General features: G+C 67.4%; 53 protein-coding genes, 2 tRNA genes and 4 pseudogenes. 18 read left to right on the top strand and 41 right to left on the bottom strand.

The genetic code is table 11. From position 1 onward, the window contains the following. On the bottom strand, positions 1 to 425 hold a 425-nt coding region (locus tag BQ9890_RS06765), incomplete at its 3' end, for a transposase (protein WP_143226265.1). Positions 426 to 850: 425 nt separating this feature from the next. On the opposite strand from BQ9890_RS06765, the gene BQ9890_RS06755 reads away from it, so the two are divergent. The 4 genes from BQ9890_RS06755 (at position 851) to BQ9890_RS06735 (ending at position 3,930) form a co-directional block, all read left to right on the top strand. After that, a complete protein-coding gene (locus BQ9890_RS06755) occupies positions 851 to 1,267 on the top strand; it encodes an IS5 family transposase (RefSeq protein WP_075890300.1) in 417 nt (138 codons plus the stop codon). Then, the gene (locus tag BQ9890_RS06750) at positions 1,161 to 2,354 is read left to right on the top strand and encodes a diacylglycerol/lipid kinase family protein (protein ID WP_456047830.1); all 1,194 of its coding nucleotides are present in this window, start codon (positions 1,161 to 1,163) and stop codon (positions 2,352 to 2,354) included. Before BQ9890_RS06755 ends, BQ9890_RS06750 begins: the two co-directional genes overlap by 107 nt. A 144-nt stretch (positions 2,355 to 2,498) precedes the next feature. Next, a complete protein-coding gene (locus tag BQ9890_RS16865) occupies positions 2,499 to 3,437 on the top strand; it encodes an IS5 family transposase (protein ID WP_456047835.1) in 939 nt (312 codons plus the stop codon). Next, a complete protein-coding gene (locus tag BQ9890_RS06735; RefSeq protein WP_078062284.1) occupies positions 3,331 to 3,930 on the top strand; it encodes an IS5 family transposase in 600 nt (199 codons plus the stop codon). The genes BQ9890_RS16865 and BQ9890_RS06735 overlap by 107 nt, the downstream gene beginning before the upstream one ends. A 10-nt stretch (positions 3,931 to 3,940) precedes the next feature. Here the strand turns inward: BQ9890_RS06735 and BQ9890_RS16710 are convergent, their stop codons facing one another. The 18 genes and pseudogenes from BQ9890_RS16710 to BQ9890_RS06650 all read right to left on the bottom strand — a co-directional run bounded on the left by BQ9890_RS16710 (position 3,941) and on the right by BQ9890_RS06650 (position 19,447). Then, positions 3,941 to 4,084 (bottom strand): recombinase zinc beta ribbon domain-containing protein, encoded by a 144-nt coding sequence (locus tag BQ9890_RS16710; RefSeq protein WP_326844912.1) that lies wholly within the window; start codon positions 4,082 to 4,084, stop codon positions 3,941 to 3,943. A 25-nt stretch (positions 4,085 to 4,109) separates the two neighbouring features. Further along, a pseudogene (locus BQ9890_RS15850) lies at positions 4,110 to 4,334 on the bottom strand (IS3-like element ISMyma3 family transposase); the annotation flags it as partial. Between the two features lie 115 nt (positions 4,335 to 4,449). Next, complete coding sequence (locus tag BQ9890_RS06725; protein WP_075890294.1) at positions 4,450 to 4,977, bottom strand: YflT domain-containing protein; 528 nt, start codon at positions 4,975 to 4,977, stop codon at positions 4,450 to 4,452. A 164-nt stretch (positions 4,978 to 5,141) separates the two neighbouring features. Then, positions 5,142 to 5,585 (bottom strand): Hsp20/alpha crystallin family protein, encoded by a 444-nt coding sequence (locus tag BQ9890_RS06720; RefSeq protein ID WP_230297858.1) that lies wholly within the window; start codon positions 5,583 to 5,585, stop codon positions 5,142 to 5,144. Between the two features lie 152 nt (positions 5,586 to 5,737). Further along, the gene (locus tag BQ9890_RS06715; protein WP_078062282.1) at positions 5,738 to 6,640 is read right to left on the bottom strand and encodes an alpha/beta fold hydrolase; all 903 of its coding nucleotides are present in this window, start codon (positions 6,638 to 6,640) and stop codon (positions 5,738 to 5,740) included. Beyond that, entirely contained in the window at positions 6,637 to 8,349 is a 1,713-nt protein-coding gene (locus BQ9890_RS06710) for an FAD-dependent oxidoreductase (protein WP_075890290.1), read from the bottom strand. The genes BQ9890_RS06715 and BQ9890_RS06710 overlap by 4 nt, the downstream gene beginning before the upstream one ends. Further along, positions 8,346 to 8,606 (bottom strand): UBP-type zinc finger domain-containing protein, encoded by a 261-nt coding sequence (locus BQ9890_RS16860; RefSeq protein WP_075890288.1) that lies wholly within the window; start codon positions 8,604 to 8,606, stop codon positions 8,346 to 8,348. Before BQ9890_RS16860 ends, BQ9890_RS06710 begins: the two co-directional genes overlap by 4 nt. Then, on the bottom strand, positions 8,603 to 9,055 hold the full coding sequence (gene trxA / locus BQ9890_RS06700) for a thioredoxin (protein ID WP_075890286.1): 453 nt from the start codon (positions 9,053 to 9,055) through the stop codon (positions 8,603 to 8,605). The genes BQ9890_RS16860 and trxA overlap by 4 nt, the downstream gene beginning before the upstream one ends. Continuing rightward, positions 9,052 to 11,673, bottom strand: coding sequence for an ATP-dependent chaperone ClpB (gene clpB, locus BQ9890_RS06695; RefSeq protein ID WP_230297857.1), 2,622 nt, complete (start codon positions 11,671 to 11,673; stop codon positions 9,052 to 9,054). The genes trxA and clpB overlap by 4 nt, the downstream gene beginning before the upstream one ends. Beyond that, positions 11,670 to 11,981 carry a chaperone modulator CbpM gene (locus tag BQ9890_RS06690; protein ID WP_075890282.1) on the bottom strand — a complete coding sequence of 104 codons (312 nt, stop codon included), beginning with the start codon at positions 11,979 to 11,981 and terminating at the stop codon, positions 11,670 to 11,672. The genes clpB and BQ9890_RS06690 overlap by 4 nt, the downstream gene beginning before the upstream one ends. After that, positions 11,978 to 12,865, bottom strand: coding sequence for a DnaJ C-terminal domain-containing protein (locus BQ9890_RS06685; protein WP_075890280.1), 888 nt, complete (start codon positions 12,863 to 12,865; stop codon positions 11,978 to 11,980). The genes BQ9890_RS06690 and BQ9890_RS06685 overlap by 4 nt, the downstream gene beginning before the upstream one ends. 3 nt (positions 12,866 to 12,868) lie before the next feature. Further along, positions 12,869 to 13,408 (bottom strand): nucleotide exchange factor GrpE, encoded by a 540-nt coding sequence (locus BQ9890_RS06680; protein ID WP_075890278.1) that lies wholly within the window; start codon positions 13,406 to 13,408, stop codon positions 12,869 to 12,871. Positions 13,409 to 13,426: 18 nt separating this feature from the next. Then, positions 13,427 to 15,292: a molecular chaperone DnaK gene (gene dnaK / locus BQ9890_RS06675; protein WP_075890276.1), complete on the bottom strand. Its 1,866-nt coding sequence runs from the start codon at positions 15,290 to 15,292 to the stop codon at positions 13,427 to 13,429. Between the two features lie 137 nt (positions 15,293 to 15,429). After that, complete coding sequence (locus tag BQ9890_RS06670) at positions 15,430 to 15,762, bottom strand: Hsp20/alpha crystallin family protein (protein ID WP_075890274.1); 333 nt, start codon at positions 15,760 to 15,762, stop codon at positions 15,430 to 15,432. Between the two features lie 84 nt (positions 15,763 to 15,846). Next, on the bottom strand, positions 15,847 to 16,164 hold the full coding sequence (locus BQ9890_RS16260) for a hypothetical protein (protein ID WP_230297856.1): 318 nt from the start codon (positions 16,162 to 16,164) through the stop codon (positions 15,847 to 15,849). A gap of 472 nt (positions 16,165 to 16,636) precedes the next feature. Beyond that, positions 16,637 to 17,494 (bottom strand): annotated as a pseudogene (locus BQ9890_RS06660) (IS256 family transposase); the annotation flags it as partial. A gap of 116 nt (positions 17,495 to 17,610) precedes the next feature. Next, positions 17,611 to 18,632 (bottom strand): annotated as a pseudogene (locus BQ9890_RS06655) (IS30-like element ISPfr16 family transposase); the annotation flags it as partial. A gap of 395 nt (positions 18,633 to 19,027) precedes the next feature. Beyond that, complete coding sequence (locus tag BQ9890_RS06650) at positions 19,028 to 19,447, bottom strand: YflT domain-containing protein (protein ID WP_230297855.1); 420 nt, start codon at positions 19,445 to 19,447, stop codon at positions 19,028 to 19,030. A gap of 988 nt (positions 19,448 to 20,435) precedes the next feature. Here BQ9890_RS06650 and BQ9890_RS06635 point away from each other — a divergent pair. After that, on the top strand, positions 20,436 to 21,527 hold the full coding sequence (locus tag BQ9890_RS06635) for a hypothetical protein (protein WP_075890268.1): 1,092 nt from the start codon (positions 20,436 to 20,438) through the stop codon (positions 21,525 to 21,527). Positions 21,528 to 21,540: 13 nt separating this feature from the next. Here BQ9890_RS06635 and BQ9890_RS06630 read toward each other — a convergent pair. The 4 genes and pseudogenes from BQ9890_RS06630 to BQ9890_RS06615 form a co-directional block, all read right to left on the bottom strand. Then, positions 21,541 to 21,945: pseudogene (locus tag BQ9890_RS06630) on the bottom strand (ISL3 family transposase); the annotation flags it as partial. 205 nt (positions 21,946 to 22,150) lie between these two features. Next, the gene (locus tag BQ9890_RS06625; RefSeq protein WP_075890266.1) at positions 22,151 to 22,732 is read right to left on the bottom strand and encodes a recombinase family protein; all 582 of its coding nucleotides are present in this window, start codon (positions 22,730 to 22,732) and stop codon (positions 22,151 to 22,153) included. Continuing rightward, the gene (locus BQ9890_RS06620) at positions 22,729 to 23,508 is read right to left on the bottom strand and encodes a nucleotidyl transferase AbiEii/AbiGii toxin family protein (protein WP_075890264.1); all 780 of its coding nucleotides are present in this window, start codon (positions 23,506 to 23,508) and stop codon (positions 22,729 to 22,731) included. The genes BQ9890_RS06625 and BQ9890_RS06620 overlap by 4 nt, the downstream gene beginning before the upstream one ends. Beyond that, positions 23,505 to 23,837, bottom strand: a complete 333-nt coding sequence (locus tag BQ9890_RS06615; protein ID WP_075890262.1) for a transcriptional regulator — start codon at positions 23,835 to 23,837, stop codon at positions 23,505 to 23,507. The genes BQ9890_RS06620 and BQ9890_RS06615 overlap by 4 nt, the downstream gene beginning before the upstream one ends. Before the next feature lie 359 nt (positions 23,838 to 24,196). On the opposite strand from BQ9890_RS06615, the gene BQ9890_RS06610 reads away from it, so the two are divergent. From BQ9890_RS06610 to BQ9890_RS06595, 4 genes are all read left to right on the top strand, one after another. After that, positions 24,197 to 24,679: an Hsp20/alpha crystallin family protein gene (locus tag BQ9890_RS06610; protein WP_049770829.1), complete on the top strand. Its 483-nt coding sequence runs from the start codon at positions 24,197 to 24,199 to the stop codon at positions 24,677 to 24,679. Positions 24,680 to 24,937: 258 nt separating this feature from the next. Beyond that, positions 24,938 to 25,396 carry an Hsp20/alpha crystallin family protein gene (locus tag BQ9890_RS06605; RefSeq protein ID WP_027587601.1) on the top strand — a complete coding sequence of 153 codons (459 nt, stop codon included), beginning with the start codon at positions 24,938 to 24,940 and terminating at the stop codon, positions 25,394 to 25,396. Positions 25,397 to 25,542: 146 nt separating this feature from the next. Then, complete coding sequence (locus tag BQ9890_RS16855) at positions 25,543 to 25,959, top strand: IS5 family transposase (RefSeq protein WP_075890300.1); 417 nt, start codon at positions 25,543 to 25,545, stop codon at positions 25,957 to 25,959. Further along, positions 25,853 to 26,452 carry an IS5 family transposase gene (locus BQ9890_RS06595; protein WP_078062281.1) on the top strand — a complete coding sequence of 200 codons (600 nt, stop codon included), beginning with the start codon at positions 25,853 to 25,855 and terminating at the stop codon, positions 26,450 to 26,452. The genes BQ9890_RS16855 and BQ9890_RS06595 overlap by 107 nt, the downstream gene beginning before the upstream one ends. A 70-nt stretch (positions 26,453 to 26,522) precedes the next feature. Here BQ9890_RS06595 and BQ9890_RS06590 read toward each other — a convergent pair whose 3' ends face one another. After that, positions 26,523 to 28,400: a potassium transporter Kup gene (locus BQ9890_RS06590; protein ID WP_230297854.1), complete on the bottom strand. Its 1,878-nt coding sequence runs from the start codon at positions 28,398 to 28,400 to the stop codon at positions 26,523 to 26,525. Positions 28,401 to 28,722: 322 nt separating this feature from the next. Next, a complete protein-coding gene (locus BQ9890_RS06585) occupies positions 28,723 to 30,030 on the bottom strand; it encodes an ISL3-like element ISPfr6 family transposase (protein ID WP_078062280.1) in 1,308 nt (435 codons plus the stop codon). A gap of 234 nt (positions 30,031 to 30,264) precedes the next feature. On the opposite strand from BQ9890_RS06585, the gene BQ9890_RS06580 reads away from it, so the two are divergent. After that, positions 30,265 to 30,627, top strand: coding sequence for a helix-turn-helix domain-containing protein (locus BQ9890_RS06580; RefSeq protein WP_143226246.1), 363 nt, complete (start codon positions 30,265 to 30,267; stop codon positions 30,625 to 30,627). Then, the gene (locus BQ9890_RS06575) at positions 30,627 to 31,760 is read left to right on the top strand and encodes an integrase core domain-containing protein (RefSeq protein WP_078062541.1); all 1,134 of its coding nucleotides are present in this window, start codon (positions 30,627 to 30,629) and stop codon (positions 31,758 to 31,760) included. The genes BQ9890_RS06580 and BQ9890_RS06575 overlap by 1 nt, the downstream gene beginning before the upstream one ends. A gap of 98 nt (positions 31,761 to 31,858) precedes the next feature. On the opposite strand, the gene BQ9890_RS15250 is transcribed toward BQ9890_RS06575, so the two are convergent. From BQ9890_RS15250 to BQ9890_RS06515, 14 genes are all read right to left on the bottom strand, one after another. Then, positions 31,859 to 32,239 (bottom strand): hypothetical protein, encoded by a 381-nt coding sequence (locus tag BQ9890_RS15250; RefSeq protein WP_143226262.1) that lies wholly within the window; start codon positions 32,237 to 32,239, stop codon positions 31,859 to 31,861. Between the two features lie 63 nt (positions 32,240 to 32,302). Beyond that, positions 32,303 to 33,115, bottom strand: coding sequence for an IS21-like element helper ATPase IstB (istB, locus tag BQ9890_RS06570; protein ID WP_075890256.1), 813 nt, complete (start codon positions 33,113 to 33,115; stop codon positions 32,303 to 32,305). Beyond that, positions 33,112 to 33,684, bottom strand: coding sequence for a Mu transposase domain-containing protein (locus tag BQ9890_RS16255; protein ID WP_230297853.1), 573 nt, complete (start codon positions 33,682 to 33,684; stop codon positions 33,112 to 33,114). The genes istB and BQ9890_RS16255 overlap by 4 nt, the downstream gene beginning before the upstream one ends. A gap of 9 nt (positions 33,685 to 33,693) precedes the next feature. Further along, positions 33,694 to 34,419, bottom strand: a complete 726-nt coding sequence (locus tag BQ9890_RS16250) for a hypothetical protein (RefSeq protein WP_230297852.1) — start codon at positions 34,417 to 34,419, stop codon at positions 33,694 to 33,696. A gap of 262 nt (positions 34,420 to 34,681) precedes the next feature. Next, complete coding sequence (locus BQ9890_RS06560; RefSeq protein ID WP_075890255.1) at positions 34,682 to 35,110, bottom strand: helix-turn-helix domain-containing protein; 429 nt, start codon at positions 35,108 to 35,110, stop codon at positions 34,682 to 34,684. A gap of 69 nt (positions 35,111 to 35,179) precedes the next feature. Continuing rightward, positions 35,180 to 37,312, bottom strand: coding sequence for a glycogen debranching protein GlgX (gene glgX, locus BQ9890_RS06555; protein ID WP_075892848.1), 2,133 nt, complete (start codon positions 37,310 to 37,312; stop codon positions 35,180 to 35,182). A gap of 744 nt (positions 37,313 to 38,056) precedes the next feature. Further along, positions 38,057 to 38,359, bottom strand: a complete 303-nt coding sequence (locus BQ9890_RS06540) for a DUF4193 domain-containing protein (protein ID WP_013162095.1) — start codon at positions 38,357 to 38,359, stop codon at positions 38,057 to 38,059. A gap of 363 nt (positions 38,360 to 38,722) precedes the next feature. Continuing rightward, positions 38,723 to 39,187 carry a transposase gene (locus BQ9890_RS16245; protein ID WP_230297851.1) on the bottom strand — a complete coding sequence of 155 codons (465 nt, stop codon included), beginning with the start codon at positions 39,185 to 39,187 and terminating at the stop codon, positions 38,723 to 38,725. Then, on the bottom strand, positions 39,184 to 40,143 hold the full coding sequence (locus BQ9890_RS16240; protein ID WP_268258644.1) for a transposase: 960 nt from the start codon (positions 40,141 to 40,143) through the stop codon (positions 39,184 to 39,186). The genes BQ9890_RS16245 and BQ9890_RS16240 overlap by 4 nt, the downstream gene beginning before the upstream one ends. 72 nt (positions 40,144 to 40,215) lie before the next feature. Then, positions 40,216 to 40,836 (bottom strand): response regulator, encoded by a 621-nt coding sequence (locus BQ9890_RS06530; RefSeq protein ID WP_075889292.1) that lies wholly within the window; start codon positions 40,834 to 40,836, stop codon positions 40,216 to 40,218. Next, positions 40,833 to 41,624, bottom strand: a complete 792-nt coding sequence (locus BQ9890_RS16235; protein WP_230297792.1) for a sensor histidine kinase — start codon at positions 41,622 to 41,624, stop codon at positions 40,833 to 40,835. The genes BQ9890_RS06530 and BQ9890_RS16235 overlap by 4 nt, the downstream gene beginning before the upstream one ends. Continuing rightward, positions 41,533 to 42,183, bottom strand: coding sequence for a hypothetical protein (locus BQ9890_RS16230; protein ID WP_230297849.1), 651 nt, complete (start codon positions 42,181 to 42,183; stop codon positions 41,533 to 41,535). The genes BQ9890_RS16235 and BQ9890_RS16230 overlap by 92 nt, the downstream gene beginning before the upstream one ends. A 6-nt stretch (positions 42,184 to 42,189) precedes the next feature. Further along, positions 42,190 to 42,954 (bottom strand): ABC transporter permease, encoded by a 765-nt coding sequence (locus BQ9890_RS06520; protein WP_075890251.1) that lies wholly within the window; start codon positions 42,952 to 42,954, stop codon positions 42,190 to 42,192. Then, positions 42,942 to 43,889, bottom strand: coding sequence for an ABC transporter ATP-binding protein (locus BQ9890_RS06515; protein WP_075890249.1), 948 nt, complete (start codon positions 43,887 to 43,889; stop codon positions 42,942 to 42,944). Before BQ9890_RS06515 ends, BQ9890_RS06520 begins: the two co-directional genes overlap by 13 nt. 631 nt (positions 43,890 to 44,520) lie before the next feature. Between BQ9890_RS06515 and BQ9890_RS06510 the strand changes: the two genes are divergently transcribed. Next, complete coding sequence (locus tag BQ9890_RS06510) at positions 44,521 to 45,180, top strand: SIMPL domain-containing protein (RefSeq protein WP_075890247.1); 660 nt, start codon at positions 44,521 to 44,523, stop codon at positions 45,178 to 45,180. Between the two features lie 90 nt (positions 45,181 to 45,270). On the opposite strand, the gene BQ9890_RS06505 is transcribed toward BQ9890_RS06510, so the two are convergent. Continuing rightward, a tRNA-Pro gene (locus tag BQ9890_RS06505) sits at positions 45,271 to 45,347 on the bottom strand. Between the two features lie 235 nt (positions 45,348 to 45,582). Between BQ9890_RS06505 and BQ9890_RS06500 the strand changes: the two genes are divergently transcribed. Further along, positions 45,583 to 45,653, top strand: a tRNA-Gly gene (locus tag BQ9890_RS06500). Between the two features lie 224 nt (positions 45,654 to 45,877). Here BQ9890_RS06500 and BQ9890_RS06495 read toward each other — a convergent pair. Beyond that, complete coding sequence (locus BQ9890_RS06495; RefSeq protein WP_075890245.1) at positions 45,878 to 47,272, bottom strand: MBL fold metallo-hydrolase RNA specificity domain-containing protein; 1,395 nt, start codon at positions 47,270 to 47,272, stop codon at positions 45,878 to 45,880. Positions 47,273 to 47,518: 246 nt separating this feature from the next. Here BQ9890_RS06495 and tig point away from each other — a divergent pair, with 246 nt between their 5' ends. The 5 genes from tig to BQ9890_RS06470 all read left to right on the top strand — a co-directional run. Next, the gene (gene tig / locus BQ9890_RS06490; RefSeq protein ID WP_078062279.1) at positions 47,519 to 48,949 is read left to right on the top strand and encodes a trigger factor; all 1,431 of its coding nucleotides are present in this window, start codon (positions 47,519 to 47,521) and stop codon (positions 48,947 to 48,949) included. A 172-nt stretch (positions 48,950 to 49,121) separates the two neighbouring features. Then, a complete protein-coding gene (locus BQ9890_RS06485) occupies positions 49,122 to 50,330 on the top strand; it encodes an IS110 family RNA-guided transposase (RefSeq protein WP_326844909.1) in 1,209 nt (402 codons plus the stop codon). Positions 50,331 to 50,786: 456 nt separating this feature from the next. Then, positions 50,787 to 51,374, top strand: coding sequence for a SagB/ThcOx family dehydrogenase (locus tag BQ9890_RS06480; protein ID WP_075890243.1), 588 nt, complete (start codon positions 50,787 to 50,789; stop codon positions 51,372 to 51,374). 171 nt (positions 51,375 to 51,545) lie between these two features. After that, entirely contained in the window at positions 51,546 to 51,941 is a 396-nt protein-coding gene (locus BQ9890_RS06475) for a thioredoxin domain-containing protein (RefSeq protein ID WP_230297848.1), read from the top strand. A 137-nt stretch (positions 51,942 to 52,078) separates the two neighbouring features. Then, a partial coding sequence (locus BQ9890_RS06470) for an SIMPL domain-containing protein (RefSeq protein WP_075890241.1) occupies positions 52,079 to 52,715 on the top strand: 637 nt, incomplete at its 3' end.

Raw genomic sequence — 52,715 nt, 5'->3', positions numbered from 1 at the left:
CCGCCCGCGACCGCCCCGCCCTGGCCCACCCCCGCCTCGGCGCACATCGCCAGCACCTGCGTGAACAGACCCGCCAACGCGTCCGCATGGGTCGCGCGGAACCTCGCGATCGTGGTGTGATCGGGGACCAAGTTGCCAGCGATGACACGGAACGCGACATCGACCTGGCACGCCGCCTCGATCTTGCGGGACGACACCACCCCGGTGCAGTACGCATACAGCAGCAGCCCGGCCATCATCGACGGGTCATGTACCGCGCCGCCGCGACCATCCGCCCGATACGCCTTCACGAACTCCGACAGATCCAGCTCCGCAACCGCGTCCAGCACGAACCACGCCAGATGATCCGGTGGCAGCCAGTCCGTCAGCGACGGCGGCAACAAGAACGGCTGATCACGATCAACACCAACGAAGTTGTACCCCACAACCCCGATTATCCCAGGTCACGACACGAAACTGAGGCACCCAATCATGCGACACGCCCCGGATTCATGCAACAGCCTCTGAGCGCCACGAGTATTGCGGTTGAGCGCCACCTGCTCGTGGGCGCGTTCGCGTCGTTGAGCGCCACCGAGTATTCGGGTTTGGCGCCACCTTCCTAGGCTCCTTCTGCCGCGTGGCTGATCACGCGGCAGAAGGAGGAGCGGATCAAGCTCGCCGTCGACGACGCCCACGCCGCGTTCACCCACTCCAAAGTCGAAGGCCTCATCCGCCGCGCCGGGCTCCGCTACCCGAACGCGGACCTCCGCCGCGTCGACATGCTCGAACAACGCGGGCTCGACGGAGGCGTGATCGCGCAACTAGGGCGTGTCTCCTATATGTGGAGTTCGGCTTGCCCGATACTGGCCAGGTGAGTGAGTTGACCCGGTTTGAGGCCTTGACGGATGAGCAGTGGGCGGTGGTGGAGCCGCTCCTGCCGTCCAACGAGGGCAGGAAGGGCCGCCCGTTCACCAACAACCGGAGGATCGTCAACGGGATCATCTACCGGTATCGCACGGGGATCCCGTGGCGGGACCTACCTCGGGAGCAGTACGGGCCGTGGCAGACGGTGTGGAAGAGGCATCGCTCGTATGCACGCCGAGGCGTGTGGGACCATGTGCTCTCCCACGTCATCTCCCAGGCGGACACGCGAGGTGAGGTGGACTGGGCGGTCAGCATCGATGCGACGATCAATCGCGCTCACCAGCACGCCACCAACACCAAACGCCCCGAGCAGGACACAGGGGGCGCGATCGAACTACAAGAAATCTCCCACCGGGGAGGATGAACCCGCAGGTCACGGCGTTGGTCGGTCCCGAGGCGGGTTGACCACGAAGATCCACCAGGTCGTGGACGGACACGGCCTCCCACTCGCCATGGTGGTCACTGGCGGGCAACGCAACGATGGCGTGATGCTCAAGGACACCCTGGAAGACATCTATGTTCCTCGGCCTACCGGCAGGCNCGGCTGGGACGTCCAGGTCACCGTGACCACCCCGGACGACGACCCGACCTCGGTGGCCCACCGGCTCGGGGACGGAGCCAGCGGTGACCCGACCGATCCGTCCTCGGCCCGGACACGTCCGCCCGTGCCCGAATCCGGTCCTGCCCTCGTCGGCGCCCTCGGTGGGGACGGGTACATCTCCGCCGTCGCCGAGGGGCTTGCCGGGACCGGGGGCGTCCTCGTCCCGCTGCCCGGTGGTCGCGGCAACGACCTGTGCCGGGCCATCGGCGCCGGCGCCGACCCCGTGGCGCGTGCGCGCTCGCTGGCGGGACTCGGCCTGCTCGGGGCGGGGGAAGGGCAGTCGGACCTGCCCGCGGAGCGCCTGCGGGGGCTCGACGGGATCTGGGTCCAGGAGGCGGACGCGGACGAGGGCGACCCCCGTCGTCTGGTCCTCGGTGTGATCTCCTTCGGGCTGGAGGCCTGGGCGAACATCATCGCCAACGGGTCCCGCCTGCGCTCAGGTCCCCTCGCCTATGCCTACGGTGCCCTGGCCGCTCCCATCCGGTTCCACCAGGCAGACTTCCGGGTGCTGCTCGACGGCGTTGCCCACGACATGGGCGGGTGGGCGCTGTCGGTGTCCAACTCCGGGTGCATCGGTGGTGGGATCCGGATCGTCCCCTCCTCGGACCCTTTCGACGGGGTGCTGGAGGCCTTCCACGTGGGACACATGCTGCTGCGTGCCGCGCTCCCGATCCTCGCGCGCGTGGTGGCCAAGCGTGATGCGCAGGACCCTGCCGTCGAGGTCCTGCCCGTCCACGACATGGTCGTCACCGAGCCCGTGGGGATGCCGGCCATGGCGGACGGTGACCAGGTGGGCACGATCCCGCTGAGGATCAACGTCGCGCCGGCCGTGGTGGACGTCCTCATCTGACGTCGGTCGCGGTGCCACCCGCGACGCCCTGGCACGCCGCTCCCGCCCTCCACGCCCACGCGCACCCACCACGCCACGGGAGGGTGGCGCCACCGGCTACACTCGGCCCTCGTGAGCAAGTCGGTCAAGGGGTTCTACCGGGTGATGCTGGGCATCGTCGCCCCGGTCATGCGCGTGTGGACGAACATGCACGTCACGGGGCTGGAGAACCTGCCCAGGCACGGCGGGTTCCTCATCACACCGAACCACATCTCCAACTTCGATCCCCTCTGCATCGCCTACTTCCTCGTCTCCCACGGCTATCCCGTGCGGTTCATGGCGAAGTCCGAGCTGTTCAAGGTGCCGGTCCTGGGCAGCGTGCTGCGCAGTCTGCAGATGGTCTCCGTCGACCGGAAGTCTCCCCACCCGGACGGTGCGCTGGCACCGGCGCGCATGGCCCTCAACAACGGTGAGTGCGTGGCGATCTACGTCGAGGGCACGCTCACCCGGGACCCCCAGTACTGGCCCATGCGTGCCAAGACGGGAGCTGCCCGCCTCGCCCTGGACACCGGTGTCCCGGTGGTCCCCATCGCCCAGTGGGGGGCCCAGGAGGTCCTGCCGCGCTACACCAAGGTGNCTAGGGCGTGTCTCCTATATGTGGAGTTCGGCTTGCCCGATACTGGCCAGGTGAGTGAGTTGACCCGGTTTGAGGCCTTGACGGATGAGCAGTGGGCGGTGGTGGAGCCGCTCCTGCCGTCCAACGAGGGCAGGAAGGGCCGCCCGTTCACCAACAACCGGAGGATCGTCAACGGGATCATCTACCGGTATCGCACGGGGATCCCGTGGCGGGACCTACCTCGGGAGCAGTACGGGCCGTGGCAGACGGTGTGGAAGAGGCATCGCTCGTATGCACGCCGAGGCGTGTGGGACCATGTGCTCTCCCACGTCATCTCCCAGGCGGACACGCGAGGTGAGGTGGACTGGGCGGTCAGCATCGATGCGACGATCAATCGCGCTCACCAGCACGCCACCAACACCAAACGCCCCGAGCAGGACACAGGGGGCGCGATCGAACTACAAGAAATCTCCCACCGGGGAGGATGAACCCGCAGGTCACGGCGTTGGTCGGTCCCGAGGCGGGTTGACCACGAAGATCCACCAGGTCGTGGACGGACACGGCCTCCCACTCGCCATGGTGGTCACTGGCGGGCAACGCAACGATGGCGTGATGCTCAAGGACACCCTGGAAGACATCTATGTTCCTCGGCCCACCGGCAGGCCTCGCACCACACCCGAGGTGGTCTTGGCGGATCGCGGGTACACCTCAGGTGTGAACCGCCGCTACCTGCGTGCCCGCCACATCAAGATGGTGATCCCCCAGAAGAAGAACGAGATCGCCGCCCGCCAGAAGAAGGGCTCCCAGGGCGGCAGACCACCTGGCCTCGATGTGGAGGCCTACAAGGGCCGCAACGTGGTCGAGCGGTCCTTCAACAGCGTCAAGCAATGGCGGGGACTGGCCAACAGATACGACAAGCTCGCCACCACCTACCGCTCAGCCACAGTCCTCCACGCCATCCTCCAATGGCTCAAGACATAGGAGACATGGCCTAGGAACCTGCCAGCATCGCTTGCCGGGTGCAGTCGCCTCGTCCTGCATGCCGGCTCGCGCACACGAAGTACGGGTAGATCGTGCCCTGACTGCTCTTGGCGTTGCACACCAGTAGCCGCGAGCCGCACTGCCCACAGAACACCGTCCCTTTCAGGTAGTGCTCACGCCCGCTTGATCTCCACCGCCGCGTCGGTTGTGACCCCGGGCCGGTCTCCCGCGTCGACCTGCTGCCTGCGGATCCAGGTGCGGATCGTTTCGGGCGACCCGACACCGAGCATCTGCGCGACAGCGATCATCGCGGCGTACTCGCTCGGATAGTCGGATCGCACCTCGGCGACCATACGGACAGCGCGCTCACGAAGCTCGCGCGGGTACTTACTGGGACGTCCCATGAGACAGATCCTTCCAAGGAATCCTGTCTCCGGACACGCCGGGGCGACTCAGGCCGATTCAGGTGGGAATCAAATAGCGCGAGTCTCCATCAGACTCAGGGCGCTTCACACCTTTTCAGTCTCCGGGGTGGGCGGTCTGGTCCGCGAGGAGACGAGCGGCCTCCGCAGCGTATGGTGCTTCCACTTGGACCTCGTAGTGGGCCGCCTCAAGGGTCTTCAGTGAGTCGAAGTCCCGTTGGCCGCGCGTAGCCAGGTATCCAATGAAGTAGAGCAAAGCGCCCCAGACTGCGCCAGAGGCGACCGAGATGATCAGGATGCCCAGCCAACCGAATCCGGGGGCGAACAGCCCGAACAGCAGGCCTATCAGAAGACCGAACCATCCTCCAGCGGCTGCGCCCCGTAGCGCAGCCTTTCCTCCTGTCAAGCGACCGAGTACATGCTCGACAACACGAACGTCGAGCCCCACGATCGCCACTCGTTCCACAGGGAAGCCGGCGTCGGCAAGACGGTCAACCGCTGCCTGCGCACTGGCGTAGTCAGAGAACCGCGCGATCGTTTGTTTCCAGCGGGGGTCATTGGTGGACGAGAACTCACTAGCGTCCTGTTCCGGAGGGTTGTTGCGAGGGGCCTCGGTGTTGGTCATGGGCGTACTCCTTTAGTGAAAACTGGATGAACTTTAGCGAAAACTGGATGAACCACCGTGCTACGACCAGAAGGCTGGGTGCACGCCCGTCTTCCGGTCTTGCAAGAACGGGTGTTGCACCGTTCGGCATCATGTTCTATGTCGGTGTGGGGCTTGTCGTCTGGCTAGCTTTGGCTCGTCGATGGGTCTCCGGCCGGGCGTTGCTCCTGAGCCGAGTGCTGACTCAGGACCTGAATCTTGCGCGACTTGGCTTTCTGGCTGACCGGGATGACCAGGCTGAGCACGCCGTTGTCGTACGAGGCGGAGATGTTTGCCGAGTCCACACCCTCACCGATGCTGAACTGGCGGAGGTAGGTACCCGCCGGTCGCTCCTGAACGAGCCACTTGACTCCCTCGATGCGGGGTGCAGTGCGCTGGGCGCGGATAGTCAGCAACTGACCGTCGACTTCGATGTCTATCGACTCCGGTTCGACCCCGGGCAGGTCGGCGGTGAGAATGTAACGGTCAGCTTCCCGGTACAGGTCGACCGGCATCACACGCGGTCCCGGACGGGACTGAAGCAGGCCGGACGCGAGGCGGTCGAGCTCGCTCAAAGGATCGAACGACAATGCGATGATGAATCATTTCCTTTCCGTATGCGGCTCCTCGGGTCTATCCCGATACCTTTAAATTAGCACTCTCCACACGAGAGCGCCATGGTCCTTGACCCTTTCATCTGGTTGTTTCTCGTACCAAGAATCTGCTTTCTTGGGCGAAATCGTCATGCTGTCACCGCCTCGGCGACGACTCGCGCGAGGCGCTTGCCGATGAGGTGGTTCGTTGCCCGTACACGCCGGACGGTGACCCCCCTCATCCGCTCCACGATGCGCAGCACGGCTTCGGAGCGGAACTCGTCGAGGTCGCCCATGATGACGTCGATGGGGGCTTTGACATGGGCGATGTCGCTGAGCGTGGTCTGTGACTCGATGGAGTGCTGCAACGACTTGACGAATGGCTCCCAGTTGCGTTCATTGATATCTACAGCTTTGGGGATGGGCAGCAGCCGCTGTACCAGCGCAGCATGCCGGAGGGTGAACTCCCGGTTCGTGCGGAGGTACTCGTAGAGCCGCAGGTAGAAGTCCATCCGGGCCCGCTCGATGACGTCCCCGATTTCATGGGGTGCCAGATAGATAGGTGGGCTGACCATCACGAGCTTCGCGACTCGCTTTTGCCGCCGGGCGGCGTACCGGGCGCCGATGAGGGCGCCCATTGAATGCCCGACCACAGTGAACGGCTCCCGCAGCCGCAATGACGCGACCGTCCGCTCGATAGCGGCGACATGGTCGGCCAGGGTGTAATCGGCCCACTCCGGCGCCGGCGACTTGCCGAAGCCGAGCAGGTCGATGGCGATGCACCGGTGGGTGCGCTCGAGCAGCGGGATCACGTGGTGAAACGTCACCGATGAGGAGGCGATACCGTGCAGCAGCAGCACTGTCGGGCCCTCGCCGCGTTCCTCGGCGATGTGCAGCACCGGCATGCGGCGAAACCACCTCATCCGACGCAACGTCGAGCGGATCGCGCCCGCCACGCCCGCCTGGGCGCCCGGAGGATCCGCGGGTTCACCCACGGCTGCCGGGTTCGGGGCGGCGTGCGGCGTCACGTGTCCCTGGATGTCGGAGCTCATGCGCTGACCCGACTGTGACGACCCTCGTTCAGGTACTCGTGGATCTGCCGGACCACACTGGCGCCCTCACCCATAGCCGAGGTCATTCGCTTCACAGACCCGTGCCGCACATCGCCGATAGCGAAGACCCCGGGGATGGTGGTCTCCAAGGAGAAGCGGGGGCTTCCTTCCGTCCGCACGCCGGTCAACTCCGCCCCCGCGCCGGTGAGGATGTACCCGTCGGGATCGCGTGCCACATCGACCTTAAATCCCGTCGTCGCCGGAGCGGCGCCGACGAAGACGAACACGTGCCCCACGCGGAACTTCTCCAGCACGTCACCGTGACGGACTGTGACCGCTTCCAAACGGTTGCCGCCGTGTGCTTCCACGACCTCAGAGGACAGCAGCACGTTGATACGGGGGTGATGTCGGATCTGGTCCACCAGGTACCTGGACATTCCCGCTCCCAGGTCCGCCGCGCGCACCACAAGGTGCACACGGGAGGACGTGCGGGCAAGAAACAGCGCGGCCTGGCCGGCCGAGTTGCCGCCGCCGACAACAGCGACAGGTGTGTCTACGCACATCCGCGCTTCCTGCGCTGTTGCCGCGTAGAACACGTTCGAGGTCTGGAACCGGTCCAGCCCCGCGGCCGGAAGCGAGCGGTATCGCACCCCGGTGGCAAGGACCACCACATCTGAGGTGACCTCCCTGCCATCTTCGAAGATCACCCGGAAGCGGTCCTCATCCTCCACGACCTCCCGGACCGTGGTCGGGATGTCCAACGTGGCACCGAACTTGCGCACTTGCAGGAGGCTGCGGTCGGCGAGCTCAGTGCCGCAGATTCCGGCGGGAAACCCCAGATAGTTCTCGATCTTCGCTGACGTTCCCGCCTGCCCGCCGGTGGCGACCGCGTCGCACAGGTAGACCGACAACCCATCGGAGGCTGCGTACACCGCCGCGGCAAGACCAGCCGGCCCAGCGCCGACGACCACCACATCGCAGGTGGCCGGCGGGGCGGGCGGGCGCATCCCCAACTCTTCGGCAAGCCGTGCCGGGGTGGCACCCAGGACGGTGCGCGAGCCGCCGAGGATCACCAGCGGGAAGTCGGCGACGGTGGCGCCGAGCTGGCGGACCAGCCGCTCCGCCTTCTCGTCCTCATCCAGGTCCACCAGCCGGTGGGGCAGTCGGTTTCGTGCGATGAAGTCCAGCAGATCCCGGGTCTGCGGGGAGAAACAGGAGCCGACGATCCGCAGGCCCGCTCCCGCCCCGATGGCCAGGGAGCGGCGGATGAGGTAGACCCGCAGGATGATCTCACCCAACAGCGGGTCCGAGGTGACGATGGCCTCCAGCTCATCGACGGGCACCTCCACCACCTCGGCGGCGCCGATGGCGGAGACGAACACGAAAGACGGCTGTCCTTCCAGCAGCCCGACGTCTCCCACGAACCGGCCGCGGCCGTGCACCCCGACCGCCAACGACACATCGGAGTGACGCGGATCCGCCGCAAGCTCGGTGTCCGCCGTCAGCAGGTGCCCTTCCAGGACGACATAGAGGGAGGACGGGTGCTCGCCGGGCTGGATGAGAACCTCCCCGTCGGTGAGTGTGCGGCGCTGCCCTCGTACGAGCAGCACCGCGATCTGCTCGTCGCTGAGCCGCGGGAAGGCGCCGATGGTGTCAGGCGTCCCGGCCTGAGCGACCTGGCTGCGGCCGGCGGCGGGCGTGTCACTCATAGGTACGCTTCGTCCACGTAGCACCAGCTCCAGTTCTCCCCCAGCTCCAGCGACCGCACGATGGGGTGCCCCGCAGTGAGCGCACGCGTGCGGGCATGCCGCATCGGGGACGAATCGCAGCACCCGACCTTCCCGCAAGTGCGGCACATCCGCAGGTGCAGCCAGGGCGTGCCGGCCGCCACGCAGTCCTCACATGACCCGGGTGTCCGAGGACGGACCGGGCGGATGAGCGGGACATGCGGGTCGACATATCTCATCGAGCAGCACCGGCCGAATCAGCCTTCTTCTGCAGCGCCTGGTCCACCCAGCGCAGCAGCACGTCCGGCAGGGCGGCACCGGATTGGCGGGAGAGCACATTCCCTTGGTCGAGGATGAGCAGAGTCGGCACCGCCTGGACGGAGAACTTGCGGGCGGTCTCCGGCGCGGCGTCCACGTCCACTTTCACCAGCTTGAGCTTGCCGGCACGTTCCGTGGCGACCTTCTCGAGGGCAGGGCTGACCATCCGGCACGGTCCGCACCAGGTCGCCCACAAGTCCACGAGCACCACTTGCGGGGCCTTCTCGACCACCTCGGCGAAGTCCGCATCGCCCGCATCGACGATCCACGGCACGGCGCTCTTGCAGACACCGCACCGCGGGTACCCCGACGCGGCGGCGGGGACACGGTTCTTCTTCCCGCAGTTGGGGCAGGTCACAACCGCGCTCACACCGCGTCCTCCTCTTCGACGGGCGCTGCGATGTTGAAGACGAGGTCGCCGTCCTGCACATCCAGCGTGACCGTCGACCCGTCCATCACCTCCCCGCTCAGCAGCGCACGACCCAGTCGGGTCTCGATCTCATGGCTGATGTAGCGTCGCAGCGGACGCGCACCGTACACGGGGTCGTAGCCGCGGTCAGCGATGAGCTGGCGTGCCGCGGGCGTCAGCTCGATGCGGATCTGACGCTCGGCCAGCCGCGAGCGCAGGTCGTTGAACTGCAGCTCCACAATGTCCTGGATCTGTTCACGACCCAGCGGCGAGAACACCACGATGTCGTCCACCCGGTTGAGGAACTCGGGACGGAAGTGGGCGCGCAACTCACCGAGCACCTTGTTTCGCACGTCGTCGGGGATCGCGCCGCCATCGGAGCCCAACAGGTGATGGGCACCGATGTTGGAGGTCATGATGACGATGGTGTTGCGGAAGTCGACGGTGCGTCCCTGGCTGTCGGTGATGCGGCCGTCGTCGAGGACCTGCAGCAGCGTGTTGAACACGTCCGGGTGCGCTTTCTCGATCTCGTCGAAAAGGACCACGCTGTACGGGTGGCGGCGCACCGCCTCGGTCAGCTGCCCGCCCTCGTCGTACCCGACATACCCGGGAGGTGCACCGACGAGCCGGCTGACGGTGTGACGTTCCTGGTATTCGCTCATGTCCAGCCGGACCATTGCCGACTCGCTGTCGAACAGTGCTTGCGCGAGCGCTTTGGCCAGTTCCGTCTTTCCCACTCCGGTGGGGCCGAGGAAGATGAACGAGCCGATGGGTCGGCGCGGGTCGCGGATGCCGGAGCGGGCACGGATAATCGCGTCGCTGACGAGCTTGATGGCCTCATCCTGACCGACCACCCGCTCCTTGAGGGTGGCGTCCAGGTTGAGGATCTTGGTGCGCTCACCCTCCTGCAGCCGGGCCACAGGGATCCCCGTCCACGCTGCGACGATCTCGGCGATCTCGTCCTCGGTGACCACCTCCCGCAGCAGCCGCTGCCGGCCTTGTTTGGAGGCGAGACGCTCCTCCTCGGCCTGCAGGCGTCGTTCCAGGTCAGCGATAGCCCCGTACCGCAGTTCAGCAGCACGATTGAGGTCGTAGGAGCGCTCAGCCTCCTCCGCCTCCCGCCGCAGCCGCTCCAGCTCACCGCGCAGCTCCTGGACCTTGCGGATCGCTTGACGCTCCGCCTCCCACTGGGCGCGCTTGGAGTCCGCCTCCGCCTTCAGGTCGGTCAGTTCCCGGCGCAGCTCCTCCAGCCGGTTCTTGCTGGCAGTGTCCGTTTCCTTCGACAGCGCCGCCTCCTCGATCTCCAGGCGGGTCACCCGCCGGGTCAGCTCGTCCAGCTCAGCGGGCATCGAGTCGATCTCAGTTCGCAATCGCGCGCAGGCTTCATCGATGAGGTCGATGGCCTTGTCGGGCAGGAACCGGTCGGAGATGTACCGATGCGACAGCACAACGGCAGCGACCAGCGCGCTGTCCTGGATGCGGACACCGTGGAAGACCTCCAGCCGTTCGCGCAGGCCGCGGAGGATGGAGATCGCGTCCTCCACGTCAGGCTCCTCGACCATCACCGTCTGGAACCGGCGTTCCAGGGCAGCGTCCTTCTCGATGTGCTTGCGGTACTCATCGAGGGTGGTGGCACCGATGAGGTGCAACTCCCCGCGGGCGAGCATCGGCTTGAGCATGTTGCCGGCGTCCATCGCCCCTTCGGTGGCTCCCGCTCCCACCAGGGTGTGCAACTCGTCGATGAACAGCAGGATGCGTCCCTCCGCTGCTTTCACCTCCGCCAGGACCGCCTTCATCCGCTCCTCGAACTCGCCCCGGTACTTGGCGCCGGCGACCAGGGCCGACAGGTCCAGCGAGAACACGGTCTTGTCGCGAAGGCCCTCCGGCACGTCCTCACGCAAGATCCGCTGGGCAAGGCCCTCCACGATGGCGGTCTTTCCGACACCGGGCTCGCCGATGAGGACGGGGTTGTTCTTGGTCTTGCGGGAGAGGATCTGGATGACCCGGCGGATCTCCGCATCACGCCCGATGACCGGGTCGAGCTTGCCCAACCGGGCGTCAGCGACCAGGTCACGGCCGTACTTCTCCAGCGCCTCGTAGGTCTGTTCGGGGGTGGCGGAGTTGACGTGCTGGTTGCCGCGGATCTTGGTGAGCGCGCTGAGGAAGCTCTCCCGGGTGACGCCGTGCGCGCGCAGCACGCGGGACGCGGCACGGTTGGAGGAGTCGTCGGAGAGGGCCAGAACGAGATGCTCCACGGAGATGTAGGAGTCTTTCAGCCGCTTTGCCTCCTGCTCCGCCCGTTCCAGGGTGGAGGTGAGGCTGCGGCTCACGTACACCTGACCGGTCTGCGGGGAGGATCCGGAGACTCTGGGCTTGCGGGCGATCTCCGCTTCGACGTCGGCGCGTACCGCTTCCACGTCCGCACCCGCTGTCTGCAGCAGTCGGGGAATCAGCCCCTCCTCCTGCTGCAGCAGTGCGAGCAGGAGATGCTCCTCGTCCGTTTCGGTCTGACCGGCCTGGACCGCGATGCTCTGGGCGGAGGTGAGCGCTTCCTGCGACTTCTGAGTGAGTGAGTTCATGTCCATGGGGTGTCTCCTTCGAGTCGGATGGTCCGGTGCTGCTCGAGCTGCTCGATGCGGGCGAGCAGGTCGAGCACGAGTGCGATGCCGGCGTAGTTCACTGCAAGATCGGAGTGCAGACGCACGATGGTGTGCACGCGGTCGGGGACGGTACGGGGGAACCACAGCCGGCCGCTGGTGTCTACGTGGGCGGTGACCAGCCCCAGCTCGACGAACTTCCGCAGTGTATCCGGGTGGATGCCTGCGGCAACCGCGGTCGCCGCCAGGTCGGCCCGGGCGACACGGACGGGCAGGTGATGTGAGGTCATGATCCTCTCCTGGCATCAAACGACGATTCGTCGCGGAGCTGTTCGAACAGCTCCTTCTCCTTCTTGCTGAGAGTGCGGGGAACGACGACCTTCACCCGGGCATACAGGTCTCCCGGCTGTCCTCTGCGGGGCATCCCCTGCCCGCGCAGGCGGAGCCGCCTGCCAGTGGACGAGCCGGGCGGAACGTGCACGGTGACCGGGCCGCCGGGGGTGGGCACGCTGACATCCGCGCCCAGCGCCGCCTCCCACGGTGAGATGGGAAGGTCCGTTTCGATGTCCGCGCCGCTGAGCCGGTACCGCTTACTGTCCTTCACGCGCAGCGTGACCAGCAGGTCCCCGTCCTGTCCGTCGGCGCCCGCTCCGCCTGCGCCCGCGATCCGCAGCCGCTGCCCGTCGACAGCGCCCGCCGGGATGTCGATGGTGTACTCCTGCGCGCCGCCGTACGGGGACGCGACCTGCACGGTGCGCCGCCCGCCCCGGTAGGCCTCCTCGACGGTGATCTCCAGCTCCGCGGTGTGGTCGGCGCCGCGACCGAAACCACCGAAGCCGCCCCCGAAGAGGTCCTCCCAGTTCACGCTCTGCGCGCCGCCCCCGCTCCACGTGTATCGGGTGCCGCCGCTGCGGCGCGGCTGCTCGGAGGAGCGAGCCGCGTCCGCGGCGGCGTACTGCCGGAAGTTCTCACCGAACCGGTCGTACTGCGCGCGGGTTTCCGGGTCCGACAGCACATCGTGGGCTTCACTGATCCGTTTGAAGGTATCCTCCGCCCCCGGGGTCTTGTTGACGTCCGGGTGGAACTTGCGGGCCTTCTCCCGGTAGGCGCGGCGGATCTCCTTCTGATCCGCCGACCGGGAGACCCCCAGCACGCTGTAGAGATCCTCCGCCATCTCCTACTCCTCATCCGGCCTGCGGGTGACCACGACCGCAGCCGGTCGCAACATCCGCTCAGGCGTTCCGAACCCGGCGCGAGTGACGGCGAGGATGCTGCGCGACGGGGCGCTGGCATCCTCGACGACCGAGACCGCCTCGTGCAGCTGCGGGTCGAACTCCGCACCGTCGATGACAATCTCGGGGTACCCGAGTGCGCGCAACGCATCAGCGGCCTGCGCCCGGACGGCCTGCATGCCACCCAGAACGCCCTCGTCAAGGTCCACCCCGAAGCTGAGCGCCCGGTCCAGCCCGTCGACGACGGGCAAGAAGGCTTCGGCGGTGTGCCGCCGCTCCTGCTCGCGGACGGTCTCGATCTCGCGCGCCATCCGTTTGCGGAGGTTGTCGTAGTCCGCCGCCGCCCGGCGCCACCGGTCCTCGGCCGTCTCCAACTGGGCGGCAAGCGCTGCCTGCGCGGCGCGGATCTCCTCGGGGGACACGTCGGTGAGGTCGTCGTTCAGCAGGTCCACGGCCCGCGTGTCCTCGTTCTGCTCCTCGACCATCGCGATCCTCCCTCCGTGCTACTTGTCGAATTCGGCGTCGACGACGTCGTCTTCGTCGTCCTGAGCGGGCTGCTCAGCGTGGCTGGCGTTCGCGCGGGCCGCTGCAAGGGACTGCGCAACCTGCAGCAGCTCGCCGGTGCGCTCTTTCGCTTCCTGCTCGCCGACGTTGTTCTGCACTGCCTCGCGGGCCTCCGTGATGAGCAGCTCCGCGCGGGCACGCTCGTGCTCCGGTGCAGCGTCGCCGAGCTCACGCAGTACCCGCTCGACCTGGTAGGTGGCGGAGTCCAGCTCGTTGCGGGCGTCCACGGCCTGGCGCAGCGCCTGGTCGTCAGCACGGTGCTGCTCGGCTTCCTTGATCATCCGGTCGATCTCGCCCTGGTCCAGATTCGAGGTGTCGCTGATGGTGATGCCCTGCTCGGTGCCGGTGTCCTTGTCCTTCGCCGTCACGTGCAGGATGCCGTTCGCGTCGATGTCGAAGGTGACCTCGACCTGCGCTTCACCGCGAGGAGCGGGGCGGATGCCGGTGAGCTGGAACCGACCCAACACCCGGTTGTCCGCGGCGTTCTCCCGCTCGCCCTGCAGCACGACGATCTCCACCGACGGCTGGTTGTCTTCGGCCGTGGAGAACACCTCGCTGCGACGGGCGGGGATGGTGGTGTTGCGTTCGATGATCTTCGTCATCACGCCACCGCGGGTCTCCACACCCAGCGACAGCGGGGTGACATCCAGCAGCAGCACGTCGTCGACGTCGCCCTTGAGGACCGCAGCTTGGATGGCGGCGCCCACAGCGACCACCTCATCGGGGTTCACCGTCATGTTCGGCTCCTTACCGCCGGTGAGCCGCTTGACGAGCGCTTGGACAGCGGGGATGCGGGTGGAACCGCCCACGAGGATGACCTCGTCGATATCGTTCTCGCTGACCTTCGCGTCGGCCATCGCCTGACGCACCGGACCGAGGCACCGCTCAACGAGGTCAGCGGTGAGGTCTTCGAACTTGGACCGCTTCACGGTCATGGTGAGGTGCTTGGGTCCGCTGGCGTCGGCGGTGATGAAAGGCAGGCTGACCTGGGTCTGGGACACCGAGCTGAGCTCGACCTTCGCCTTCTCGGCCGCCTCGAACAGTCGCTGCAACGCCTGCGGGTCGTTGCGCAGGTCGATGCCGTTCTCGTTCTTGAACTCGTCGGCAAAATAGTCCACCAGCCGGCGGTCGAAGTCGTCGCCGCCCAGATGGGTGTCACCGGCGGTGGATCGCACTTCGACGACCCCGTCGCCCACGTCGAGGAGGCTGACATCGAACGTGCCGCCACCGAGGTCGAACACCAGGATGGTCTCGTGGTTCTTCTTGTCCATCCCGTACGCCAGTGCGGCGGCGGTGGGCTCGTTGATGATGCGCAGCACCTCGAGCCCGGCGATGCGTCCGGCGTCCTTGGTCGCGGTGCGTTGGGCGTCGTTGAAGTAGGCGGGAACGGTGATGACAGCCTCGGTCACCTTCTCACCGAGGAACTTGCTGGCGTCGTCGACGAGCTTGCGCAACACCATGGCGCTGATCTCCTCCGGCGCATACTGCTTGCCGCGGATGTTGAACCGTGCTTCGCCGTTGGGGCCTTCCACGACGTCGAAGCCGACGGCGTTGGCTTCCTCCTTGATCTCGTCGAAGGAACGGCCGATGAACCGCTTGGCGGACGAGATAGTGCCCTTCGGGTTGAGGATGCTCTGCCGGCGGGCAAGCTGCCCCACCAGCCGTTCACCGTCCTCGGTGAAAGCGACCACCGACGGGGTAGTGCGGGCTCCCTCCGCGTTCGGGATGACCTTCTCCTCGCCGGCCTCCCAGACGGCGATAACGGAGTTCGTGGTTCCCAGATCGATTCCTACTGCCTTGGCCATGATGATTGTTCCTTTCTTGTCGCGTGAGACACGTTTCAGGGGTCGTCAAAGAGCGCGCCAGGATCGGAGCAGGCGCAGGGCTGAGTGCCCAGAGTCAGGAAGCAGGCTGCTTCAGGGGGATCTTTCCGGACGGCGGGCTACTCGATGGGCATCACCACCCGCAGGACGCCCAGGTCGCAGCTGGCGGTGACGCTGTCGCTGTCGATGCCGGGCGCCAGTCCCAGCAGCCGCATGAATTGCCCGTGGGGGCCGTTCGGCGGTGAACCACTTCGCGCCGACGGTCGCGGACTGGGCCGCTGACCGCGCGGACGGTGAGCGGCTGGCCGCCCACCCAGCTCGATGGACTCCGAGTCGATGCCTGGCAGGTTCGTCTCAGGAACATACTCGTCGCCCTCTCGGGACAGATCGACCGACATCGAGCGCGGATCCATCTGCTGAGCGATGCGCAGGTCCGCACATGAGGTCACCATCTCACGTCCCCCTTTACGCTGAGTCACTATAACTCGACTATAACTCCACTGCCGATGTTTGTTCGACGGTCGGAGGTGTAGAACTCACCCGGACCATGTGGTCCAAGCAGAAGCGCGAACGCGCGGTAGAGCTGCGTCGTTCTGGTACCAGACTGGACCCCACGTAGGCATTTCGCAAGTGATTCGCCTGACGAACGCAGCCTGATCCGCTTTCCAGACCTGCGCGTCCACAGGGCTCAGCCCCACCACCGCGCCGTCGCGCTCAGCGAGCCAAAGCGTCTCGACTGCTCCGAGCCTGGACAAGATGCGTCCTGTCACCGGGTCATTGGGTTCGATGAGCATGGACAGCACCATCCTCGCGGTGCGCTCGTCATTCGCGACCTCACTCACGCTGGTCATCATCGGTTCCTCTCGGCGCTCGTTACCGACGAGGTGCGCCGAGAGCTACCGACGGATCAGCAAATCGGAACCGCAGCTACGAGTCATCGCTCGCCTCGTCCACGATGAGTCCAGCCTCGACCAGTGCAGCCCGCACGGCCTTACGGTCCACGCCCATCCGGCGACCGATGGCCCGCATCGAGACGCCCGCTCGGGTGAGCCGCACGGCCTCCGCCTTCTCGTCGATCCCCAGCCTTGGTCGGCGGCTCGGCACCTTGCGGCGACGCAGATGGGAGAACACGGTGGCGCGGTGAATGCCGTACCTCTCAGCGAGCGCCTTGACTCTCATCCCGGCCAGGTAGTCGCCGACGAGGGCGTCCACCTCGGAGTCGGTCAGAAAAGTTTGAGCCGTCTTGACAGTGCTCGCAACAAGGCCACGATCATCCTTCGGAGCGGTATCCTGGGGACGTCGAGAGACCTGGTGGACCCCACGGNCGGGTTGGTCGTAGACGGAGTGCAGCATCGCCTTCACCGCCGGCCATATGCTCTTCGGGGTCACGCTCATCAGGTTGGCCGCGTAGTGGGTTCTGCATCGTTGCCAGGCCGCGCCGGGCAGGTTCGCCGCGATGGCCTCCACCAGTCCGGTGTGAGCGTCGGAGGTGACCAGGCGGACCCCGCCCAGGCCGCGGGCGACGAGGTCAGCGAAGAACGAGTTCCAGGCTGCACCGGTCTCGGATGTCGCGACCCGTAAGCCGAGGACTTCGCGGCGCCCATCCGCGTTGACACCCGTGGCGACCAGCACGACCGCGTTGATGACCCGGCCTCCCTCGCGGACCTTCATCGTCAGCGCGTCGGCGGCGAGGAAGGTGAACGGGCCCGCCTCGCCCAGGGGGCGGTGCCGGAACTGGTCGACGTGCTCGTCGAGCTCGGCCGCCATCCGCGAGACCTGCGACTTCGACAGTGAGTGGATCCCCAACGTCTTGACGAGTTTGTCCATCCGGCGAGTGGAGACGCCCGCGAGGTAGCAGTCCGCGACGACGGTGATCAGCGCGGTCTCGGCGCGTTTGCGGCGCTCCAACAGCCATTCCGGGAAGTAGCTTCCCTGTCGTAGCTTCGGGATCTGAACGTCGATCGTGCCGACCCGGGTATCGAGGTCGCGGTGGCGGTACCCGTTGCGCTGCGCCGTGCGCTGGGGGCTGGGCTGGCCCCATTCAGCGCCGACGACAACGTCCGCGTCGGCGGACAGCAGCGCGTTGATCATGGTCTGCAGCAGCTGGCGCGTCAGATCCGGCGACGAGTCGGCGAGGGCTTCACCGAGCAGGCGGGCAGGGTCGAGAATATGAGGTGCGGTCATCGTGATGATGCCTTTCGAGTGGGATGTGAGAGTTTCCTCGAAGGATCACACGGTGACCGCGCCCACGCTCACGACGAGGCCGGCCACCGCGGGCTACACCACTCTAAGGGGCACTACTTGGGTAGGTACTGGCGCAGCAGGCCGTTGGTGTTCTCGTTGCTCCCCCGCTGCCAGGGCGAGTGGGGATCGCAGAAGTAGATCGGGATTCCTGTGGCGATGGAGAACGCGGCGTGCTTGGACATCTCCGCGCCTTGGTCCCAGGTGATCGTTCGGATCAACGAGGACGGCAGCTTGCTGATTGCGGCGCGCATCGCGGCCTCGACCTGCTCGGCGCTCTTGCCGTCGGGCAGGTGCAGCAGCAGTGTCATTCGCGTCGAGCGCTCAACGAGCGTGCCGATGGCGCTGCGGCTGCCCTCGCCGAGGATGAGATCACCTTCCCAGTGGCCTGGCACGGCGCGGTCGTCGGCTTCTGCGGGGCGCTCGCTGAGCATGACCATGCCGGGGATGCGGCCGCGACCGTCCGTGGTTCGGCGGGGCTTGCGGGCCGATCTTCCGGACCGCAGACACCGCGCCAGCTCACGGCGCAGTTCGCCTCGGCCCTGCACGAACAGCGACTGGTAGATCGTCTCGTGGCTCACGCGCATCTCCGGGTCGTCGGCGTGATCCAACCGTAGGCGGCCGCGATCTCCTCAGGTGACCACAGTTGCTCCAGCCGGCTGGCAACCTCCTCGAGCAGCCGGCCCGACGCAAGCTTGAACGGCTTCGGTCGGCGCGCCTGCTCGCGGGCACGTTCATGACCACGCCACGCCGAGTAGCCGCAGCGACCCCCACCGCGCTTCACCTCACGGCTGACGGTCGACACCGCACGCCCCAGCTGCTCGGCGATCGCGGTGAAGGTATCGCCGCGATTGATGCCCAGCAGGATCTGCTCGCGCTCGTCGATCGTCAGACAGCCCTGACGTGGCTCCCACCCGAACGGCCTGGCGTCAAGGTGCCTGCCGGTGCGGGCCATGATGCCGACCATCGGCGCGCTGCAGCCGATCTCCTTCGCGATGTCGACCAGCCGCCAGCCCTTCCCGTGCAGCCTGAGCGCGAGCTGCTTCTGCTCCCGGCTGAGATGACCGTGCCTGCCCTGCATCCGGATCCTCCTGTGATCAGTGACTGCCTCATCTCACAGGACTCGTTGCACTGACCGCTTGAATCCGCCGGGCTGCTCCGATCCGGTCGAGGCCATCGCTGTGGCCGGAGAATGCCTCGGACGGTCCCGCGGGTGATTACCTGGGATGCCCCTGACAGAGGGTCTTGGGGACGAAGCTGTCGGGGTCCACTGCAGGCAACTGCGGGGAGCACGCTCGGCAGAGCCGAGCAGGCTCCCGGTTGGTGGTGACAGGCACGCCGACGTCCCTGCTTCCCGGCGAGATCCGCTCCTGAATCCGTTCCAGCGGTGAGTGTCGGGGGAGCGCAGAGGGCCACGGCCCTCAGCACTTACTCGGGCGTGGGCCAGCACCCGGTCCGGGCCCGGGCCTTTGGCGGTCAAGTCGTGGGACGGCTGGCGTCGAGCTTGGCCGTGGCCGCCTCGAAGTACTCGGCCTCCACAAGAATCTCGTAGGAGGACGCCTCCAGGCCCTGGACGCTACTGAAGTCCCGGCGCCCGCCGGTGGCCGCGTGGCCCAGCAACCCGAAGATCAGCCCCCACACCGCGCCCAGGAGTACCGCCCACAGGATTACCGACAGCCACCCCACGACCGTGAAAAGACCCAACAGCAAGCCAATGAGCAATCCCAGCCAGGCTCCGGAGGCGGCCCCGTACAGGGCGGCCTTGCCGTAGGTCATCCGCCCGGTGACCTGCTCAACCAGGCGCAGATCGGTGCCGACCAAGCGCACGTGCTCAACCGGGAACCCGGCGTCGGAGAGTCGGTCGACAAGGCGCTGAGCCTCGTCATAGGAGGGCACTGTGCGCAGGACCTGGTAATGAGCCGAAGCAGTGGGTGGAAGAGGGGAGGGATGGGACATGCTTATCGTTTCCTGTTCGTGGTGACGATCCGACCCGGACGGTGGCCTGCACCCGGGGTTGCCGGGCACCTGGGTCGGGAGTGGACGGAAAGTTAGGAAGAGAAATTGCGGAACAGTCCGGGCACATCAGCAGCCCTGGCCTCCCTTCCTCCCCCTCGGTATCGGCCGTTCAGCCGCGGTGCCTGCGATCTTCGTGGACTTCTGCCACTGGCTCCGACTCGGCATCGGAGCCCGAGATCACCAGCACCCCGTCGGTGCAGGTGGCGGTAGAAAGACCCGAACGCATCAAGGTCCTTGCGCATCAGCTCGGCCACGGCCGTGGCTCCTCTCCGGGTCCTCAGCCCCGTCCCCGAGCCCGTCGGTCCGTGGTGGACCAGCGACGGGCCCGCTCTCAGGGCCTTACAAAATGTCGCGGACCTTACCAGGATAAGCATATTTATCTCTGCAGTAAACGCCCGGCCCGTCTTCGGCGCCTCGTGCCACACATGCCTTCCCGCTCGGGTTGCGGCGGGCTATAATTCGCCTTTCACGTGCCCGGCTTGCCGTCTTCGGAGCTGGGCCTTGACACCCCTGCACCGGGTACCCCCGCATCAGTACCGCACCTGCCGCTGGGCAGTCGATGCATCACCTGTCCGAACGGAATCGACCGGCCCCACGCTGATCACTGCTCCCACACCGCCGAAGCACTTCAACCGATCCGTCACTGCAGCATCATCGAGAAGCCGTCCTCGACACCGGCAGGTCCCGGGCCCGCTGGCTGTGATGTCTTCGCGCTGGCGGCGTCGGCGGGGAGAGGATTTCGCAGTGAGCAGCACCGCTCTTTCCGGGATCGAGGCGACCACCGAATCCGGCCCGCGGTGCTGCACGAAACCTTGGGGGCTCCATCGAGCCAGTGGCAATCCGACCGTGGTTGCCTCACCATGGAGCGGTGACTGCTGACCGTTGCCGATCCACCGCCGATCCTGCCGAACCCCTTTCCGATGCCGAGCTGCTCATCGGCCTGGTGGTCTCACCATCCCTGAGTGCGGTGCTCGGCCCCGAGGTCACCACCACGGTGCGCAAGATTTTGGTGCAGCGGTATCCGGGAGTGCGCTGGCAACTGAAGATGGCCGAAGACCGGCTGGTCGATCCACCCACCGAGACCTTGGACCTGCTGGAGGCGGCCCGAAACCGCGTGCTGGAGGAGAACTGGGATTTGGCCGTGGTGCTCACCGAGATCCCCCTGAAGACCGGCCGACGTCCGGTGCTCGCCCAGCTCAGCCCCGTGCACGGGGTAGGACTGGTCTCCGTCCCAACCCTGGGACCCGTGCACGTGCGGCAGAAGGTGCAAGAGACCAGCGTGCACGTGGTCGGGCAGCTCCTGGGCTACGACGCCGAAGACCCCAACGCCCAGCGGGATCTTGCTCGAAGAGCCCACCAGCTGTCCACCGATCTCGACGAACGCCCGGACGACAACGTCGTGCAGCTCACGGCCCGAGTGCTGAGCGGCAACGTGCGGTTGCTGCTGGGCATGATCCGCGCCAACCAGCCTTGGGCCTTCGTGGCCCGGCTCTCCCGGGCGATGGTCGTGGCAGCGGCCACCGGCATGCTGACATTGGTGGCCTCGGACCTATGGGTACTGGCCATGGCCTACGGGCCGGTGCGCCTGGTCCTGCTGGCGGTGATGGCGATCGGGGCGGTGAGTGCCACCCTGATCCTGGGAGCCGACTTGTGGGAGCGCCCACGGCGGCGAGCCCAACGTGAGCAGGTCATCCTGTTCAATTTGGCCACCACCGCGACCGTGGCCATCGGGGTTGTGGTGTTCTACCTCGTCTTATTCATCCTGTCCTGGGTCGGCGCGCTGCTGCTCATCGACGAGCAGGTACTGGCCGGTATCGCCGGTCACCCAGTGAACGCTTTGGACTACGCGAAGATCAGCTGGCTCACCGCCAGCCTGGCCACCGTGGGCGGAGCACTAGGAGCTGGACTGGAGGACGAAGATGTGGTGCGCGCCGCTGCCTACACCCGGTCCAGCACCTGACACAGCCCCAGCACGCCACGCCCAGTCCTTCGGCAACTCGGGCCATCGACAGGTGGCCGACGACGATCCCGACCAGACCCCACCGCAGGCCGGCGCGGGAGATCTTGGCCCGCGGCGGCGCCGCAGCGGTGGTGTCCTGACGCCACACGTGCGAGCACTCCTTGCAGCGGTAGCAGCGCACGGTGAGCACCAGCGTGGTAGGGCGCCACCCGAACGGCTCGTGCGCCAACTCCCTGCTCACCGTGTCACGGGGCACGCCCTGGCAGCCGCACCGCCTGCACCAGTCGTCCGGCTCCACGACCCGGCACGCCAGCACGGACCGGTCAGGCTCGAGCAGCTGGCCGGTGACCTCCAGACCGAGGCCGTCGAGGCGGGTGAAGGTAGTCAGGTCAGGGCGCGTGAAGGTAGCGTCAGGCACGTCGAGGTCTTCCGGACGGGTTGTGTGAGAACTCCCATCATCGGAAGACCTCGACCCTCACCCCGACACCGACGCGCCGCCCCAGGTCGCACCACAGCTACACCCTCATCTGTGAAGAGCCCCTCAAGGGCGCTGCGCGTCGCTGCGCGATGCCGCCTGCGGCGGCACCCTTGACTGCCACCCTCCACGCACCTGCTGGCAACTATCAGGACGAAGGGGTGCTCTGGGCTCGGGCAAGGGCTCGGCGTACCGATGACGTGCTCACGCCGAGCACGGTGGCGATGTGCGCGTTGCTCTGGCCCTGCGCCTTCATGCGCAAGGCGGCGTCGATTCGCTCCGACCCCATGACGGTGGGGCGGCCGCCGACCCTCCCCTGGGCCCGCGCATAGGCCAGGCCGCGCCGGGTGTTCTCCCGGATCGTGTCCACGCGCAACTGAGCGAACACGGCCATAATCCCCACAATGGCCTGGCCCATCGGGCTCGACGTGTCGATGCTCAGCGCCGGCTCCGTCAAGCTCTTGATGCTCACGCCCTGCCCGATCAGGTCATGGACGATCTCGATGGCCATGACCTCGCTTCCGGCCAGCCGGTCCAGCGCCCGGAACACCAGCGTGTCGCCCGGACGCAGATAGTCGCGGCACGCCAACCACTGCGGCCGGTCGGCCGCACGGCTGGACTCGCCGTGGTCCACGAACACGCGCTCGGCCCCGGCCGCGCGCAGCTCCGCCTCCTGGGCGGCCGGAGTCTGTTCGCGCGTGGACACGCGTGCGTACCCAACGACCGTCATCGGCTCCCCCGTCCTCTCGGCTCTCCTCGGTGCGGGTCGTCATCGTCATCGCGCTTCGCGCGACGCCGTTCCATCTCGCTCTCGATACGTTCGTGCAGGCCAGCCCGGGTGTTCTCACGCCGGACGCGGGCGTGAATGCTCGATGCCCACGCCTTGGTGCGCATCTTCACATCGTCGAGCTGACCAGCCGTCAGACCGTAGACGCGCACCTCTTCGGGCTGGATACGCTCCACGTTGTCAAGGTTCTGGGCGAACCATCCCAGGTCGAAGCCAGCATCGACTCCCCGGACCAAGTCCAGCAGTTCCTCGTCGCTGTACCGGCCGGAACGCCGGATCGCGTCCACATCGAGGTAGTCGCGGGTCTCGGCCCGCGAGAACAGGGCCCCGACCTTGTTGCCCACCGCGTCCTCAATGGACAAGACGGGCCCGACCTCCAGCCGCACGGGCGGGTGAGCCCGCCAGTCCACGCCCAGGTCCATGTCAGTGCTGCGCCCTTGCGCGCTGACGATGGTGAGCTGGGCGAACGTGTCCTGCCGCCGGCGGCTCTCCACGGTGTAGCCGGCCGCGCGCAGCTCCGCAATGATCCGGTCGAGCGACGTGCCGAACCGTGCCTGGGCCTGCTGGACGGTGAACAGGTCCACGTCCTCGGTGGGCCGGTCGATCAGCCCGTGCTCACGGATCGCGCCCGAGCCGGCCAGGGCGAAGCCGGCATCGTCGCCGACGGCCTCCAAGGCCAGGCGCGTGATGCGCCGCTGCTCCTCCTGATCTCTGCTCACACGAAGACCCGAAGCCGGGGGAACCTCTTCTCCCACAGGCCGCGCACGCGCGGATCCATGTTCAGAATCGGCCACGCCTCGATGAGCCGATCTCGGTTCATCAAGCGGCGCTGCTGATCGGCAGTCCCCTCGGCGAGCAACGCCTGGTAAGCCATGCGACGCCAACCCAGGTTCGACACGTCCACGTCGAACCGATCGGCCTGCCAACGCACAGAGTGTGGCAGGTCGATGGGCCCGTCATAGGGTCCGCGCAGCTCGTCGAGCGAAGCGGGCGCGTCATAGGGCTTGACATCGCGGAACCGCACACGAGCCGCTGTCACCTCAGCCATGGCCCGCCTCCTTCCATCTCATCCCAGTTTACCCTGCCAGGTCGAAAACGGTCTATCACCCGTTTCGGTTTCGGTGGGGGTTTTGACCACCCTTCGACCGCCAACTTACGCGGGTCATGTCAGTTTCCGAAGTCGGCTGCACGGAAGTTCGAAGGCGTCTGCACTCTGTGCTCAGGTATGCCGCGCGAGCGCTCGGGTGCAGGTCGATGGGACGCCTCCAGGGATGTCCCTGGAGGTCCTGGAGGCCGCCATGGCCACCGACGCGGGCTGGAATCTGTTGCGGTCGCGTCGTGTGGGCTGTGGTGGTATGATGGCAAAGACGAGGCCCGGAGGGCCGGGCCACCGGTCACTGAGAGGTGATGGTGAAGATGACTGCTCTGGATCCGTTCCGTGAGATTGAGCGTTTGCTGGGCACGGCCATGCGTCAGGCCCCGTCTGCAGCGGCGATTCCGATGGATCTGTACCGCTCGGGTGATGATGCCTTTGTCGCCAAGATCGACCTGCCGGGCGTGGACCCGGACTCGATCGATATCGATGTCGATGACCGCACGTTGACGGTGCGCGCCGAGCGGCGCCCGGAGGAAGCGGAGGCGCAGTGGCTGGTGCGGGAGCGGCCTGCGGGGATTTTCGCCCGTCAACTCACCTTGGGTCGGGGGTTGGCGACGGACCGCATCGAGGCCGGCTATGCCGACGGGGTGCTGACGTTGACGATTCCGGTGGCTGAGGAGTCCAAGCCGCGCAAGATCCAGGTCACGGCCTCCGACCGCACGGCAGCGATCGAACAGGGGTCCTCCTCCGGCGAGCAGCAAGCCACCGGCGAGGGATCGGGGCAGAGGCAGTAGAGGGATCGCGGACGCCGGCGCGAGCGGGACGCCGGCGTCTGCGGCGGGACACCTCCCGTCTCCTGGTCGGCTGCCACTGGGACGCCCGGCTCCCTGCGCGACTCAACGGCTCACCTCGCTGCAGGCGCTCCCGCCTGGGGTAGCCCCCATCAGAAAAGAAGCCACAGAGGGTCCAGGTGCGGGAATAGAACCTGAGCGTGGTTCGCTCAACTATGTGATCTTGATATGTGATCTTGAGACGAGAGGAAGGTGATGGTGATGGCACTGCCTGTTCGTGGCGGCAACACGGAGATCACCCATCGGGATCCTTTCAGCGAACTGCACGACCTCACCACCCGGATGAACCAGCTCGTCCAGTCCGCGCTGGGCGACTTCCCCAACCGGGTCGCCTCGCTCTGGGCCCCGCCGGTAGAGCTGGAGGAGACAGAGGGCTCCTACGTTCTGGAGGCTGACCTGCCCGGTGTGAAGGAGGACGACGTTGACCTCGAGCTGCGCGGCAACGAGCTGAGCATCCACGGCGAGGTCAAAGAACGGGAGCGGACCGGCATCCTACGCCGGAGCACACGCCAAGTCGGGCAGTTCGAGTACCGCGTGACGCTGCCGGCCGACGTCGACCCAGACCAGGTCAACGCCACGCTACGCGACGGTGTCCTGCGGGTGGAGGTGGCCAAGACCGAGGCCACCCAGCCACGCCGCATCCAAATCACGAAGGGCTGAACGCAGCTCCACGCCGCGTCCCCACGCGAGAGATCAGAGGGAGGTCCTCCCCATTCAGAAGACCCGCACTGCCACCAACCTCATGGCCGGGTACATCTAGGGCGTGTCTCCTATATGTGGAGTTCGGCTTGCCCGATACTGGCCAGGTGAGTGAGTTGACCCGGTTTGAGGCCTTGACGGATGAGCAGTGGGCGGTGGTGGAGCCGCTCCTGCCGTCCAACGAGGGCAGGAAGGGCCGCCCGTTCACCAACAACCGGAGGATCGTCAACGGGATCATCTACCGGTATCGCACGGGGATCCCGTGGCGGGACCTACCTCGGGAGCAGTACGGGCCGTGGCAGACGGTGTGGAAGAGGCATCGCTCGTATGCACGCCGAGGCGTGTGGGACCATGTGCTCTCCCACGTCATCTCCCAGGCGGACACGCGAGGTGAGGTGGACTGGGCGGTCAGCATCGATGCGACGATCAATCGCGCTCACCAGCACGCCACCAACACCAAACGCCCCGAGCAGGACACAGGGGGCGCGATCGAACTACAAGAAATCTCCCACCGGGGAGGATGAACCCGCAGGTCGCGGCGTTGGTCGGTCCCGAGGCGGGTTGACCACGAAGATCCACCAGGTCGTGGACGGACACGGCCTCCCGCTCGCCATGGTGGTCACTGGCGGGCAACGCAACGATGGCGTGATGCTCAAGGACACCCTGGAAGACATCTATGTTCCTCGGCCTACCGGCAGGCCTCGCACCACACCCGAGGTGGTCTTGGCGGATCGCGGGTACACCTCAGGTGTGAACCGCCGCTACCTGCGTGCCCGCCACATCAAGATGGTGATCCCCCAGAAGAAGAACGAGATCGCCGCCCGCCAGAAGAAGGGCTCCCAGGGCGGCAGACCACCTGGCCTCGATGTGGAGGCCTACAAGGGCCGCAACGTGGTCGAGCGGTCCTTCAACAGCGTCAAGCAATGGCGGGGACTGGCCACCAGATACGACAAGCTCGCCACCACCTACCGCTCAGCCACAGTCCTCCACGCCATCCTCCAATGGCTCAAGACATAGGAGACATGGCCTAGGCATCTGAGGAACCCGGGCGACCTCACAGACCGGGTCACCACAAACTATCTCGTCCTCAGACTGTGATCACATCGCCGAGAACGACCGATCGGGTTCGCGGAATCCGGAAAGCCGTGGTGCGGTCGGCCTGGTTCCTCGACAGCGTGAGGTAGACGAGCCGCCGCCAGGTGGCCATCGGGCATCTGGATGCCAATGGGTCGGTGTCGTCGGCGCGACGTATGTTGGCCACTGACAGGAAGTAGACAGCTTCCTGCATGTGCATCCGGGGGTCGGGGAGCTGGTCCATGACCAGCGCCAGGGCGGACGGAATGTTCTGGGAGTCGGCGAAACCGACATGGCACTCGACGTATGCGATGCCGTCGTCGGGGTCCCCGAGGTCGGTGACCCTGATCCGATCCCGATGAGGGATGTGGGAGATGTTCTCATCAACCATCGAGATGATGACGTTGTGCTCATGGAGCACATGGTTGAACTGGATATTGTTGCGCAGCGCGAGTGGTGTGGTGACCCGGCCCGGATGCGGGTAGATCGCCAAACCGGGAACCCGAGTCGGTCGATCGTCCTTGATACGAGCCAGGAAGTCATCCAGCGGCCCCTCGGCGGAGGCACGACTGGAGACGACGAACGCGGTGCCCTTGCGCCACGCCGTCATGATGACGATGATCGCACCGGCGATCACCAACGGAATCCAGCCCCCCGAGGTGATCTTGAGCAGATTGGCCGCGAGGAGAGACAGCTCCAGGCCACCGATGACCACTGCTATCGGCAGAACTCGCCACCACGACCAGTCCCAGACGAGGCGGACCAGGATCAGGAAGAGGGCCGTGGTGAGCAGCAGGGTTCCGGTCACGGCGAGTCCGTAGGCGGTGGATAACCGTGCCGACGTGCGGAAAGCGCCGATGAGCAGCAGAACACCGAGGTAGGGCATCCAGTTGACCTCGGGAATGTAGATCTGGCCGCCCTCCTCCCGAGAAGTGTGGCGAATCGAGAAGCGAGGCAGCAGGCCAAGCCTGGAGGCTTGATGGGAGACCGAGAACGTGCCGGATATCACAGCCTGGGAGGCAATGATGGTGGCCAGAGTGGCGATCACCACCAGCGGGACCTGTGCCCACTGCGGCGCAGTTCGGAAGAAGGGGTTGTCGATCCAGGCGGGATGAAGAATGATCATGGCGCCCTGCCCGAGGTAGTTCAGCATGAGAGCAGGCAGCACCACCGAGAACCAGGCGATGCGGACCCGGCGGCTGCCGAAGTGGCCCATGTCGGCGTAGGGCGCCTCCGCTCCCGTGACGGTCAGCACGACCGCCCCCATGGCGACGAAAGCCGTCCACGGGCGCTCAAGGACGAACAGCAGGGCCCACTGGGGTGACAGCGCCATCAGGATCTGAGGACAGCGAAGAATCCACGGTGCCCCCAGCGCGGCGATGCTGATGAACCAGACCAGCATGATGGGTCCGAACGCCCGTCCAATCACCGCGGTACCCCTCTGCTGGATGACGAACAGGGCGGTGAGGATAACCACCGCGGCGGGCAGCACCATTCGAGTCAGACCGGGATCGATGACGGTGGCACCCTCGAGGGCGCTCATCACCGAAATCGCGGGCGTGATCATTGAGTCCCCGTAGAACAGCGCCGCCCCCACCATTCCGATTCCCATCGTCACAGCGGCGAGTCGGCAGCGTGAGGGGATGTGGCGTTGCAGCAGAGCCATGAGGGCCAGGATGCCGCCCTCGCCCCCGTTGTCGGCACGCATCACGAGGGTGACGTACTTGATGCAGACGATGAGCAGGATGGACCAGATGACCAGCGAGATGATGCCGATGACGTTGTCGCGGCTGGGTACGGCGGTGTGGTGATCGATCGCGAAGACGGTCTGCATGGAGTAGAGGGGTGAGGTGCCGATGTCGCCGAACACGACACCCAGCGCAGCGAGCACGAGCCCTCGAGCGGGGGAATACGGTGCCTTGGATGGTCTCTGTCGCCATAAGGGCAGACTCCGGTGATCGCTGTGTGTGGACACGAGCATCTGACTCCCTTGTTGACAGCGGCAGCGCCACTCACCCTGGATGCGCTCCGCCCGACCGACCTGATGGCGCACTGCACTCTGGGCAGGCGCAACCATCGATCAAATCGCGGCACGCGCAGGAGTGGCGCGATCCTCACGAAATCCATACGGTGGAAGGGGCAATGCTTGCAGAATCCTCACGGCCGCAAGGGTCCCCTCCGCGCTTCCAGGAATGCTCGCCGAGCTGGGCTCATCATAATCCACGGTGTAGCTGAGGTCTGAACCCGCCGGTTTCGAGGAGGGATCTGGCGACATAGTGGGTGAGGTTGCGGAAGCCGAGGGCTGATCCGCGGAGGTGCTCGAGGCGGCCATTGATCGCCTCTGTGGGACCGTTGCTGGTGCCGGGCCGGTCGAAGTAGGCCAGCACGTCGACCGCCCGCTGCTTCAGCGTGCGGCCCAGTGTGCGAAGTTCGACCAGCGCTGCTGGGACGCCGCTGGCGAGGCTGGCGATGAGCTTGTTCATGAGGTCTCGGCCGCGAGCAGGGTCGGGGTCGCGGTAGGCGGTGACCATGCGTTGGTAGGCCGCCCAGGTGACCTCAAGTTCGGTGTGCGCCTCGTCAGCGAACAGGGCGTCAAGCCGGGTCTTCTGTTTGTCGGTGAGCAGCGATGCTCCGGTGTGCAGGGTTCGCCGGGCTGAGTAGAGCGGGTCGCCGGCACGGCCGCGGTGGCCGTGCAGATCCTGTTGGATTCGACGGCGGCACCGGTCGAGGGCGTCGCCGGCGAGCCTCACGACATGGAAGGGGTCCATCACCGCGACCGCATCAGGCAACTCCTCGGTGGTGGCGGTCTTGAAGCCGGTGAAGCCGTCCATCGCGAAGACCTCCACCCGGTCGCGCCACGCCTGGTCACGCTCAGACAACCACTGCTTGAACACGCTCTTGGAGCGGCCCTCGACCATGTCCAGCAACCTGACCGGTCCACTGTTCGTCCTTGCCGGCGTCAGATCGATGATCACGGTCACGTACTTCTCGCCGCGACGGGTGTGCCGCCACACGTGCTCATCCACGCCGATCGTGGTCACCTTGTCGAACCGGTGCGGGTTGTTGATCAGCACCCGCTTACCCTCGGCGAGCACCGCGTCGTTCGCTGTGTTCCAGCTGATGTCCAAGCCTTCGGCGATCCGGGCCACGGTGAGGTGGCGCACCACGATCCCTTCCAACGCCCACCGCAGCCCGCGGCGCGACAGTCGGGTCTTGGCCTCCGCGGCCCGGCTCGTGTCCTGGCGCCACACATGAGCGCAGTCGGCGCACCGGTACCGGCGGACCAGCACCTCCAGCAGGGTCGGCCGCCACCCGAGCGGTTCGTGAGCGAGCCGACGCACCACCGTGTCCCGCAACACACCATGCTGGCCGCAGCGGTGGCACCAGTCGTCCGGCTCGACAACCTGACAAGCGATCACCGCCCGTCCAAGCTCGAGTCGTTGACCAACCGCAACCAGGCCCAGCTCGTCGAGCCGGCAGAAGGTGGTCAGGTCAGGGGTCGCGAAGGTAGCGTCAGGCACGTCGAGGTCTTCCCGATGGGTTGGTGTGAGAACCCCCATCCTCGGAAGACCTCGACCCCTACCCGGTGACCGACACGCCAGCCACCATCACACCCCCACTACACCGTGGATTGTGATGAGCCAGGATCAGATCGTCCTCGCAGAGCGTTCCGCGTCTGAGTTCGTTGACCAGAACCGGGTTTTAACTTCCCTCATCTGAGCTGGTTGGATGTCTACCAGCAAGGGAGAGTTTGAATGTCACAGGAGACGAGACCCGAGGCCGCCAAGGGCTCGGCGAGGGCGGTGCGTAAGCCGCGTGTCCGCTTGGCGCCCTCGCAGAAGTATGAGGTGTTCACCGCGGTGCTCACCAATGCTGCGACCCAGCGGGAGTTGGCGGAGAAGTACCACATTGACCGCTCCACGATCCAGGGGATCTGCCGTACCGCGAAGCAGGGAGCCATCTCAGCTTTGACCCAGGCGGTGCCTGGCCGACGCGCCCGGGACCCCCAGGAGGCGGAGTTGGCCTCGGCGCGGGAGCGGATTGCGCGGTTGGAGACCACGATCGCGGAGCAGGCGATGCGCCTGCACTTGATCGAGGGAAAAGACGGGTGGGACTGATGGCCGGGCCGGTCCCCACTCGGCTGGGGGGTCCGGCCAAGCAGGCACTGCTTGACCTGGTCTCAGATGCGGCTGGGGCGGGGTTCTCGCTGCGTCAGGCGTGTGTGTGGCTGGGGATCAACCACTCCCGGGTACTGGCCTGGCAGGAACGCCTGGATCGTGGTGTCTCCTTGGAGGACCAGCCAGCTGGCCCAGTGGCCGGAGAAGTCCTCCACGCGCTCTTGGAGTGGGAGAAGGAGGCGATCGTGGCCCTGGCCGGGCAGTGGGAGCGCGTCGACCTCTCCCACCGCAAGCTCGCCCATCGAGGTTCCCGCCTCGATGTGGTCTACGTGTCCGAATCCTCCGTGTTGCGGGTCCTGACCGAGGCGGGGGTGCGCCTGCCCGGCCTCCCCAGGCCCACTCCACGTGAACGCAAGGCGTTCCCCGACTGGGCCCAACTGGTCCCCGGCGTCATCTGGGTCTACGACTTCACGCACTTCTCGGGCCTGCCCGGGTGGTGTGCGATCGCTGTGGTGGACGTGGTGTCCAAGAAGTGCCTGGCGTTGAACCTGAGTGTGGAAGAGACCAGCACCCAGGTCGAGGCCGCCTTCATCGACGCACTCCACTGTGATGGGAAGGCCTGGCTGCTCGCCGATGACGCCTTTGCAGTGGAACTGGCCCAAGGACACGTCCCTGACCCTGACATCGACGTCGAAGACGACGGGACGGGCAGTGTGCCAGTCCTGCTGGCAGTGTCTGACAACGGGCCCCAGATGACGTCCTCTGCCACGGCGAGGTTCATGGCCGCCGCCCGCATCGGGCAACACTTCGGCCGCCCCGGCACCCCCAACGACCAGGCCTGGATCGAGTCGTTCTTCGGCCACCTCAAGGCCGAGAACCCCCACCTTGACGCCATCGCCGATCCCGGTGCCCTACGCGCTGAACTCGACCACCTGTGCGTCCACTACAACACCGTGCGCCTCCACGAGTCCATCGGCTACGTCACCCCCCAGGAGGAACACGAAGGGCGCGGACCCGCCATCCGCAAGGCCAGACAAGACGGCCTCAAACGAGCCCGAGAAGCCCGCATTGCCACCAGACGACAAACACGACACAATCACACCAACAACACCAGCACCGATGAGGGTATTTGAACCCGCGAACTGGTCAATTTACTCAGACACGCCGCGCAGAGTGCGTGTCAGGTCGACGATCCCCACCAGCCACAAGCCAACAAGCACCAGGTCAATCGTCATGACAGGCAGCTCCACAGACCTTCGAACTGAAGATTCCTTCCGATGGTCTGAGCCAGCATCGTGCCAATCAGCTCAGCGTCTCGCTCCTTCCTGTCGTCGAAGTGGTGACGAGCCAAGATCCGTTTGACGATGTCCGGGTCGATGGAAAACAAGCCAGAGAGATCCTCGGGCTGATGCCCCAGAAGGAGGTGGCCAAGCTCATGACCAATGATCCCGACCCGACGGCGACCAGATACGCCGGATGGTAGCTGGATGACATCACATGATCCGGACTGCACCAGAAGACCGGAAGGGCCCTGCTGTCCTAGGTATGAGACCTCTTGGAGACAGATGGGTCGCCCTGTGGCAGCGCTCGTCGCTTTGATGGCCTCGTCCACTGATGGCGCTCATCGAAATTCCCCAGAGTTGCTCATCGGAATTCCTCAGGTCGCGTGGTCAGGTTAGCGCAGGTTCGTGCCGGTCGTGACGCGGCGGAGTTCGTCTGCGGCGGTGGCGTGGTGGCGGAGCCGGTAAGAGGCTCCATCGAGGGTGATCACGACGGATCGGTGCAAGAGCCGGTCGAGCATGGCTGCGGCGACGGTGGTGTCGCCGAGGATCTCGCCCCAGGCTCCGACCGGCCGGTTCGTGGTGATCACGATGGAGGTCTTCAGGTAGCGCTGGTTGATGACCTGGAACAAGGCTGAGGCGGCCTCGCCGGGTAGTGGCAGGTAGCCAAGCTCGTCGATGATGAGCAGGGTCGGACCGGCGAAGAAACGCATCATCGTCGACCACTTGCCTTCGATCGCGGCGCGGTGGCAGCGGGCGGCGAGTTCGGCGGCGGAGGTGAAGTAGACGCGGTAGCCGGCGGTGACGGCGGCGTGGCCGAGGCCGGTGGCGATGTGGGTCTTCCCGACGCCGGGCGGGCCGATCAGGAGCACGTTGGTGGCGGTGTCGATGAACCGGCAGGTGCCGAGCTCGGCCAGCAGCGACCGGTCGATGCCGGATGCGGCGTCGTGATCGAAGTCGTCCAGGGTCTGCCCGGTGGGGAGGTTCGCGAAGCGGAACCGGCCAGCCAAGCGGCGGGCGTCGGTGGCGGTGACCTCGACTCGCAGTAGGTGCTCGAGGGCCTGCGTCAGGGTCCATCCTTCGGCTTGCGCCTGGTCGAGGACGGCGGGGAGGGCGTCCGCGGCGTCGGCGAGTTTCAGGTCGGTGAGGTGGCCGCGCAGTTGTTGATAGACGCTCGCTGCCGTCGTGGTGGCTGTGGTTGTGGTCATCGGAGGGTGTTCCTGTTCTTCGCGGCCTGCTCGTAAGCGGCCAGGCTGATCACGGTCGAAGGCTGCGCTGCAGCGCTGGTGAGGGCTGCGGCAGCGCGCAGCGCGGCGCTGCCGGGTGGGATGCGTTCTTTGCGGCGGTGCGGGCGTCCTGGTGTCGCTGACGCCATCGCGATGGCCTCCAGTGCGGTGACATGGCCGCTGTCGCGGATCGTGACGCCGAGGCCGGGTTCGGCAACCTGGTGGCGGGCGACGACCGTCCCCGATGCGGTGGCGATGTCGATGATGTCCGCGCCGAGCCGCTGCCGGACCTCGACTTTCGCGGCGGCGAGTTCGGGCGGGACGGAGTAGCGATTCCCGCGCCAGTCGATCAGCGCTTGCCGGGTCGCGGTGCGCTCCTCTGTGATGATCACAGGGAACACAACCGCAGGTAGCGGTCTGAGCCGCTCGTTCACGAACAGGGCGGACGCTGTCGTCGTCCCGAGCTCGCCCTCACGCCGCCGGTCGTCCTGCCCTGCGGCGAACGTGTTCAGGCTGGCCTGCGCTTGCTCGAGGGTGAGGTCGTCGGGCAAGGTCCGCCACTAGCGCCCAGCGGCGGTGTGATTGTTCTTCTCGACCACGCCCTTCCTGTTCCCCGACCTCGGCCGGCAGACCACCGCGGTGACGCCGTGGTGCTTCGCGAACGCGGCGAACTGCGGGACCAGGTCGCCGGTGCGGTGGTCCAGGACCGTCCGCATCCGGTCGAACCGCCAGGTCTTCGTGAGCCCGCCCAGCAGGGCGAGCAGGGTCGTCATCGCGGCGAGCAGGTGCGGGGTGTCCATCGACGGGGAGATCACGCCCCGCCAGACACCCGAGTGCGCGAGCGACCCGACCAGGACATACGCGGTCTTGCGTCCGAACCCCCAATGCGCGGGCGGTTCGGGCATCTCGACCCAGTCGAACTGGGTCTCCTCCCCGGGCGGGTGCTCGATGACCGCGTTTGCGCGTTTGGTGACGTGCGCGCACGCGGTGCACGCCGGACGCAGCCCGCGGGCACGAATCTGCCGCGTCAGCGTCGGATACGACCCCTCGTAACCGAGCGGTCGCAGCTCGTCGAGCAGCGTCACCGCCCACAGGTGCGGGTCCTCGGTCAGTCTCGCGGTGGCGTAGTCGACGAACTCGTCGAACGAGTCCGGGATGGTGCGCTCACGCATCCCGGGCTGGCGTGCACCGTTCAGATACGCGCGGATGGTCTTGCGGTCATGGTTAGTGCGGCGGGCGATCTCGCTGATCGTCATCCCCTGCCGTTTCAGAGCGTGGATGTCCACGCTGCTCCTCTCTGAGAGCATGAGAACAGGGCCTTCCTCGGGCTGGTGTGTGGTCAGAGACCACCAGCATCGAGGAAGGCCCGCCTCATGCGGCGGAGCGACCCAGAGTGGGGAATTTCGATGAGCAGAACCGAGGAATTTCAGTGAGCGCCGTCACCACTGACCTGACATCACGAAGAACCGTCGAAAACACGTGTCGAGCGTTCATCGGACTCTCCCCCCGCTTGTCGATGATCACAAGCTGGTGAGTCACTCTACGACGTCATCGTCGGTCGTCTGAGTCACGGCGCAGAGCCCTGACGGCTTCCATCACCAGGTCGGGGTTCAGACCCTCACCGCGGGCTGCGATGCCCTCGATCTTCACTCCGGACTCGCGGAGCTGTTGCAGCGCCAGGAACTGCTTCTGAATCTGATGGGCGCGGAGATCGTTGAAGAAGTAGTCAACGTCGACCCCGAAAACCTGTGCTAGAGCGCCCACGAGACGGGCTGACGGGTTCGTCCGGCGGCCCGTTCTGAGATGGGCGATATTGGAGTAAGTGGCTTCCACTCCCCTGGCCAAACACTCCTCTGCGATGAGTTCGTTGGTCCACTTTTCACCAGACGGCGGGGGCACCATAGCCACGAGGAAGTTGAGACGGGACCGGAACGAGGTTGCCCAGCTGTCTTCCTCCAAACCGCCGTGTTCGCTCACGTGACCTCACACCACCTTGCGGACCGACCCGGCGCCGGAGTGACCGCAGATGCAGTACCGCGCAGCGGGTCAGTGGGTGCAGATGAGCAGTCGGAGGGAGTGGGGTTCGAGCGTGATGACGTCGCGGGGTCCGTATCGCGGCGCTGAAGCCGGGATGGCCCCGGCTGCGACGGTGATGCCGGTCGTGTGGTCGGCGGTGTCGAGGTAGTCCGTCCAGGTGGTGCCGTACTCGATCCCGGGCACGGTGAACGACAACGGCGCGGGTGTGGGGTTGACCATGAGGAGAAAGGAATCGTCGCGCACGGGCCGACCGCGGCGGTCTGGTTCGGGGATGCCCTCGCCGTTGAGGAAGACGGTCAGAGCGCGGGCGTGCCCGGCGGTCCACTCATGGTCGCTCATCAGCTCACCGGCAGGCGTGAGCCAGGCGATGTCTTCAAGGTTGGTGCCGCGCACGGGGCGGCCTTGAAAGAACCGGCGCCGGCGAAACACCGGGTGCTCGCGGCGCAGGCGAATGAGCCGGCCGGTGAACTCGGTCAGCTCGCTGAACTGCGCGGCGCGACCCCAGTCGACCCAGGACAGCTCGTTGTCCTGGCAGTAGGCGTTGTTGTTGCCGTCCTGGGTACGGCCCAGCTCGTCACCGGCCAATAGCATCGGCACCCCTTGGGACAGCAACAGCGTGGCGAGCAGGTTGCGCTTCTGCCGCTCGCGCAACGCCAGGACGGCCGCGTCATCGGTGGGGCCTTCGACCCCGCAGTTCCACGAGCGGTTGTCATTGGTCCCGTCGGCGTTGTTCTCCCCGTTGGCCTCGTTGTGCTTGGTGTTGTAGGAGACCAGGTCCTGGAGGGTGAAGCCGTCGTGGGCGGTGATGAAGTTGATCGAGGCGTACGGGCGCCGGCCGCTGGACTCATACAGGTCGGAGGAGCCGGTGAGCCGGGAGGCGAACTCCCCGATGGTCCCGGGAGTGCCGCGCCAGAAGTCGCGGACGGTGTCGCGGTAGCGGCCGTTCCACTCGGTCCACAGGGGCGGGAAGTTACCGACCTGGTAACCGCCGGCGCCGATGTCCCACGGTTCGGCGATGAGCTTGCGCTGGGAAACCACGGGGTCTTGCTGGACCAGGTCGAAGAACGCGGCGAGGCGGTCGACGTCGTGGAACTCCCGGGCCAAGGCGGCGGCCAGATCAAAGCGGAACCCGTCGACGTGCATCTCAATCGCCCAGTAGCGCAGCGAGTCCATGATCAGCTGCAGCGCGTGCGGATGACGCACGTTGAGGGTGTTGCCGGTGCCCGTGTAGTCCACGTAGTAAAACGGGTCGGCGGCGAGGCGGTAGTAGGCCGGGTTGTCGATGCCGCGGAAGGACAGGGTCGGGCCCAGGTGGTTGCCCTCGGCGGTGTGGTTGTAGACCACGTCAAGGATGACCTCGATGCCCGCCTCGTGCAGGGTACGGACCATCGCCTTGAACTCGGCCACCTGCTGCCCGCGTGTGCCCTGGGCGGCGTAGCGGTGGTGCGGGGCGAAGAACCCGATGGTGTTGTATCCCCAGTAGTTCGACAGCCCACGTTGGACGAGGTGGTGGTCGTTGACGAACTCGTGCACGGGCATGAGCTCCACCGCGGTGACACCCAGGCGTTGCAGGTGCTCCACCACGGCCGGGTGGGCCAGGCCGGCGTAGGTGCCGCGCAGCTCCGGCGGCAGCTCCGGATGGCCGATCGTTAGGCCACGCACGTGGGTCTCGTAGACGACCGACTCGTGATACGGGATGCGCAGCGGACGATCACCGTGCCAGTCGAAGTACGGGTTGACCACCACACACCGGGTCTGGTGGGCCGCAGAGTCGGCGTCGCTGCGCTCCCACGGCCGGCCGAAGCGGTAGCCGAACAGTGACTCGTCCCAGTCCACCGGCCCCTCGACCGCTTTGGCGTAGGGGTCCAGCAGCAGCTTCGCGGAGTTGGACCGCTGACCGCGGGCCGGGTCGTATGGGCCGTGGACCCGGTAGCCGTAGCGCTGCCTCGGGCCCACGCTCGGCAGGAAGGCATGCCAGATGAACCCGTCGACCTCGGCCAGCTCCACCCGTGTCTCGGCACCGGCGTCATCGAACAGGCACAGCTCCACCCGCTCGGCGAGTTCGGAGAACAGGGCGAAGTTCGTCCCCGTGCCGTCATAGGTCGCCCCCAACGGGTACGGTGTGCCCGGCCAGACTTCCACGAACACCTCCTGTCATTCTTCCTGCCCTGGTGGCAGACGGGGTGCCGCCGAAGCCCGGGGCACCACTATATACCGGCGGGCCCGGTGGCGTCATGTCGGTTGCGCGACCCACGTGGGCGCGCACAACACCGACCCACAATGAGGGCATCTGACCCTCCGGTGCGGAGTCGTGGACGGCGAGGAGGAGTCCGCCGCCGTGGTGGACCAGACGCTCCCATACGATCGGGTGCGGGCCGGTGAACAAGCCAGAGACGAGCAGCGTGGGCTCCTCGCGGGGCCCGGACCGTTCGATGGGGACCCACCGGCGAGCCGTCAGGTCCGCGGTGATGCCCTCCAGCACCGGCACCGCGCCCATCCCTGGTTCCCACCGCACCAAGCCGAGCTGCTCGAGTGCCTCGCCGCGCCAGTCAGCGGCCTCACTGAGCGCTACCGCCAGACCGGGCAGGCCGAGCTCTCTGCCGTTCAGCCGTCGCCCCGTCACGACACCGGCGCCCCGCCCGTGCTGCGGCGGTGAGAAAGCGACGCCGCTTCCACGGACGCCGGGCTCACCGAAGGCGAAGGCCGCGCCCGACCTGCAAGGCTTGGCGACTCATCCTCGGCGGCAGGCCAGTTGTCACCGGTGTGGTTCTCGTGGCCGATCGCCCGCCAGAGCCACGCCTCAACGAGCGGGGCCAGGAGCAGCATGCTGACGAGGCAGACGGCCAAGATGAGCACCACGACCAGCCCGCCCAGGTCCGGCACCGCTCACTCCGTCGCGCACTCGGCGCACACCGCCGGCTCGCTGCCCACGGTGCTGACCAGCTGGCTGTGGTGGTGAACCAGGAAGCACCGGGTGCAGGTGAACTCGTCCTTCTGTTTCGGGACGACTTGGACGGTGAGTTCCTCACCGGACAGATCGGCCCCAGGAAGCTCAAATGTCTCCGCGAGGAGCAGGTCCTCGTCATCATCGATCGTGGCCACGCTCGGCTCACGCCCCGGCATCTCCGCCACCGGCGTCTCGGTCAGGTCCTCATCCGTCTCGCGCGGCGCGTCATAGTCTCTGGCCATCCCCTACCGCCCCTTCTGAATGCCCTTTCTACAACCCCTCTATGCATCCCAAACCGATTGTCCCATCGAGTGGAATCAAGTGCGGTATCAACGCATAGCGCGACGACATCCGAGACCGCCGCAATAGATAGCAAGGACTTCCGGACGCCCAGCAGCTGATCGGCGCACGAAGTCAATCACCGGCGGCCATAGCGGTTTAAGCCCTGATCCACCGTTCTTGGGATGGGTGGGTCGAGTGATTGCGTGGGAGGTCTGGTGGAAGGGTGTCGGGGTGGTGTGGGCGCGAGTGAGTCTCCGACCTCTCGTGTCGGCTTGTCCTGGGGTTCCTCGGGTTGGGCCCGGTGGGGCTGTGTGGGTGGGTGGTCAGGCCGCGATGGGTGGGCCAGCACCGGTGGCCCACAAGGTGGTGAGCTCGTCCTGCCAGGGCCAGTGGGTGGGGTAGTGCAGGATTCGACGCCTGGAGTGGTGGGCGGTGCGGACTGGCACCATGACCAGGCGCTGGCGGATGGTGGGCATGCGGGCGGTGTTCATGCCCGCGGCGTGGGCTGCGGCCCGGGAGATGTTGAAGGCGAGTACCGCCAGCTGCAGCCAGGCGGCGTTGGCGGTGAAGCGGCCTGAGGGCAGGTGGGCCAAGGCATTGCCCTTCAGCTCCGCCATGACTTGTTCGATGAGGGCATGGCCTCGGTGACGCTCATCAGCTTGGAGCATCGACAGGTCAGAGTTGGTGATGAAGGGGTGGTAGCGGTAGGTGTCGAAGAGTTCCCCCTGGCCCGCGTGAGCCTTGGGGTTCAGCCGCTTGACGCGTCGCACGATCAGGCGGCACGTCACCTGTTCCTTCTTGGGATGGGAGGTGAAGGCGGTTGAGAAGGGACTTCAGCGACCTCAGCGTCACTGATCCACTCTCCGGTGTCTTCTTCGAAGATGGCGTCGGGGTAGTGGATGCCCACCCAGGCGTCTTCCGTGATCCCACTGATGGCTCGGGTCACGGTCTGCCACTGGGGGATGGTCACGGAGAACCAGCATCCAGCGTCTTGGAAGGCGTGGACGAAGGTGCAGGTGCAAAACGCGCTGTCGGCCCGCCCCATGATCTGAACACCTGGGCGGACCTTCTTGGCCAGGGTGAGGGCTCTCGTGGCATGCCAGGCGGCATGATCCCCCGACTTCACGTTGCCGCGACGCAGTTGGGCGCCTGCGATCACGGGCGCAGAGTGGTCGGTGCTGATGGTGGCGACCAGCGCGTTGAGGCCCTTGACGTGGTTGTAGCCATACGCCACGGCCTGCTTGGAGTACCCGTGCACCTCGCGGATCGTATCGTCGAGGTCGACCATGACCAGGGGATCGCTGCCGAAGAGGGTGGGGACCAGGGGAGCCAAGTTGGTCAGGAGCTGGCGGTTGACGGCTCCCAGCTGGAGGGTGTGACCGTGGGTGTAGGACCGCAGGTGCGTCCCCAACGTGGTGGGGGCACGCACCGCCCCCACCACCTTTGCCGACCCACCCGAACGGAGGATGTCCATGCCGTCAATGTCATCAGCACCGGCCAGCATGCCCGCCACCAGCGCGCGGACCTTCACGGGCGCGTTGGGGGATGCCACCGTGAGGCGCGCCTTCAGCAGACCTGTGAAGCCTGCCCGCTGGGCCAGTCCCATCACCGCGGGCAGGCCGCCTGCAGCCACGAGATGATCCTCATCGAAGACGGGCGTGAAACGGCGGGTGGGAGTGTGAGACGATTGCACCTCGAAGATGCCCCCTCGACTGCGTCCAATGGTTTGTCTACCAACACCCATTGTCCCAGATCAGAAGGGGCATCTTCCCTGTTCCCACACCCAAAACCCACCCCCACAACGGTGGATCAAGGCTCAGGTGAGGAGGCGACGACGGTAGCCCTCGGCAACGGCGGAGGCCCGGTCGCGGACGCCGAGCTTGTCGTAGATGTGCTGCAGGTGGGTCTTGATGCTCGCCTCGCCGATGAACAGCGCCGCAGCCGCCTCCCGGTTGGAGTTGCCGTTCGCGACCAGTTGCAGCACCTCCTTCTCCCGGTCGGTCAGCGTGCCGGCACCGGGCCTGCGCACCTGTCCCATGAGGTGCTGGGTCACCGAGGGCGCGAGCACCGACTCCCCGCGCGCAGCCGCGCGCACTGCCCGCATCAACTCCTCGGGCAGCGCGTCCTTGAGGAGGTAGCCGGTGGCTCCCGCCTCGATCGCCGGCAGCACGTCGCTCTCGCTGTCGAAGGTCGTGAGGACCAGGACCCGCACGTCCGGGAGGTGTTCGCGCAGGGCGGCGGTCGCGGAGACACCGTCCATCCCGGGCATGCGCAGGTCCATGAGCACCACGTCCGCTGCCATCGCCTCGGCACGGGCAATGCCCTCGGCGCCGTCGGCCGCCTCTCCCACCACGACGATGTCCTCGGCATCCGCGAAGGTGTCGCGCAGCCCACCCCTGACGACCGGGTGGTCGTCGACGATCACCAGTCGGATCATTGCCCGCTCCCTTCCGTGACCCGTGCGCTCCCGGGGGCGATCTCGGGAACGCGCGTACTGACGGAGGTCCCCTCACCCGGTGCGCTCTGCACCTCCACGTGACCGCCGACGCCCCTGATGCGTTGGCGCATGCTCGTCAGGCCGAAGCCGGTGCCGTCCTCGTCGGCGAACCCGCGTCCGTCATCGCGCACGTCCAGCAGCACCTCGCTGCCCGCGTACGACAGCGTGACGCCCACGCGCGAGGCGTCGGCGTGCTTCGCGACGTTCGTCAGTGACTCCTGGACGACCCGGAAGAGCGACACCTCGATCGCGGGGCTCAACGGCACCCGGGTGCCGGTGACCTCCAGGTGGGCGTTCGTCCCGTGGTCCGTGGACCACCCCTCGGTCAGGGTGCGCAGTGCCTCGGGCAGGTGGGCCCGTCCCAGTTCCTCGGGTGCGAGTGCACGCACGGACCGCCGGGCCTCGCTCAGGCTGCTGCGTGCGAGGCGGAGCGCCCGCCCGACGTGCTCCTCCGCCTCTCCCTGCACGACTGGGGAACGCTGCGCTGCCTGGAGCTGGGTGATGATCCCTGCGAGGCCCTGGGCCAGGGTGTCGTGGATCTCCCGGGCCAGTCGCTGGCGTTCGTCCTGCGCCCCGGACTCGCGGGCCTGGGTGACCAGTTGTGCGTGGAGCCCGGCGTTCTCGTGCAGCGCCGCCTCAAGTCTCTCGACGAGTTGCTCCCGCTTGCGTTCCTCGGGCCTGCTGCGCGCCGTGAGCACGATGCCCACCCCGATCGCTGCGGTCTGCACGGCGGGCGACGATGAGGACGAACTCCGTGAGCACCTGGGCGTTCGGGTCGCTCCACACCCGCATCGCCGAGCCGTTGAGGGCCACGGACGTGGCCAGCACGCCCAGCACTCCCACCGGCCAGGGTGAGAGCAGGTAGGCGTGGAAGAATCCCGCGACCGTGAGGATGACGAAGATGTCGGACAGCGACATGAGCGCGAGGCACAGTGCCAGCAGGCCGACGAAGTAGATGGCCGCCGACACGGGCCGGAGGGTCCCCCTCCTCAGGGGGAGTGTCTGCCCGAACAGCATCCACAGCGCCGCAACGGCGACCAGGGCGAGGACGGATACGCCGGTGGGCCAGAACGCGTCACCGGAGTTCGGCAGCTCCCAGGAGAAGTAGATCGCCGTCGAGATCGTCAGCAGCACCCACGGCGTCACCAGTTGCAGCAGGTCCCAGACCCGCAGCTGCTCCGCCTTCCAGGCCAGCCGCGAGCGGTTCACGGCCTGCGCCTCCTCCGCGATGTCGGACCCGGGCGTCCGGGAGTCCGGGGAGTCCCCGTCCCTGGCGTCCCGCATCATCGTCACCTACTCCCAGCGGAAGAGCTTCGCCGCGATGGCGCTCGCCACCACTGCAATACCCGCCATTATGGCAATCTGGAGCCAGAACGGCTGCCCGCCGGCGGTGGCGGTGATCTCGCCCGCCTCGACCGACCACGCCGCGGTGAGGGCCTGCAGACCGGGAGGGATGAACTCCCCGACCTCACGCAGGAGGTCGGGCATGAGGACGCGGGGCAGGAAGGCCCCGCCGAAGAACATCAGTGCCACGAACAACAGCGTGCCGACTTGGGTCGCGGCACCACTGGTGCGCACGAGGGCCGCGGGGACCATGCTCACCGCGAGCACCGCCGCGTAGCCCACGACGAAGGCGACGAGGAACTCCAGGGGTCGCTCGGGTGGGGCGATGCCCAGCACCGCCCACGCTGCGAGGACCATGAGTGCCGCGGAGACGAGCACCGACGCGAATGCGACGATCATCTGCGCGACCAGGACGTTGCGCGGGTGCACCGGGGTGGTCGACAACCTGCGCAGGATGCCGCGTTCGCGGTACGTCGCGATCACCGCCGGAACGTGCTGAACGGCGATCAGGACCATCCCGAAGACCAGTGCGGTCGGCGCCCAGATGTCGATGGCCCGCAGCCCGCCGGTGTCCGGTGAGGACTCCCGCAGCGCCGGGATGGAACCCAGTCCCAGCAGGAGGGTGGTCGGGAAGAGGACACCGAAGGTGAGGGTCGTGGGGTCCCGGAGGAACAGCTTCGTCTCGACCTTGATCATGTTCATCAGAGCGGACATGGTTCAGACCTCCTCGTGGTGGGGTTGCGGGGACTCGGGGCCCGGCCCGTGAAGGCCAGGAAGGCGTCGTCGAGGCTGCGCTGGTCGACGCGGAGTTCCTCCGCCACGACCTCCGCCCTCGCGAGGGCTCCCGCGACGCTGCCCAGGAGCTGCCCGCTGCCGGTGACCTGCCAACGCTCCCCGGCGACCTCGACCCCGGTCACCTCGGGAAGGTCCGTCAGGATCCTCCTGTCCAGCGGCTGGGTGAGCCGGAAGCGGACCTGTTGCACAGCGCTCGCCTGCTCGACCAGCCCCGCCGGTGTGTCGACGGCCGCCACCCGGCCACGGTCGATGACGGCGATGCGGTCACAGAGACGCTCCGCCTCGTCCATGAAGTGCGTGACGAGGAGGATGGTGACCCCTGCGTCGCGGACCCGTTCGATGAGGCTCCACGTCTCGCGCCTGGCCTGGGGGTCGAGTCCCGTCGTGAGCTCGTCGAGGATCGCCATCCGGGGGTTGCCGACGAGGGCGAGTGCGATGGACAGACGCTGCTTCTGGCCTCCCGAGAGGGCCTTGTACCGTGTGCCGCGTTTGTCGCTGAGCCCCAGGACCTCCATGAGTTCACGCCAGTCGGCGGGATCCCGGTAGAAGGAGCTGTGGAGCTCGAGGGCCTCCTCGACCTTGATCGCGTCGGGGAAGCTGCTCTCCTGCAGCTGCACGCCGAGTCGCTCGCGCACCTCGGCGCGGTCCTTGATCGGGTCGAGTCCCAGCACGGAGATCGTTCCCGAGTCGGGGGTGCGCAGCCCGGAGATGCACTCCACGGTCGTGGTCTTCCCTGCGCCGTTGGGTCCGATGACACCGAAGATCTCCCCGTCCCCGACGGTGAAGGAGACATCCTCGACGGCCACGCGCTGCCCGTAGCGCTTGTGCAGTTCTCGTACTTCCAGTGCGGTCATGCTGCGACGCTACGGGGCGCCACTGCCCGCCACATCGACCGTCACGCCCGCGCTCCGGTTGATTCCGGCATCCACCATTCGGTGGATGGTGGGCGCCCCGGTGCCGGAGCGCGTGCCCTGCGGGCACCGTCGAGGGCCCACTCCGGTAGCGTGGAGGGGGAGCGACATCGACGTCGACCGCTTGGAGGAGCCGATGCCCCCGACCACGCCCAGCGCAGCAGGTCCGCGCCCCCGTGCGCGTGGGACGCCCGGGCCATCCCGCACCCCGTCCCCGACGCCGTCCGGGCGCGGGCACGGCGCCCCTCCCACTGCGCGGGGACAGCAGCACCTCCGGTCCGCCTGCCCGTGAGGACCTGCGGGTCACGGCTGTCCCTCCCCGGCAGCGCCGGGAACTCCCGGCCCCGCCCTCGTCCGCGTGACCGGAGCACTGGCAGCGGCTGCNCGACCAGGTCCTCGTCGCCGCCGCCCACGCCCTGCACCCCGAGGCATCCTGAGCGGATACCCTCAGGAGAGTCCTCGCGGATCCGCGGCACCGGACCCTCCGCCCGATCCGTCGACCCAGCGAGGACGCGGCCCCGCCACCACCGGACGCGGGGAACCGGGAACCAAGACCACGGGAAGAGGAACCGACATGCGCATCACCCTCAGGGGCACCGACGAACTGGGCGCGCCCCCCGAGCGGGGAGCGGTCCGACTCCGCCTCGAGCACGAGGGCACCGACCGCTCCCGGGTCCTGGAGGACACCCGCAGGCTCGCCCTCGACCTCCAGGAGGACGTCCGCGTCCTCAGTGTCCCCGGTGGCCCGGTGACCGACTTCCACACCGATGCGCTCGCGGTCCACTCCTGGGTCCCCACCGACCGGGACGGCAAGCCGCAGGACCGCGTCCACACGGCGAGCATCCCGGCGCGCGTGGAGTTCTCCGACTTCGAGGAGCTCTCCCGGTCGAGCTTCACCTGGTCGTCCCGGGAGGGAGTGGTCGTCGAGGGCGTGGAGTGGGACCTCACGGACACCACCCGCAGGGACCTGGAGGAACGGACCCTGGCCGGAGCACTCGGGGATGCCAGACGGCGCGCACGGGTGCTGGCCGCCGCAGCCGGGGCCGGCGACGTGCAGGTGGTCGAGGTCGCCGACCGGGGGATGCTGGGCGGGGGTGGGGACTCCGGCGGACCCACTTCGGTGGGCATTGCGGGGGCCCGGATGCTCGGCGCCCCCGGTGGGGACGAGGGACTGAGGATCGAGCCGCGGGACGTGGTCGTGCGCGCGGAGGTGGACGTGGTCCTGGAGGCGTGACCTGTGGGTCGCCAGTGCTGCCGGGGCGGAGCCGGTGGTGACCGTGCCCCGGGAACTGTGCGCCGGGAACCGCGGTACCACGCGGGAGAATGGTCGGGGCGGCGGGATTTGAACCCACGACATCTTGCTCCCAAAGCAAGCGCGCTACCAAGCTGCGCCACGCCCCGATGCCGCCCGGGGGCGACCCGTCGATGATACGTTCCCACCCGCCCGACGGTCACATCGGGCCCGGCGGCCGTGGGTGCGGCCGCTCACGTGACTGCCCGCGGACGAGGGCGGCGCCGCCCTCGTCACCGCTGGTGGAGCCCAGCGCGACGGGCCGGGGCGGTGCGCGGGCGGAGTTCGCATCGACGGGCCCGGCACGCTACCATTCCCCTGTCGCCCCGTGAGGGACGGCGAGACGCGGGCGTAGCTCAATGGTAGAGCCTCTGCCTTCCAAGCAGATCACGCGGGTTCGATTCCCGTCGCCCGCTCCGCACGGCCCGGGCCCGGCGTTCCGACGAAGAGTGGACGCCGGGCCTTCGGCTTCCGGACGCACCGTCGTCCGCGATTTGGCCACTCATGCAGCCACCCGCACCATCCACGTGCCCACGCTCCCATCCACCCTCGCGGCATGGATGACGAGACGGTGACCCTGCACCGGTCAGAGGGTCCCGTCACCCGGGCTGCGGGCGCCACCACCGTGGACAGTTGTCCCTCACCCCACGCGCACCGAGTCCAGGTGCCCGGGGACGCTCGCCTCGATCCCCAACTCCGCAGTGATGCGCCCGGCCAGGGCGCGGGCCGAGTCCGGTTCCCCGTGTACGCAGAAGATGCGTCGGGGGCGTGGGCGCAGGGCCGCCAACCAGTCCAGGGTGTCGGAGCCGTCGGCGTGGACGGAGAACTCCTCATCCCGCACCACCTCGGCGACCACGGCGACATGGGCCCCGTGCATCTTCAACTGTGTGGCCCCGTCGGCCAGGGACCGCCCTCGTGTGCCCACCGCCTGGTAGCCGGTGAGCACCACGGTGTGGCGGGCGTCGGGGAGCATGTGCTCCAGGTGGTGGAGGACGCGCCCACCCGTGGCCATGCCCGAGGCGGAGATGATCAGGCAGGGCCGGTGGGGGCGGTTGAGCTGCTTGGACTCCTCGACAGTGTGGACCTCGCGCAGGTCCAGGGCGGGCAGTCGCAGCCCGCGCAGCTCGGGGCGCAGTTCCGCGGCGGCACCGGGGGACTGGTAGATGCGCAGGCTGGCCAGCGCCATGGGGGAGTCCACGAAGATCGGCAGGGCAGGGATGCGACCCGCCTCCTGCATCTCGGCCAGTGCCGCCAGCACCACCTCCGTGCGGTCCACGGCGAAGGCGGGCACCAGCACGGAGCCACCACGCCCGACCGTGCGTCGGATGGCGTCGGCGAAGACCTCGTGGCGCTCCGCACCCGGATCGGGGTGCTCCCGGTCCCCGTACGTCGACTCCACCAGGACCACGCCCGCGCCTTCGGGTACCTCCCGGGGCCTGAGCACGGGGTGCGTGGCACGTCCGATGTCCCCGGAGAAGAGCACCGGGCCGCGGGGAGCACGCACCCGGATGCTGGCCGAGCCCAGGATGTGCCCGGCATGGGTCCAGCGCGCCGAGACCCCGCCCCCCAGGTCGATGTCCGTGTCGAAGGGGACCTCACGGAAGAGGGGGAGCGTGCGCTCGACGTCGCCGATGCGGTAGAGGGGCTCGGGGTTGCGGTGGCGCGAGTACCCGTGCGAGCGGGCGTCATCGGCGTCGCGCTCCTGCAGGAAGGCGGAGTCCCGCAACACGATCGCGCACAGGGCGATCGTGTTGCGTGTGGCCCAGATGGTGCCCGTGAAGCCGTGGCGCACCAGGCGGGGCAGGTAGCCGCAGTGGTCCAGGTGGGCGTGGGTGACCAGGACGTCGGAGATCGACGAGGGCGCGACGGGGAAGTCGGCCCAGTTCAGGCGCCGCAGGCGCTTCTCACCCTGGAACAGGCCGGAGTCCACCAGGATGCGACGCTCGGAGGGCTCGCCGGCGTCCAGGGTCAGCAGGAACTTCGAGCCGGTCACCGTGGAGGCGGCCCCGAGGAAGGTCAGCGTCGTCGATCCCATGACTCCACTGTGCCTGCTCGCGGCTCGTGGCGTGGGGGAACGGGCAGGGAGTCCGCAGTGGTGCTCGGGGGCCCGGTCGGGGTGGGGCCGCCCTCGTCGGCGCGTGCTCTTGACCACACGCAACCCCGGTCGGCACTGGTGGGCAGGGGCGCCGGGAGACATCCCCAGACCCCTGACGTAGGATTGGGTGGTTGTCATGCGCCCGGAATCGGCGCCCCGGAACAGAAGACGTTGGAGTGCACACACGTGAAGAGCACCGTTGAGAACCTCGAGCCCACCAAGGTGCGCCTGACCGTGGAGGTCGGGTACGAGGAACTGAAGCCGCAGATGGACAAGGCGTACAAGGACATCGCCTCCCAGGTCCAGGTCCCCGGCTTCCGCAAGGGTCATGTCCCCCCGCGGATCATCGACCAGCGCTTCGGTCGCGCCGCCGTCATCGAGCAGGCCGTCAACGAGGTGCTGCCCCGGATTTACTCCCAGGCCGTCTCCGAGAACGAGCTGCGCCCCATGGCCCAGCCCGAGGTCGAGGTCACCGAGATCCCGAACACCGAGGGTGAGCAGGGCGGTCAGATGGTCTTCACCGCCGAGGTCGACGTCGTCCCCGCCTTCGAGCTCCCCGAGCTCGACGAGACCACCGTGGTCGAGGTCGATCCCACCACCGTCACCGACGAGGACGTGCAGGCCGAGCTCGACGAGCTGCGTGGACGTTTCGCCTCCCTGAAGTCCGTCAAGCGCCAGGCCAAGACCGGCGACTTCGTCACCCTGGACCTCACGGCCACGGTCGACGGCGAGGCCGTCGACTCCGTCTCCGACGTCTCCTACGAGATCGGGTCGGGCACGATGCTGGAGGGTCAGGACAAGGCCCTGCGCGGCACCCATGCCGGTGACGAGGTCACCTTCACCTCCAAGCTCAAGGGCGGTGACCACGCCGGCGAGGAGGCCGAGGTCAAGCTGGTCGTCAAGGCCGTCAAGGCCCGCGAGCTGCCCGAGGCGGACGACGACTTCGCCCAGATGGTCTCCGAGTTCGACACCGTCGAAGAGCTGCTGGCGGACCTGCGTGAGCAGGCCGGACAGACCAACCGCTCGGAGCAGGCGCTGCAGGCCCGCGACCGTCTCCTCGACCAGATCCTGGAGGGCACCGAGATCCTCCTGCCCGAGTCGGTCGTCGAGCACGAGGTCGGCCACCGCGTCCAGGAGGACGCCTCCGCCAAGGAGAAGAAGGCCGCCCGCGCCGAGGTCGAGAAGGACCTGCGTCAGGAGCTGCTCTCCGAGACCCTCGCCCAGAAGCTCGAGGTCCAGGTCTCCCAGCAGGAGCTCATCGACTACATGCTGCAGATGGCCCAGACCTACAACATGGACGTCAACCAGCTGTTCCAGGACTCCTCCCAGGTCCAGACGATGGTCGCCCAGCTCGCCCGCACCAAGGCCCTCATCGAGGCGCTGCGCAAGGTGAGCGTCAAGGACACCGAGGGCAATGACGTGGACCTGTCCGCGTTCTTCGGTGATGCCGATGCCGCCGAGGAGGCCGAGGAGGAGGCCGGCGAGGGCACGTCCGAGTCCCCCGTCGACGCCACCGAGGTCGCGACCGAGGAGGAGACCGAGGAGTTCGCCGACCACACCGGTGAGGACGACTACTCCGACGACGACGAGGACACCGTCGCCAAGGAAGGCGAGTGACGCACACGCGCCACTGATCCGACACCGAGGGGGCCCGCATCGGCAACGATGCGGGCCCCCTTCGTCGAAGTCCGCTCTGTTCGACCCGTGAGGTCCGCTCAGTTTGGACCTCGAAGACGATATGGGGGTGGGGGTGGTCTGAGGTTGGGTCTTGTGGCCTGGGGCCTTCCCTGTGCAACGTGGTTCAGTGCCCTGGTTGGGGTGCAGTGCCACGGTTTCGTGGATCGCCCTCGCCCGTGGGTGGGGGTGCCGACATGCGATTCAGGGGAGGCCCCAGGTGTTGTCAGATGCTACGTGTATTGGGTTGGATGTTCACGCTCGCAGTGTTCGAGCAGCAGCGATTGATCCCCTCTCGGGTGTGATCCGGGAGGCTGCGTTGGGGGGTGGGGACGGGGAGGTCCTCGACTTCATTGCGCGTGTGGGTGACGCCCGGGGGGTGCGGGTGGCCTATGAGGCCGGGCCGACCGGTTTCCACCTGGCACGGACCCTGGAGGGGGAGGGCATTGAGTGTGTGGTGGCGGCCCCCTCGAAACTGTTGCGTGCCAGTGGAGACCGCATCAAGACGGACCGTCGTGATGCCCTCCACCTGGCCCAGATGCTCGCGGCGGGCCAAGTGGTGGGAGTGCGTGTCCCCACCGTGGAGGAGGAGTCCGCCCGGGACCTGGTGCGTGCTCGTGATGACGTGCGCCGTGAACTCATGGCCGCTCGTCATCGTCTCTCCAAGCTGCTCCTGCGTCGGGGTTTCCTCTATGAGGGCAAGACCACGTGGGGTGTGGCTCACCGGGCGTGGCTGGGCACGATCCGCCGGGAGGGACTGGCTGGGGCGGGGTGGGCGACCTTGCAGACCTTTGATGAGTCCTGGGAGACGGTCTGTGCTCTGGAGGCCAGGAGGGGGCGCCTCGATGAGGGCATCGCCCGCCTGGCTGAGGAGTCCTCCTTCGCTGAGGGGGTGAAGCGACTGTCCTGCCTGCGCGGCATCTCCACCCTCACAGCGGTGGGCCTGGCTGTGGAGGTGGGTGACTGGCAGCGTTTCACCCCCACCAGCATCGGCTCCTACCTGGGGTTGGTCCCCAGTGAGCACTCCTCGGGGTCCACCCGCCACCAAGGCGGCCTCACCCGCACCGGGAACGCGCATGCGCGCAGGCTCCTGGTGGAGGCCGCCTGGCACCACCTGCCCACCTACCATCCATCTGCCACCTTGCAGGCACGCTGGGACAAGGCCCCCCGAGCAGTCGCAGACCACGCCGGGCGCGGCAACCGTCGACTCCACAAGCGATGGCTGGGATTCAAGGCCCGCAAGAAGACTCCCACGGTCGCCAACTGCGCCATCGCGCGTGAACTGGCCGGATGGTGTCAGGTGCTGGTCACCATGGACGCCTGAGCCCCACAGTCTCGTCGAGGCCGGCCCCTGAGGGAGTGGGGCAGTGTGTCGGAGAGGGAAACCACCGATGCGGACATGGGCACCCACCCGGGCACGCCCGTCTCGAAGACCGCAGTGAACCCCTCTTCCGCCGGAACACCGTCATGCGGCACCAACCCGCGAATATCAGAGTGACCACACCGTCCACCAACGGACACACCCCACCCCCACAAGGCCCCACCCCGACGACCGAGGCGCCGCCCCACAACCAGTGCCGGGCGGCGCCTCACCATGCCCACTTGACAGCACACACCCCCATATCAGTCCGCTCTGTTCAGTCACTGAGGTCCGCTCTCGTGCCCCCGGCAGCGATGGACCCGGGGGTGTCGCGGTCGCGCGTGNGCGGGGGAGGGCCCCGACCCCACGACGCTCGGCTCCGGAGCTTCCACCGCACAGCCCGAGGTCCCCGCCACGCTCCTGCCGCCACCCGCACTGCCCACGGGTGAGGACGCAGCACTGCCGACGCTCCTCGACACACGCCACTCCACCCGGGAGTTCACGGACACCGCGCTGACCCTGGAGGAGGTCTCCACCCTGCTGTGGGCCGGGTACGGCGTGCAGTCCGATGGCGGGCGCACCGTGCCCTCCGCAGGTGCCCTGTACCCCCTGGACCTCCACCTCGTCACCGGTGCCGTCGACGGGCTGCCGGCTGGCGTCCACCTCCACCGCCCCGACGCGCACTCCCTGGAGAAGCTGGTCCAGGGGGACGTGCGCGCCGAGCTGGCGGCCGCCGCCCTGGACCAGGAGTCCGTGGCCCGTGCACCCGCGGTCCTTGTCGTGGTCGCCACCCCCGATCGCCTGCGCGAACGCTACGGGGACCGCTCGGAGCGCTTCGCCCTGCTGGAGGCCGGGCACGTCGGGCAGAACCTGGCGCTCGCGGCTCAGTCCCTCGGGTTGGGCCTGGTGACCATCGGCTCCTTCGACGACCGGGCCGTGGCGGAGCTCCTCGACCTGGGCGAGGGGCAGCAGGTCCACTACCTCGTCCCCGTCGGCCACCCCCGGTGAGTCCACGGCCGGCGGTCCCGGGTGAGTCCCCGTCGGCCACCACGGGTGAGTCCACGGCGGGCCCGTCCCCGGTGAGTCCACCGCTGGCCCGTTCCCGGTGAGTCCACGGCTGGCCCGTCCCCGGTGAGTCCACGGCTGGCCGAGGTGGCCCCGCCGGAGGAGGATCGGGGCATGGACGACGACTCCTCCGGCATCCCGATGCCTGCCCGCCGCGACCCCGCCCCCCGGGACGTGGGCGGAGTGGGGGAGGAGGGCCGGACCCCGGGTGCCCCGCACTCCACCAGCCCGCGCCTCGTGTTCGAGCTCTACAGTTCCACCTTCTGCGGGGCATGCCTGCACACGCGCAGCGTGCTCTCCCGCGCCCTCGGCCTCGTCCCCGGGTCCGAGCTGCACGAGTACGACGTCGCACTCGACCCCGACCGTGCGCGCGACAACGGGATCACCTCCACACCGAGCGTCATCGTGCGTGACAGCGGGGGAGTCGAGGTGCAGCGTGCCAGCGGTGTGCCCACCCTCGACCAGGTCCTCGTCGCCGCCGCCCACGCCCTGCACCCCGAGGCATCCTGAGCGGATACCCTCAGGAGAGTCCTCGCGGATCCGCGGCACCGGACCCTCCGCCCGATCCGTCGACCCAGCGAGGACGCGGCCCCGCCACCACCGGACGCGGGGAACCGGGAACCAAGACCACGGGAAGAGGAACCGACATGCGCATCACCCTCAGGGGCACCGACGAACTGGGCGCGCCCCCCGAGCGGGGAGCGGTCCGACTCCGCCTCGAGCACGAGGGCACCGACCGCTCCCGGGTCCTGGAGGACACCCGCAGGCTCGCCCTCGACCTCCAGGAGGACGTCCGCGTCCTCAGTGTCCCCGGTGGCCCGGTGACCGACTTCCACACCGATGCGCTCGCGGTCCACTCCTGGGTCCCCACCGACCGGGACGGCAAGCCGCAGGACCGCGTCCACACGGCGAGCATCCCGGCGCGCGTGGAGTTCTCCGACTTCGAGGAGCTCTCCCGGTCGAGCTTCACCTGGTCGTCCCGGGAGGGAGTGGTCGTCGAGGGCGTGGAGTGGGACCTCACGGACACCACCCGCAGGGACCTGGAGGAACGGACCCTGGCCGGAGCACTCGGGGATGCCAGACGGCGCGCACGGGTGCTGGCCGCCGCAGCCGGGGCCGGCGACGTGCAGGTGGTCGAGGTCGCCGACCGGGGGATGCTGGGCGGGGGTGGGGACTCCGGCGGACCCACTTCGGTGGGCATTGCGGGGGCCCGGATGCTCGGCGCCCCCGGTGGGGACGAGGGACTGAGGATCGAGCCGCGGGACGTGGTCGTGCGCGCGGAGG

The sequence above is a fragment of the Actinomyces provencensis genome (assembly GCF_900155435.1).
GTDB lineage: Bacteria > Actinomycetota > Actinomycetes > Actinomycetales > Actinomycetaceae > Pauljensenia > Pauljensenia provencensis.
This window is presented reverse-complemented; position numbering and strand designations above follow the sequence as displayed.

Excerpts from the sequence above, each read along its gene's own strand:
- BQ9890_RS06735 (WP_078062284.1), top strand. The coding sequence starts at position 3,331 with ATGCGACGATCAATCGCGCTCACCAGCACGCCACCAACACCAAACGCC.
- BQ9890_RS06725 (WP_075890294.1), bottom strand. The coding sequence starts at position 4,977 with ATGACCAACACCGAGGCCCCTCGCAACAACCCTCCGGAACAGGACGCT.
- BQ9890_RS06715 (WP_078062282.1), bottom strand. The coding sequence starts at position 6,640 with ATGAGCTCCGACATCCAGGGACACGTGACGCCGCACGCCGCCCCGAAC.
- BQ9890_RS06710 (WP_075890290.1), bottom strand. The coding sequence starts at position 8,349 with ATGAGTGACACGCCCGCCGCCGGCCGCAGCCAGGTCGCTCAGGCCGGG.
- BQ9890_RS16860 (WP_075890288.1), bottom strand. The coding sequence starts at position 8,606 with ATGAGATATGTCGACCCGCATGTCCCGCTCATCCGCCCGGTCCGTCCT.
- clpB (WP_230297857.1), bottom strand. The coding sequence starts at position 11,673 with ATGAACTCACTCACTCAGAAGTCGCAGGAAGCGCTCACCTCCGCCCAG.
- BQ9890_RS06690 (WP_075890282.1), bottom strand. The coding sequence starts at position 11,981 with ATGACCTCACATCACCTGCCCGTCCGTGTCGCCCGGGCCGACCTGGCG.
- BQ9890_RS06685 (WP_075890280.1), bottom strand. The coding sequence starts at position 12,865 with ATGGCGGAGGATCTCTACAGCGTGCTGGGGGTCTCCCGGTCGGCGGAT.
- BQ9890_RS06680 (WP_075890278.1), bottom strand. The coding sequence starts at position 13,408 with ATGGTCGAGGAGCAGAACGAGGACACGCGGGCCGTGGACCTGCTGAAC.
- dnaK (WP_075890276.1), bottom strand. The coding sequence starts at position 15,292 with ATGGCCAAGGCAGTAGGAATCGATCTGGGAACCACGAACTCCGTTATC.
- BQ9890_RS06670 (WP_075890274.1), bottom strand. The coding sequence starts at position 15,762 with ATGGTGACCTCATGTGCGGACCTGCGCATCGCTCAGCAGATGGATCCG.
- BQ9890_RS16260 (WP_230297856.1), bottom strand. The coding sequence starts at position 16,164 with ATGATGACCAGCGTGAGTGAGGTCGCGAATGACGAGCGCACCGCGAGG.
- BQ9890_RS06625 (WP_075890266.1), bottom strand. The coding sequence starts at position 22,732 with ATGACGGTCGTTGGGTACGCACGCGTGTCCACGCGCGAACAGACTCCG.
- BQ9890_RS06615 (WP_075890262.1), bottom strand. The coding sequence starts at position 23,837 with ATGGCTGAGGTGACAGCGGCTCGTGTGCGGTTCCGCGATGTCAAGCCC.
- BQ9890_RS06610 (WP_049770829.1), top strand. The coding sequence starts at position 24,197 with ATGGTGAAGATGACTGCTCTGGATCCGTTCCGTGAGATTGAGCGTTTG.
- BQ9890_RS06605 (WP_027587601.1), top strand. The coding sequence starts at position 24,938 with ATGGCACTGCCTGTTCGTGGCGGCAACACGGAGATCACCCATCGGGAT.
- BQ9890_RS06595 (WP_078062281.1), top strand. The coding sequence starts at position 25,853 with ATGCGACGATCAATCGCGCTCACCAGCACGCCACCAACACCAAACGCC.
- BQ9890_RS06580 (WP_143226246.1), top strand. The coding sequence starts at position 30,265 with ATGTCACAGGAGACGAGACCCGAGGCCGCCAAGGGCTCGGCGAGGGCG.
- BQ9890_RS06575 (WP_078062541.1), top strand. The coding sequence starts at position 30,627 with ATGGCCGGGCCGGTCCCCACTCGGCTGGGGGGTCCGGCCAAGCAGGCA.
- istB (WP_075890256.1), bottom strand. The coding sequence starts at position 33,115 with ATGACCACAACCACAGCCACCACGACGGCAGCGAGCGTCTATCAACAA.
- BQ9890_RS06540 (WP_013162095.1), bottom strand. The coding sequence starts at position 38,359 with ATGGCCAGAGACTATGACGCGCCGCGCGAGACGGATGAGGACCTGACC.
- BQ9890_RS16240 (WP_268258644.1), bottom strand. The coding sequence starts at position 40,143 with ATGGGTGTTGGTAGACAAACCATTGGACGCAGTCGAGGGGGCATCTTC.
- BQ9890_RS06530 (WP_075889292.1), bottom strand. The coding sequence starts at position 40,836 with ATGATCCGACTGGTGATCGTCGACGACCACCCGGTCGTCAGGGGTGGG.
- BQ9890_RS16230 (WP_230297849.1), bottom strand. The coding sequence starts at position 42,183 with ATGATGCGGGACGCCAGGGACGGGGACTCCCCGGACTCCCGGACGCCC.
- BQ9890_RS06520 (WP_075890251.1), bottom strand. The coding sequence starts at position 42,954 with ATGTCCGCTCTGATGAACATGATCAAGGTCGAGACGAAGCTGTTCCTC.
- BQ9890_RS06515 (WP_075890249.1), bottom strand. The coding sequence starts at position 43,889 with ATGACCGCACTGGAAGTACGAGAACTGCACAAGCGCTACGGGCAGCGC.
- BQ9890_RS06510 (WP_075890247.1), top strand. The coding sequence starts at position 44,521 with ATGCGCATCACCCTCAGGGGCACCGACGAACTGGGCGCGCCCCCCGAG.
- BQ9890_RS06495 (WP_075890245.1), bottom strand. The coding sequence starts at position 47,272 with ATGGGATCGACGACGCTGACCTTCCTCGGGGCCGCCTCCACGGTGACC.
- BQ9890_RS06475 (WP_230297848.1), top strand. The coding sequence starts at position 51,546 with ATGGACGACGACTCCTCCGGCATCCCGATGCCTGCCCGCCGCGACCCC.